General features: G+C 67.3%; 49 protein-coding genes and 1 riboswitch (2 of these 50 cut by a window edge). Of the genes, 29 read left to right on the top strand and 20 right to left on the bottom strand.

The features are described from left to right. On the bottom strand, positions 1-901 hold the 5' portion of the coding sequence (lhgO, locus tag AUL30_RS04510; RefSeq protein WP_157069926.1) for an L-2-hydroxyglutarate oxidase. The gene continues 323 nt to the left of window position 1, outside the view; the window shows 901 of its 1224 coding nt (coding positions 1-901); its start codon is at positions 899-901; its stop codon lies off the left edge, out of view. A 72-nt stretch (positions 902-973) separates the two neighbouring features. Next, positions 974-1531, bottom strand: a complete 558-nt coding sequence (gene hslV / locus AUL30_RS04505) for an ATP-dependent protease subunit HslV (protein ID WP_062226666.1) — start codon at positions 1529-1531, stop codon at positions 974-976. A gap of 149 nt (positions 1532-1680) precedes the next feature. On the opposite strand from hslV, the gene hisB reads away from it, so the two are divergent. The 8 genes from hisB to AUL30_RS04465 all read left to right on the top strand — a co-directional run bounded on the left by hisB (position 1681) and on the right by AUL30_RS04465 (position 6805). Beyond that, positions 1681-2289 carry an imidazoleglycerol-phosphate dehydratase HisB gene (hisB, locus tag AUL30_RS04500; RefSeq protein ID WP_062226665.1) on the top strand — a complete coding sequence of 203 codons (609 nt, stop codon included), beginning with the start codon at positions 1681-1683 and terminating at the stop codon, positions 2287-2289. 1 nt (position 2290) lies between these two features. After that, positions 2291-2779: a DUF2628 domain-containing protein gene (locus tag AUL30_RS04495; RefSeq protein WP_062226664.1), complete on the top strand. Its 489-nt coding sequence runs from the start codon at positions 2291-2293 to the stop codon at positions 2777-2779. Further along, positions 2776-3432, top strand: a complete 657-nt coding sequence (hisH, locus tag AUL30_RS04490; protein WP_062226663.1) for an imidazole glycerol phosphate synthase subunit HisH — start codon at positions 2776-2778, stop codon at positions 3430-3432. The genes AUL30_RS04495 and hisH overlap by 4 nt, the downstream gene beginning before the upstream one ends. Before the next feature lies 1 nt (position 3433). Next, positions 3434-4174, top strand: a complete 741-nt coding sequence (gene hisA, locus AUL30_RS04485) for a 1-(5-phosphoribosyl)-5-[(5-phosphoribosylamino)methylideneamino]imidazole-4-carboxamide isomerase (protein WP_062226662.1) — start codon at positions 3434-3436, stop codon at positions 4172-4174. 84 nt (positions 4175-4258) lie between these two features. Further along, positions 4259-5038, top strand: a complete 780-nt coding sequence (gene hisF, locus AUL30_RS04480; RefSeq protein ID WP_062226661.1) for an imidazole glycerol phosphate synthase subunit HisF — start codon at positions 4259-4261, stop codon at positions 5036-5038. A 4-nt stretch (positions 5039-5042) separates the two neighbouring features. Beyond that, a complete protein-coding gene (locus AUL30_RS04475; RefSeq protein ID WP_062226660.1) occupies positions 5043-5366 on the top strand; it encodes a phosphoribosyl-ATP diphosphatase in 324 nt (107 codons plus the stop codon). A 5-nt stretch (positions 5367-5371) separates the two neighbouring features. Further along, positions 5372-6328, top strand: coding sequence for a type I pantothenate kinase (gene coaA, locus AUL30_RS04470; protein WP_062226659.1), 957 nt, complete (start codon positions 5372-5374; stop codon positions 6326-6328). A gap of 3 nt (positions 6329-6331) precedes the next feature. After that, complete coding sequence (locus AUL30_RS04465) at positions 6332-6805, top strand: low molecular weight protein-tyrosine-phosphatase (RefSeq protein WP_062226658.1); 474 nt, start codon at positions 6332-6334, stop codon at positions 6803-6805. Here the strand turns inward: AUL30_RS04465 and AUL30_RS04460 are convergent. Next, the gene (locus AUL30_RS04460; protein ID WP_244490711.1) at positions 6793-7545 is read right to left on the bottom strand and encodes a helix-turn-helix transcriptional regulator; all 753 of its coding nucleotides are present in this window, start codon (positions 7543-7545) and stop codon (positions 6793-6795) included. The genes AUL30_RS04465 and AUL30_RS04460 overlap by 13 nt on opposite strands. A 220-nt stretch (positions 7546-7765) precedes the next feature. Between AUL30_RS04460 and hslU the strand changes: the two genes are divergently transcribed. From hslU to AUL30_RS04445, 3 genes are all read left to right on the top strand, one after another. Further along, positions 7766-9073, top strand: coding sequence for an ATP-dependent protease ATPase subunit HslU (gene hslU / locus AUL30_RS04455; protein WP_062226657.1), 1308 nt, complete (start codon positions 7766-7768; stop codon positions 9071-9073). A gap of 131 nt (positions 9074-9204) precedes the next feature. Further along, entirely contained in the window at positions 9205-10485 is a 1281-nt protein-coding gene (locus AUL30_RS04450) for a PQQ-dependent sugar dehydrogenase (protein ID WP_062226656.1), read from the top strand. 122 nt (positions 10486-10607) lie between these two features. Next, entirely contained in the window at positions 10608-11591 is a 984-nt protein-coding gene (locus AUL30_RS04445; protein WP_062226655.1) for a DUF1402 family protein, read from the top strand. Between the two features lie 49 nt (positions 11592-11640). Here the strand turns inward: AUL30_RS04445 and tal are convergent, their stop codons facing one another. Continuing rightward, the gene (gene tal, locus AUL30_RS04440) at positions 11641-12597 is read right to left on the bottom strand and encodes a transaldolase (RefSeq protein WP_062226654.1); all 957 of its coding nucleotides are present in this window, start codon (positions 12595-12597) and stop codon (positions 11641-11643) included. Between the two features lie 355 nt (positions 12598-12952). Between tal and bcsN the strand changes: the two genes are divergently transcribed. Genes bcsN through AUL30_RS04415 form a run of 5 tightly spaced genes read left to right on the top strand, consistent with a single transcriptional unit; the run spans position 12953 to position 21871 of the window. Beyond that, the gene (gene bcsN, locus AUL30_RS04435) at positions 12953-13948 is read left to right on the top strand and encodes a cellulose biosynthesis protein BcsN (RefSeq protein ID WP_062226653.1); all 996 of its coding nucleotides are present in this window, start codon (positions 12953-12955) and stop codon (positions 13946-13948) included. 28 nt (positions 13949-13976) lie between these two features. After that, the gene (gene bcsA / locus AUL30_RS04430) at positions 13977-16169 is read left to right on the top strand and encodes a UDP-forming cellulose synthase catalytic subunit (protein WP_062226652.1); all 2193 of its coding nucleotides are present in this window, start codon (positions 13977-13979) and stop codon (positions 16167-16169) included. Position 16170: 1 nt separating this feature from the next. Further along, positions 16171-18582 carry a cellulose biosynthesis cyclic di-GMP-binding regulatory protein BcsB gene (locus AUL30_RS04425; RefSeq protein WP_062226651.1) on the top strand — a complete coding sequence of 804 codons (2412 nt, stop codon included), beginning with the start codon at positions 16171-16173 and terminating at the stop codon, positions 18580-18582. Between the two features lie 50 nt (positions 18583-18632). Then, positions 18633-19637, top strand: a complete 1005-nt coding sequence (locus AUL30_RS04420; RefSeq protein ID WP_407638261.1) for a glycosyl hydrolase family 8 — start codon at positions 18633-18635, stop codon at positions 19635-19637. After that, positions 19634-21871, top strand: a complete 2238-nt coding sequence (locus AUL30_RS04415; RefSeq protein ID WP_062226649.1) for a hypothetical protein — start codon at positions 19634-19636, stop codon at positions 21869-21871. Before AUL30_RS04420 ends, AUL30_RS04415 begins: the two co-directional genes overlap by 4 nt. A 5-nt stretch (positions 21872-21876) precedes the next feature. Here AUL30_RS04415 and cls read toward each other — a convergent pair whose 3' ends face one another. Further along, the gene (gene cls / locus AUL30_RS04410) at positions 21877-23295 is read right to left on the bottom strand and encodes a cardiolipin synthase (RefSeq protein ID WP_062226648.1); all 1419 of its coding nucleotides are present in this window, start codon (positions 23293-23295) and stop codon (positions 21877-21879) included. 114 nt (positions 23296-23409) lie between these two features. Here cls and cobF point away from each other — a divergent pair, with 114 nt between their 5' ends. Further along, positions 23410-24177 carry a precorrin-6A synthase (deacetylating) gene (gene cobF, locus AUL30_RS04405; protein WP_062226647.1) on the top strand — a complete coding sequence of 256 codons (768 nt, stop codon included), beginning with the start codon at positions 23410-23412 and terminating at the stop codon, positions 24175-24177. Here the strand turns inward: cobF and AUL30_RS04400 are convergent. Further along, positions 24131-24622, bottom strand: a complete 492-nt coding sequence (locus tag AUL30_RS04400; RefSeq protein ID WP_062226646.1) for a MarR family winged helix-turn-helix transcriptional regulator — start codon at positions 24620-24622, stop codon at positions 24131-24133. The two genes, cobF and AUL30_RS04400, sit on opposite strands and share 47 nt — an antisense overlap. A 224-nt stretch (positions 24623-24846) precedes the next feature. On the opposite strand from AUL30_RS04400, the gene AUL30_RS04395 reads away from it, so the two are divergent. The 3 genes from AUL30_RS04395 to AUL30_RS04385 are packed head-to-tail and all read left to right on the top strand — an operon-like array spanning position 24847 to position 29563. Then, entirely contained in the window at positions 24847-26301 is a 1455-nt protein-coding gene (locus AUL30_RS04395) for a TolC family protein (protein ID WP_062226645.1), read from the top strand. After that, positions 26298-28391, top strand: a complete 2094-nt coding sequence (locus AUL30_RS04390) for an ATP-binding cassette domain-containing protein (protein ID WP_062226644.1) — start codon at positions 26298-26300, stop codon at positions 28389-28391. Before AUL30_RS04395 ends, AUL30_RS04390 begins: the two co-directional genes overlap by 4 nt. Beyond that, positions 28388-29563: an HlyD family efflux transporter periplasmic adaptor subunit gene (locus tag AUL30_RS04385; protein ID WP_062226643.1), complete on the top strand. Its 1176-nt coding sequence runs from the start codon at positions 28388-28390 to the stop codon at positions 29561-29563. Before AUL30_RS04390 ends, AUL30_RS04385 begins: the two co-directional genes overlap by 4 nt. On the opposite strand, the gene AUL30_RS04380 is transcribed toward AUL30_RS04385, so the two are convergent. The 3 genes from AUL30_RS04380 to AUL30_RS04370 are packed head-to-tail and all read right to left on the bottom strand — an operon-like array spanning position 29538 to position 35474. Then, the gene (locus AUL30_RS04380; RefSeq protein WP_244490710.1) at positions 29538-33014 is read right to left on the bottom strand and encodes an error-prone DNA polymerase; all 3477 of its coding nucleotides are present in this window, start codon (positions 33012-33014) and stop codon (positions 29538-29540) included. The two genes, AUL30_RS04385 and AUL30_RS04380, sit on opposite strands and share 26 nt — an antisense overlap. Continuing rightward, positions 33011-34636: a DinB/UmuC family translesion DNA polymerase gene (locus AUL30_RS04375; RefSeq protein ID WP_244490709.1), complete on the bottom strand. Its 1626-nt coding sequence runs from the start codon at positions 34634-34636 to the stop codon at positions 33011-33013. The genes AUL30_RS04380 and AUL30_RS04375 overlap by 4 nt, the downstream gene beginning before the upstream one ends. Beyond that, a complete protein-coding gene (locus tag AUL30_RS04370) occupies positions 34617-35474 on the bottom strand; it encodes a hypothetical protein (protein ID WP_062226641.1) in 858 nt (285 codons plus the stop codon). The genes AUL30_RS04375 and AUL30_RS04370 overlap by 20 nt, the downstream gene beginning before the upstream one ends. Positions 35475-35796: 322 nt before the next feature. Here AUL30_RS04370 and AUL30_RS04365 point away from each other — a divergent pair, with 322 nt between their 5' ends. Beyond that, a complete protein-coding gene (locus tag AUL30_RS04365) occupies positions 35797-36219 on the top strand; it encodes a metallopeptidase family protein (protein WP_062226640.1) in 423 nt (140 codons plus the stop codon). A gap of 19 nt (positions 36220-36238) precedes the next feature. Here AUL30_RS04365 and AUL30_RS04360 read toward each other — a convergent pair whose 3' ends face one another. Beyond that, positions 36239-36445 carry a DUF1737 domain-containing protein gene (locus tag AUL30_RS04360; protein ID WP_062226639.1) on the bottom strand — a complete coding sequence of 69 codons (207 nt, stop codon included), beginning with the start codon at positions 36443-36445 and terminating at the stop codon, positions 36239-36241. Then, positions 36442-37326, bottom strand: coding sequence for an HpcH/HpaI aldolase/citrate lyase family protein (locus tag AUL30_RS04355; protein ID WP_062226638.1), 885 nt, complete (start codon positions 37324-37326; stop codon positions 36442-36444). The genes AUL30_RS04360 and AUL30_RS04355 overlap by 4 nt, the downstream gene beginning before the upstream one ends. Before the next feature lie 104 nt (positions 37327-37430). Here AUL30_RS04355 and leuD point away from each other — a divergent pair, with 104 nt between their 5' ends. Together leuD and leuB are read left to right on the top strand one after the other, a co-directional pair. Then, entirely contained in the window at positions 37431-38036 is a 606-nt protein-coding gene (gene leuD, locus AUL30_RS04350) for a 3-isopropylmalate dehydratase small subunit (RefSeq protein WP_062226637.1), read from the top strand. Between the two features lie 79 nt (positions 38037-38115). Beyond that, the gene (gene leuB / locus AUL30_RS04345; protein ID WP_062226636.1) at positions 38116-39228 is read left to right on the top strand and encodes a 3-isopropylmalate dehydrogenase; all 1113 of its coding nucleotides are present in this window, start codon (positions 38116-38118) and stop codon (positions 39226-39228) included. A 26-nt stretch (positions 39229-39254) separates the two neighbouring features. Here the strand turns inward: leuB and AUL30_RS04340 are convergent, their stop codons facing one another. The 4 genes from AUL30_RS04340 to nanR all read right to left on the bottom strand — a co-directional run bounded on the left by AUL30_RS04340 (position 39255) and on the right by nanR (position 43064). Next, a complete protein-coding gene (locus tag AUL30_RS04340; protein WP_062226635.1) occupies positions 39255-40094 on the bottom strand; it encodes a sugar phosphate isomerase/epimerase family protein in 840 nt (279 codons plus the stop codon). A gap of 2 nt (positions 40095-40096) precedes the next feature. Further along, the gene (locus AUL30_RS04335; RefSeq protein WP_062226634.1) at positions 40097-40942 is read right to left on the bottom strand and encodes a phosphogluconate dehydrogenase C-terminal domain-containing protein; all 846 of its coding nucleotides are present in this window, start codon (positions 40940-40942) and stop codon (positions 40097-40099) included. Positions 40943-41010: 68 nt separating this feature from the next. Beyond that, the gene (locus AUL30_RS04330; RefSeq protein WP_062226830.1) at positions 41011-42270 is read right to left on the bottom strand and encodes a ribulose-bisphosphate carboxylase large subunit family protein; all 1260 of its coding nucleotides are present in this window, start codon (positions 42268-42270) and stop codon (positions 41011-41013) included. Between the two features lie 65 nt (positions 42271-42335). Further along, positions 42336-43064: a transcriptional regulator NanR gene (gene nanR, locus AUL30_RS04325; RefSeq protein ID WP_062226633.1), complete on the bottom strand. Its 729-nt coding sequence runs from the start codon at positions 43062-43064 to the stop codon at positions 42336-42338. A 163-nt stretch (positions 43065-43227) separates the two neighbouring features. On the opposite strand from nanR, the gene AUL30_RS04320 reads away from it, so the two are divergent. From AUL30_RS04320 to AUL30_RS04300, 5 genes are all read left to right on the top strand, one after another. Continuing rightward, positions 43228-44262, top strand: coding sequence for an ABC transporter substrate-binding protein (locus AUL30_RS04320; protein WP_062226632.1), 1035 nt, complete (start codon positions 43228-43230; stop codon positions 44260-44262). Positions 44263-44335: 73 nt separating this feature from the next. Next, a complete protein-coding gene (locus tag AUL30_RS04315) occupies positions 44336-46807 on the top strand; it encodes an ATP-binding cassette domain-containing protein (protein WP_062226631.1) in 2472 nt (823 codons plus the stop codon). Beyond that, a complete protein-coding gene (locus AUL30_RS04310; protein ID WP_062226630.1) occupies positions 46800-47753 on the top strand; it encodes an ABC transporter permease in 954 nt (317 codons plus the stop codon). The genes AUL30_RS04315 and AUL30_RS04310 overlap by 8 nt, the downstream gene beginning before the upstream one ends. Positions 47754-47880: 127 nt before the next feature. Then, positions 47881-48522, top strand: a complete 642-nt coding sequence (locus AUL30_RS04305; protein WP_062226629.1) for an inorganic diphosphatase — start codon at positions 47881-47883, stop codon at positions 48520-48522. A 239-nt stretch (positions 48523-48761) separates the two neighbouring features. Beyond that, positions 48762-50666 carry a potassium transporter Kup gene (locus AUL30_RS04300; protein WP_062226829.1) on the top strand — a complete coding sequence of 635 codons (1905 nt, stop codon included), beginning with the start codon at positions 48762-48764 and terminating at the stop codon, positions 50664-50666. Here the strand turns inward: AUL30_RS04300 and thiD are convergent. Together thiD and AUL30_RS04290 are read right to left on the bottom strand one after the other, a co-directional pair. Beyond that, positions 50656-51483, bottom strand: a complete 828-nt coding sequence (thiD, locus tag AUL30_RS04295; RefSeq protein WP_062226628.1) for a bifunctional hydroxymethylpyrimidine kinase/phosphomethylpyrimidine kinase — start codon at positions 51481-51483, stop codon at positions 50656-50658. The two genes, AUL30_RS04300 and thiD, sit on opposite strands and share 11 nt — an antisense overlap. Before the next feature lie 60 nt (positions 51484-51543). Further along, positions 51544-51652: riboswitch (TPP riboswitch) on the bottom strand. A gap of 28 nt (positions 51653-51680) precedes the next feature. Next, positions 51681-52901, bottom strand: a complete 1221-nt coding sequence (locus AUL30_RS04290; RefSeq protein ID WP_062226627.1) for a serine hydrolase domain-containing protein — start codon at positions 52899-52901, stop codon at positions 51681-51683. Between the two features lie 186 nt (positions 52902-53087). Between AUL30_RS04290 and AUL30_RS20250 the strand changes: the two genes are divergently transcribed. Then, positions 53088-53744, top strand: coding sequence for a cell wall hydrolase (locus AUL30_RS20250; protein ID WP_062226626.1), 657 nt, complete (start codon positions 53088-53090; stop codon positions 53742-53744). A gap of 45 nt (positions 53745-53789) precedes the next feature. Here AUL30_RS20250 and AUL30_RS04280 read toward each other — a convergent pair whose 3' ends face one another. The 3 genes from AUL30_RS04280 to AUL30_RS04270 form a co-directional block, all read right to left on the bottom strand. Further along, positions 53790-55319: an aldehyde dehydrogenase (NADP(+)) gene (locus tag AUL30_RS04280; RefSeq protein WP_062226625.1), complete on the bottom strand. Its 1530-nt coding sequence runs from the start codon at positions 55317-55319 to the stop codon at positions 53790-53792. A 179-nt stretch (positions 55320-55498) separates the two neighbouring features. Beyond that, positions 55499-56710, bottom strand: a complete 1212-nt coding sequence (locus tag AUL30_RS04275) for an autotransporter outer membrane beta-barrel domain-containing protein (RefSeq protein ID WP_062226624.1) — start codon at positions 56708-56710, stop codon at positions 55499-55501. A gap of 223 nt (positions 56711-56933) precedes the next feature. Further along, positions 56934-57206, bottom strand: the final stretch of a protein-coding gene (locus AUL30_RS04270) for a glucan biosynthesis protein (RefSeq protein ID WP_062226623.1). The gene runs 1332 nt beyond the window's last position; 273 of the gene's 1605 nt are visible here — the last part of the coding sequence; its start codon lies beyond the right edge, outside the window; it ends in the stop codon at positions 56934-56936.

The raw sequence follows: 57206 nt of genomic DNA, 5'->3' as shown, positions 1-57206 counted from the left end.
TCCAGAAGCCGGGGAAGCGGGCCATGTCGTAGAGGTCCGAGGCCGACACGGCGCCCCGGCCGTACCCTTCCCGCGAGAAGCCGAGCACCGCATTGGGGCCGACCGTGACACGCCCGTCGATCATCCGCGTCAGGTGGATGCCGAGGAAGGGCAGGTCGGGATCGGGAACCGGGTAGATGAGATGGCGCACGACATGATTGCGCTCCGGCGGCAGCACGTAATACTCGCCGCGGAACGGGACGATGCGGCAATCGAGTTCCAGCCCCGCCATCCGGGCGACGCGGTCCGATTGCAGCCCGGCACAGGCGATCAGCCGGTCCGCGTGGAAGGTCTCGCCCTCCGTCTCGATCGTCACGCCCTGGGGATCCTCGGCAATGGCGCGGACCTTCGACCCCAGCCGCAACTGCGCGCCTTTTTCGGTCACCTCGCAGGCCAGAGCCGCGCATATGGCGCTGTAGGAGACGATCCCCGTCGCCGCGACGAAGAGGGCCCCCAGCCCGGCGATGTTGGGCTCACGCACCCGCAGATCGTCGGCCGTCAGGCGTTCGACCTCGATCCCGTTCTGGCGTGCACGGCCCTCGAGCGCCTGCATGCGCTCCAGCTCCAGGGCGTTCGTGGCGACGATGAGCTTGCCGCAGACGTCGAAGGGAATGTCGTTCTGGCGGCAGAAGGCCTTGGTGGCGATGGCGCCGTCGCGGCAGAGGCGCGCCTTCAGGCTGCCGGGCGCGTAATAGACGCCGGCATGGATGACACCGCTGTTATGGCCGGTCTGGTGCGCGGCAAAGCGCGCCTCCTTCTCCAGAAGGAGGACGCGCGCGCCCGGCTGGCGCTTAAGAATGGCGCGCACCGTGGCAAGGCCCACGATACCGCCGCCGACAATCGCGAAATCGAACCGCATGATGCCAACCGTTGCAATGACGGAAGGCATCTTAGGGAGCGCATGGCGGCAGGTCAAAGCGCGCCATGACGGCCGTCAGGCCGCGTCGAGGCTTTCCACGACCAGGTTTTCGTTGGTGTAGATGCAGATCTCGGCGGCGATCTTCATGGCGCGGCGGGCGATCTCCTCGGCCGACAGGCTGCTGTCGCTCAGGGCGCGCGCCGCCGCCAGCGCGTAGTTGCCGCCCGATCCGATGGCGATGATCCCCGCTTCCGGCTCCAGCACGTCGCCATTGCCGGTCAAGGTCAGGGTCACGCTGCGGTCGGCCACGATCATCATGGCTTCGAGCCGGCGCAGGTAGCGATCCGTCCGCCAGTCCTTGGCCAGTTCCACGCAGGCGCGCATGAGCTGGTCGGGATATTGCTCCAGCTTGGCTTCCAGCCGCTCCAGAAGGGTGAAGGCGTCGGCGGTGGCCCCGGCGAAGCCGGCCAGGACCTGCCCGCCCTTGCCGATGCGGCGCACCTTGCGCGCATTGCCCTTCATGACCGTATTGCCGAGCGAGACCTGGCCGTCACCCGCCACGACGACCTTGCCGTCCTTGCGCACCGTCACGATCGTGGTCCCGTACATCGTGGCCGGATCGTGCCTATCCATACTCATCGTCTTAACCTCGGTTTCGCCCGGCCTGCGCCGTCCTGGCGCTCATATGGTGGCCTGCCGCAGCTTGCGCAAATGGCATGGGTTTTCACGCAGGCCAGTTTGGCCTATGGCAACGAGAGGACCGAACAGGGGATTGGCAGGCGATGGGCGATACGGCCGGGCGGCGGGACGCGGCAATCGAGCGGGAAACGCAGGAAACCGCGATCCGCGTGCGCGTGGACATCGACGGTCAGGGCCGCACCAAGGTCGCGACGGGCGTCGGCTTCTTCGATCACATGCTCACCCATCTGGCGCGCCATTCCCTCATGGACATCACGGTCGAGGCCAAGGGCGACCTCCACGTCGACGATCATCATACGGTGGAGGATGTCGGCATCGCGCTCGGCCAGGCCCTGCGCCGCGCCATGGGCGAGCGGCGCGGCATCCAGCGCTACGCATCGCTCGATCTGGCCATGGACGAATGCCTGACCCGCGCCGCCGTCGACGTGTCCGGCCGGCCCTTCCTGGTCTTCCGGACGCGCTTCACGGCCGAAAAGATCGGCACCTTCGACACCGAGCTCGTGCGCGAGTTCTTCCAGGCGCTCGCCCAGAATGCGGGCCTGACCCTGCATATCGAAACGCTCTACGGCGAGAATTCCCACCATATCGCCGAAACCTGCTTCAAGGCGGTGGCCCGGGTGCTCGGGCAGGCCCTGTCCATCGACCCGCGCCAGGCCGACCTGATCCCCTCCACCAAGGGAGTGCTTGCCTGATATGTCGCGCTACGTCGTCCTCGAGCCCCCTGCCGGCGCGTCGGATGGCGACGTCGTCCTCGTGGCGGACCGGTTCCGCTGGCTGGGGCTGATCTTTCCCTTCCTGTGGCTTCTGTGGCACCGGCTCTGGCTGGCGACGCTCGGCTATCTCGTCGCGGTGGGGGCGGTCTTCGCCCTGGCGCAGCTTTCGGGCGCGGGAACGCTGCAGATCAGCCTCCTGGCGATCGGCGCCCTCGTGGCGCTGGAAGGCCCGCACTGGATCGTCGCCAAGCTGCGCCGTGCCGGCTACACCGATATCGGCACGATCGATGCCGACACGCTCGACGATGCCGAAGCCATGCTGGCCCAGGACCGCATGGTGCTGTCCGGCACGCCGGACGGCGTGCGGGGCGGCGTGGCATCGGCCCCCATGGGATTGACGCCGTCGCCGGCCGACCGGGCCTGGCGCGCATCCCGCAGCCTGCTCGATCCGATCGGGGACCGACCATGACGCAGCATGTCGCCATTATCGATTACGGCTCGGGCAATCTGCGCTCGGCCACCAAGGCCTTCGAGCGGGCGGCGGCCGATGCGGGCGTCGACGCACAGATCGGCCTGACGCAGGATCCGGACACGATCCGCCGGGCCGACCGCATCGTCCTGCCGGGGGTCGGCGCCTTCGCCGATTGCCGGGCCGGGCTCGATGCCGTACCGGGACTTGTCGACGCTCTGCGCGAGAGCGTCGAGCGGCGGGGCGTCCCGTTCCTCGGCATCTGCGTCGGCATGCAGCTCATGGCGGAACGGGGCCTGGAAAAGGGTGTGACGCCCGGCCTCGGCTGGATCGCCGGCGACGTGACGCAGATCACCCCGTCGGATCCGACGCTGAAGATACCGCAGATCGGCTGGAACACGATCGATGCGGCCATCGCCCATCCACTCCTGTCGGGCATTGCGACCGGGCCGGGCGGCCTTCACGCCTATTTCGTCCATTCCTACCATCTGGATGGGCGGCGGCCCGAGCAGCGTGTCGCCACGGCCGATTACGGCGGCCCGGTCACCGCCATCGTGGCCGATGGCAACAAGGCCGGGACGCAGTTCCACCCCGAAAAAAGCCAGACGCTCGGCCTGGCGCTGATTGCCAACTTCCTGACATGGGCGCCGTGACATGCCGCATCTCTTCCCCGCCATCGATCTGAAGGACGGCGCCTGCGTTCGGCTGAAGCTCGGCCTGATGGATGAGGCGACCGTCTACAACGCCGATCCGGCCGACCAGGCCCGCGCCTTCCGCGACATGGGCTTCGACAAGCTCCATGTCGTCGATCTGAACGGCGCCTTCGAGGGCCGTTCGGTGAACGGGGCGGCCGTCGATGCCATCCTTCATGCGGTCGGGCAGGATATGGACGTGCAGCTCGGCGGCGGCATCCGCAATATGGCGGCGGTAGAGGCCTGGCTGGACAAGGGCCTCGCCCGCATCATCCTGGGAACGGTCGCCGTGCGCGATCCGGACCTTGTCCGGCAGGCCGCTGCCCGCTTTCCCGGCCGGGTGGCCGTGGGGATCGACGCGCGCGGCGGGCGCGTGGCGGTGGAGGGCTGGGCGGAGGCCTCCAGCCTCGATGCTGCACAGCTGGCGCAAAGCTTTGAGAATGCCGGCGTCGCCGCCATCATCTACACCGACATCGAGCGCGACGGCATACTGGCCGGGATCAACTGGGATGCCACCATCGCCCTGGCGGAGGCCGTGAACATTCCGATCATCGCCTCCGGCGGCCTCGCCTCCATGAAAGATGTGGAGACGCTGGCGTCGCCGCGTGCTGCGCGGCTGGAAGGGGCGATTTCGGGGCGCGCGCTCTATGACGGCCGGATCGACGCGGCAGCGGCGCTGGCCCTTCTCGGCGCGGCGCGTTGAGCGGCCGAACGCTTGCCCCGGCAGGGCATGCGGTAGCATATGCAGGCGTGGCGCAGCCGCGCCCATGACGGGAAAGGCCTTCACGTGAGCTTCAAGTGCCGCATCATTCCCTGTCTCGACGTCAAGGACGGCCGGGTGGTGAAGGGTGTCAACTTCATCGACCTGATCGACGCGGGCGACCCGGTCGAAGCTGCCCGCGCCTATGATGCAGCCGGTGCGGACGAACTCTGCTTCCTGGACATCACGGCATCCTCCGACGAGCGGGCCACCCTGTACGACGTCGTGGCCCGGACGGCCGAAGCCTGCTTTATGCCGGTGACGGTGGGCGGCGGCGTGCGCAGCGTGGCCGACATCCGCCGGCTCCTTCTGGCGGGCGCCGACAAGGTGTCCATCAACACGGCGGCGGTGCGGCGGCCGGACTTCGTCGCCGAGGCGGCCGACAAGTTCGGCAACCAGTGCATCGTCGTCGCTATCGACGCCAAGCGTGTCTCGGCCGACGGAGAGCCGCTGCGCTGGGAGATCTTCACCCATGGCGGGCGGCAGACGACGGGGCTCGACGCCGTGGACTTCGCCCGGCAGGTGACGGCGCTCGGCGCCGGCGAGATCCTCCTGACCTCCATGGACCGCGACGGCACCAAGGCCGGCTTCGACCTGGCGCTGACGCGCGCGGTGAGCGATGCGGTGGACGTGCCGGTGATCGCCTCCGGCGGCGTCGGCACGCTGGACCATCTGGTGGACGGCATCAGGGAGGGGCACGCGACGGGTGTGCTCGCCGCCTCCATCTTCCATTTCGGAACCTACACGATCGGGCAGGCCAAGGCGCACATGGCCGCGGCCGGGCTGCCCGTGCGACTGGATGGCTGAACCCATGACGCAGTTTTCGCTCAAGGACCTCGAGGCGCGTGTCGCCCGCCGCGCGACGGCGGAGGATCCGGCCTCCTATACGGCCAGGCTCGTTGCCAAAGGCATGCCGAAGGTGGCCCAGAAGCTGGGCGAGGAAGCGGTGGAAACCGTCATCGCGGCGCTCGGCCAGGACAAGGCGGCGCTCACCGGCGAGATCGCCGATCTTCTGTACCACCTGATGGTGCTGATGCATCTGGCGGACCTTCCGCTTGCAGAGGTGGAAGCGGAACTCCAGCGGCGGACGGCGCAGACCGGCCTGGAGGAAAAGGCGCAGCGCGGCGCCGATTGAGATCGATGGACCAGATGTCCCCTTCGACCCTGTCGCCCTACCGCTTCTATTCCGCGCAGGAATGGTCCGCCTTCCGCGCGGACGAAAAGCTGACCCTCACGGAAGCGGAGCTCGAGCGTCTGCGTTCGCTCGGCGACGACATCGATCTGGACGAGGTCGCGCGCATCTACCTTCCGATCTCGCGCCTTCTGTCCGCGCATGTCGAGGCCATGCAGTTCCTGTTCCGGCAACGCCAGCACTTCCTGCGGCGGCCGGAGCAGCGCAAGACACCCTTCATCATCGGGATCGCTGGCTCCGTATCGGTGGGCAAGTCCACCACGGCCCGCATTCTGAAGGAGCTTCTGGCGCGCTGGCCGTCATCGCCCAAGGTCGACCTGGTCACGACGGACGGCTTCCTCTACCCCAATGCGGTCCTGCAGTCCGAAGGGCTCATGCAGCGCAAGGGCTTTCCGGAAAGCTACGACGTGGGCTCGATCCTGCGCTTCCTGTCCGACATCAAGGCCGGGGCTCCGGAGGTGCGCGCACCCGTCTATTCGCATTTCAGCTACGATGTCGTGCCGGGGCAGAACATCACCGTCGATCGCCCGGACATCCTGATCTTCGAGGGGCTGAACGTGCTTCAGGTGCGTGAAATGCCCAAGGACGGGCAGGCCGTGCCCTTCGTGTCGGACTTCTTCGACCATTCCATCTATATCGACGCGGACGAGGTCGATCTGCGGCGCTGGTATGTGTCCCGCTTCATGAAGCTGCGGGAGACCGCCTTCCGCCAGGAAGGCTCCTTCTTCCACCGCTACTCCAAAGTGTCGGAGGCGGAAGCGCGCACCATCGCCGAAGGGCTGTGGGCCGATATCAACGCCCGCAACCTCTATGAGAATATCCTGCCGACCCGGCCCCGCGCCGACCTGATCCTGCGCAAGGGCGGGCGTCACAGGGTCGAACAGGTCGCGCTCAGAAAGATCTGACCCATGGACAAGCCTGCCGTGCTCTTCGTGTGCCTTGGCAATATCTGCCGGTCGCCGCTGGCCGAGGCGGCCTTCCGCGATGCTGCGTCGCGCGCCGGACTGTCGGTCGAGACGGCCTCGGCGGGAACCGGCCGATACCATCTGGGCTATCCGCCGGATCCTCGGGCCCAGGCGGTGGCGCGGCGCGCCGGGATCGATATATCCGGCCGCAAGGCGCGGCTCGTCACCCCGGCCGATTTTCGCCGTTTCACCCATATCCTCGCCATGGACAGCGCCAACCTGGACGATCTTGCCGCGCTGCGCCCAGCCGACGCCACGGCGGAACTGTCGCTTCTCCTGGACCATGTCCCGGGGCGCGCCGGCCAGTCGGTCGCCGATCCCTATTACGGGCCGGATGACGGGTTCGAGACGACATGGGCGGACGTGACGGCCGGCGCACAGGCCCTCGTGCACCGGCTCAGCCCTCAGCTCAAATAGCCGAGCTGCGCGGCCAGGGCCACGGCGTGGGTGCGGTTGGCCGCATTCAGCTTGCGCGTGGCAGAGGCGAGATGCTGCGAGACCGTGTGCTCGGACAGGCCGAGCAAACCGCCGATCTCGGACGAGGTCTTTCCCAGCATGGCAAGGCGCAGGCAATCCATCTCCCGCTGCGACAGGGGGTTGGATTGCCGGTTCTCCTTCAGGCGGCAGGCTGACAGGATGCCGAACATGGAGAATGCCAGGCAGTGCAGCCGCGACAGGAGTTCGTCCGGCAGAGGCCGCATGGGCCCCGCCAGGATGGCCGCGCCTGCCAGGCCGCCTGGCCCGTGCACCGGCAGGTAGACGCCACATTCGAAGCCGCCGCCGGCCAGAAGGCGCGCCGTCTCGTCGCCTTCGTCCGGGCGCGCGGGATCGTAGCCGAACAGACTTTCCACATCGAAGGCGAAGGGCGAGGCATCGGCCTTCAGCGCCCGGATGACGGGTGAGTAGGCGGCAAGCCCGAGCGCGTTGTAGCGGCGCAGGAAGGCCGGCGCCCAGTTCGACAGGGCGACGCGCAGCTCCCCCTGCCCCTCCTCTGCCGCCAGAAACACGCAGAGTGCGGCGAGCGGCAGGCCGACCGAGGCGCCGATGCGGGCCACCGCATCCATCAGCTCGTCCTCTGACCACGGCATGGGGAGGGCCAGGAGCGGCGCGGCAAGGCCGCCATGCTCCGCGGACGGCCTCTCCTCAAAGGGCGGCATGACGACGTCTCCTGCTGTGGTCGTGTGGAACTATATCAATCATGCGTTGCATCGACACCCGTGGCGCGGTCCTCGCCCGCGTCATACCCAGCTTATTGCGGCCTTTTCCGGTCGCCGCACACCGGGGCATGCGCCGGGGTGGCAAAGTGGCGAAGGCTTCCCCATCTGGATACCGGATGCCGGTCGGCATTCATCCCATCGCTGGACAAGACAAAAGATCATGACCGACTTTTCCCCGCGCGAGATCGTCTCCGAACTCGACAGGCACATTATCGGGCAGAACGACGCCAAGCGCGCCGTGGCCGTGGCACTGCGCAACCGCTGGCGCCGGCAGCAGCTGGACGATTCGCTGCGGGAAGAGGTCATGCCGAAGAACATCCTGATGATCGGCCCCACCGGCGTCGGCAAGACGGAAATTTCCCGTCGCCTCGCCAGGCTGGCGGGCGCGCCCTTCATCAAGGTGGAGGCAACCAAGTTCACCGAAGTCGGTTATGTCGGCCGCGACGTCGAGCAGATCGTGCGCGACCTGGTGGAGATCGGCATTTCCCTGGTGCGTGAGAAGAAGCGCGAGGAAGTGCGCGCCAAGGCGCATCGTGGGGCGGAGGAGCGCGTCCTGGACGCGCTGGTGGGCAAGACCGCCTCACCTGCCACCCGCGATAGTTTCCGCAAGCGGTTGCGGGCGGGCGAACTGGACGACAAGGAAATCGATGTGGACGTGGCCGACACGTCCAATCCCATGGGCGCCATGGAGATCCCGGGCATGCCCGGGGCCAATATCGGCATGCTGAACCTGTCGGACATGTTCGGCAAGGCGATGGGAAACCGGACCAAGCAGGTGCACACCACCGTCAAGCAGAGCTACGAGCTCCTCATAAACGAGGAATCCGACAAACTGCTCGACAATGAGGCCGTGGTGTCCGACGCCATCGCGGCGGTGGAAAACAACGGAATCGTCTTCCTGGACGAGATCGACAAGGTCGCCAACCGGCAGGACGGGATGGGCGGCGGCGTCAGCCGCGAGGGCGTGCAGCGCGATCTTCTGCCGCTCGTCGAGGGAACGACGGTCGCCACCAAGCATGGACCGGTCAAGACCGACCATATCCTGTTCATCGCCTCCGGCGCCTTCCATGTGGCCAAGCCGTCCGACCTCCTGCCGGAACTGCAGGGCCGCCTGCCGATCCGGGTGGAGCTACGACCGCTGACGCGGGAGGATTTCCGCCGCATCCTGACGGAGACGGAGGCCTCGCTCATCAAGCAGTATGTGGCCCTGATGAAGACCGAGAATGTCACGCTGGACATCACCGACGATGCCATCGAGGCGATTGCGGACATTGCCGTCTCTCTCAATGCGAGTGTCGAGAATATCGGCGCGCGGCGCCTGCAGACGGTGATGGAGCGGGTGCTCGACGACATCTCCTTCGAGGCACCCGATAAAGGCGGCCAGTCCTACACGGTGGATGGCGCCTATGTCCGCCGGGCGCTGGACGGCATTGCCGACAATGCGGATCTGTCGCGCTTCATCCTTTGAACCGTCGGCCCGGTCACGGGGCGATTTCGATATCGTGTTCGCCTGCAAGGGGCGGCCGGGGCAACACCGGCCGCCCCTTGCGCATTGTGCCCTCAGCCATGATGGCGAGACGACGAATCGATGGAGCTCGAATGACCCGACTGACCGTACTCCTGGCCACGACGGCGCTCTTCACCGGAGTGGCCCTTGCCCAGAACGACAATTCCGGCCTTGGCCATGTCGAAGGCGTCGCACCCGCGACGGGCGAGGCCCCCGAGGCGGCTGGCCAGCCGGTCGAAACGAACCCGCCCAACGCACCTGACCAGCAACCGGCCAGCGCGGACCAGACGCGCGCGCCGCAGCCGGCCGAGATGCCGCAGGTCGAGGCGACCGTCGTCGCCGATGGTCTTCCGCACCTCTGGGCCATGGAGTTCCTGCCCGACGGTCGCATGCTCGTCACCGCCAAGGAAGGGCAGATGATGATCGTGTCGGCTGAAGGACAGGCCGGCGATCCAATCGACGGTGTTCCCGAGGTCGCGTCCGAGGGCCAGGGCGGGCTGCTCGACGTGGCGTTGAGCCCGCAATTTGCAGAAAACCAGACCATCTTCTTCTCCTTCTCCGAGCCGCGGGACGGCGGCAACGGAACGAGCGTCGCCAAGGCACGGCTGGTCGAGGACGGCGATACCGCGCGGCTCGAGGACGTGGCCGTGATCTTCCAGCAGATGCCGACCTATGATGGCGACAAGCATTTCGGCTCGCGGCTCGTCTTTGCGCCGGATGGCAACCTTTTCGTGACAGTCGGCGAGCGCTCCGATCCCGAACCGCGCGTCCAGTCGCAGGATCTTGGCAGCGGGCTCGGCAAGGTGTTCCGCATCACGCCCGACGGCGAGCCCGCCGAGGGCAACCCCTTCATCGACCAGGAAGGGGCACTCCCGGAGATCTGGTCCTATGGCCACCGCAATCTGCAATCGGCAACTCTCGATGCCGACGGAACGCTCTGGACGGTGGAGCACGGTCCCAAGGGCGGCGATGAGCTGAACCAGCCGCAGCCGAGCCTGAATTATGGCTGGCCCGTCATCACCTATGGCGTGGAATATTCCGGCGCGAAGGTCGGCGAGGGCCAGACCGCGGCCGAGGGCATGGAACAGCCCGTCTATTACTGGGATCCGGTGATCGGGCCGTCGGGCATGGCGCTCTATACGGGCGACGAGTTCCCCGAATGGCAGGATGCGCTGCTGATCGGCGGCCTCGTATCCCAGGGCATCGTCGTTCTTCATACGGAAAATGGCCGTGTGGCGTCCGAGGAGCGTGTGCCGCTGGATGCGCGCATCCGCGACGTGCGTGTCGGGCCGGACGGGGCCGTCTATGCGGTGACGGAGCAGCGGGGCGGCGGCGACAGCTCGATCATCCGACTGACCCGCGCCGCGAATTGACGCTTTAAGGTTAGCCGGGCTTACAATTGTACATTGCCAGGGGTGCGTGCTAAGGAGCGCGCACCCTTTCTTGCGTGCCGCAGGCAGACTGCGGACCATCGCAACATGCGGATGTTTCCACGATGCCAGGTCCAATCCGCCGGCGCTCCGGCCTGACCATGCTTGCTCTGTGCGCGGCGCTGCTGTTCCAGCCGGATGCCGGCCACGCCGCCGAGACCGTCCCCCCGGGCAACCGGCATGCCGAGCAGCCACCCATTCCCGGCGCCTCGCAGCGGCGCACGCGCCAGCTCAAGACGAGCTACGACAACAAGTATCAGCGTATCTACGCGCTTCTGGAGCGTGACCGGGACCTGCGCAAGAAGATCGTCGCCGTATCGCGTCGCTACTCCATCGATCCGGTGCATATCGCCGGCGCGCTGGTGGGGGAGCATACCTACAATGTCGATGCGCTGGACCGGCTCCAGACCTATTACGTGAAGGCCGCGTCCTACCTGAATTCGAGCATGGAGTTCGCCTATAAGGGCGAAAGCCTGTCGGAGCTCCTGAAGGCGGCGCCGTTCCGGGCCTGCGATGCGTCCAGCAACGACGAGGCGCTCTGGAACTGCCGGGAAACGGTCTACGACGCCAACTTCCGGGGCCGCACGGTGAACGGCCGGACCTACCCCAACCAGCGCTTCGGCGCCACCTTCTTTCAGCCCTATTATGCAGGGCAGACCTTCGGTCTCGGCCAGCTCAACCCGCTGACGGCGCTGTCGGTTTCGGATGTGGTGGCCAAGGTGTCGGGCTATCCGCGGCTCGACCCGAACGACGCGGCCGGGGTCTATGCCGCCATCATGGATCCTGACAAATCGCTGGCCTACATGGCGGCGGTCATCCGCTCGTCCATAGCGGCCTATCGTGACATTGCGGGCTTCGACATTTCCGGCAATCCGGGCATCGTCTCCACGCTCTACAATGTGGGAAGCCCGGTTGCCCGCGCCGGCGTCCTGTCGCGCGACAACCGGCAGCGTGCGGCCTCTCGCCAGCCCAAGCGCCTGCCCGAGGAAAACTATTACGGCTGGCTCGTCAACGACCGGGAAACGGAGCTGCGCGCGCTCTTCCAATAGATGCGGCCCGGCGCCACAGGCGCCGGACCGGATTTGCGATTGCGCAGCGTCAGGCCAGGCGCTCGGCCACCAGCGTGCGCAGCTTGATGAGGTCGCCATTGAAGGAGCGGATGCCTTCGGCGAGCTTCTCGGTCGCCATCGGATCCTCGTTCATCGCCCAGCGGAACGATTTCTCGTCGTAATGCCGGCGCTCGGGCGTCTCTCCGCCCATGTCGGGAGAAAGCTTGCGCTCCAGCGTCCCCTGGTCCTTGTCGAGTTCTTCCAGGAGCGCGGGGGAAATGGTGAGCCGGTCGCAGCCGGCCAGCGCCTCGACCTCTCCGGCCGAGCGGAAGGACGCGCCCATCACGACCGTCTTGATGTCGTGCGCCTTGAAGTAGCGATAGATGCTGCGAACGGACTGCACGCCCGGATCCTCGTCCGGCGTGAAGCTCTTGCCCGACTGCTTGACGTGCCAGTCGAGGATGCGGCCCACGAAGGGCGAGATCAGGAAGACGCCAGCATCGGCGCAGGCAATGGCCTGGGCCTCGTTGAAAATAAGGGTCAGATTGCAGTCGATCCCCTCGCGCTGCAGGATCTCCGCAGCGCGGATTCCCTCCCACGTCGCCGCCAGCTTGACCAGGATTCGGTCACGCCCGACACCCCGCTCCTCGTAGGCGGCGATGATGCCGCGTGCCTTTTCGAGCGAGCGCTCCGTGTCGAAGGAGAGGTCGGCATCGACCTCGGTCGATACGCGGCCCGGCACCAGTTCGGACAAGGCCGCCCCGACCGACACGGCGAGCCGGTCGGCCACGGCCGCGACGCGCTCCCCACCATCCATGCTCTGCGAACGGCCCCAGGATACGGCTTCGTCCAGTTTCTCGGCAAAGAGGGGCAGGCCGACGGCCTTGAGCACCAGGGTCGGATTGGTCGTGCAATCCACCGGCTTCAGGCGACGCACGGCCTCGATATCACCCGTGTCGGCCACGACGACCGTCATCTCGCGCAGTTGTTCCAGCTTGCTTGTCATGTCCTCACGAACCCCGTTGTCTCATAGCCGCTCGCACTCGGCTCATACCGGTCGCGCACGCCGCTCGCCTCCCTACTACATAATCATCGCCCTCGTTGGAAACAGCCCGTTGGCTACCAACCTGCCTGCGCCTCAGAATTTCCGACGTGACCTTTGAGTCACTACCTGTGGTAATTTGGCACAAGCGCGGCCACACAACTGGACGTTCCCTACGCAAAGCGGAATACTTATCGAGGCTTCTGCCGTCCAAACCCGTACCCGCGCCTCCCAAAGGCGTAGGTCGCAGGGGCCGCCGGCGCTGCTGCCGTCAGTTCGACGGGCGGGTGTTCGACAGGAGAGTTAAAGCGTCGTGATCATGCCGCGTCCAGCCATACGCCTCCTGTCCCACCTGTCGGTCCTGTGTGCCGGCCTTCTTCTGGCAGGATGCATGACCGGCCAGCCGGATCTGTCCTCCAGCTACCGTTTCGTGCCGCCGGAAGGCGCCTTCGCCTTGCCGCCGCCGGGCGGGCCTGCCGTGGTCAGCGTGATCGAGCGCCGCTACACGGATGCGACGGAGCAGAAGATCGTCCTGGAAACGCAGGGCTCCACCACCGGCGAGAACTACCTCCTGGTCCAGTTCTTCGGGCCGGTCGGCAACGGCCCGGGCCTGGGCGACAGCCCGCTGAACGACCGTCCGCTGCGCGCCAACGATATTGCCAAGGAAATCCGCGCCGCCATGCCGGGCGTGCCGATGCAGCAATCGGCGAGCTATGTGCAGAACCGCTTCGGCACCTTCTCCTATGCGGTCGGGCGCTCGGCGTCCGGCGACATCTGCCTCTATGGCTGGCAGCGCATTGTCGGCCGCGACAACTCCACATTGATCCTGCGCGCTCAGGGGACCATCCAGCTGCGCCTGCGGCTCTGCGCTCCGAACCAGAGCGAAGAGCAGTTGCTGCTGACCATGTACGGCTATTCGATCAACGCCTACTTCGACAATTTCCAGTGGAATCCCTACGGCTCGCCCAAGGGGCCGAGCGAGGATCTGGGCCGCCCGGGCGAGCCCATGTACCCCGTGGCGGCAGGCGGGTTCGAATCGGTCCTGGCGGATCCGGAGCCCGCACCGCCACCCCGCGCGCCGGCACGCCGTGCCAGCCCGCAGCGGGTCCAGGCGGTCGCGCCGGCGCCCGTCCAGGCCGAACCGCTGCCCGCGCCGATCGGTACGCCGGTCCCGCCGCCGCCGCCGGTCAGCACGGCTCCGGCAGGCGCCACGCCGGGGGCCACGCAGAGCGTGCCGTCGCCGGCCGCCAGCGATCGGCCGTCCCGCCCGCTCTGCCTGCCCCATGCCAGCGGCGAGGGCGTCGTATGCCAGTAAAGACGTTTCTCGGCGTGAGGGCTCGTGCATGACGGCTGGAACCTTCGTCCTGTGGTTCGTCACGGCGGTCATGTCGATCTCGCTGATCACGCTGCCCGTCAGCGTGGAGACGCAGCTCGTCTCGGTGGCGCTCGTCCTCATCGCGATGGCGATCATCAAGATGCTTCGCCTGTCCGGCCCGTGGCGGCTCATCGCCCTGGCGCTGGGAACGGCCGTCGTGCTGCGTTACGTCTACTGGCGCACCACGAGCACATTGCCGCCCATCAACCAGCCGGAAAACTTCATCCCCGGCCTCATGGTCTATATGGCCGAGATGTACAGCGTCTTCATGCTGTTCCTCAGCCTCTTCGTGGTGGCTGCACCGATCCCGCCGCGCCCGCCCCGCCCGGAAGAGGACCCGCAGGACCTGCCGCATGTGGATGTCTTCGTGCCGACCTACAACGAGGATGCTGGCCTTCTGGCCAACACGCTGGCGGCATGCCTGGCCATCGACTACCCGCCGGAAAAGCTGAAGGTCTGGCTGCTCGACGATGGCGGCACCGTGCAGAAGCGCAACTCCGACGATCCGGAATCGGCCCAGGAAGCCGAGAAACGGTACCGCGAATTGCAGGCGCTCTGCGCCTCGCTCGGCGCCATCTACCTGACGCGTGAGCGCAACCAGCACGCCAAGGCCGGCAACCTCAACAACGGCATGGCCTTTTCCAGCGGCGAGCTGATCGTGGTCTTCGATGCCGACCACGCGCCGGCGCGTGACTTCCTGCGCGAGACGGTCGGCTATTTCCGCGAAGATCCCAAGCTCTTCCTGGTGCAGACGCCGCACTTCTTCCTCAATCCCGATCCGGTGGAGCGCAACCTGCGCACCTTCACGCTGATGCCGTCCGAGAACGAGATGTTCTACGGCATGATCCAGCGCGGCCTCGACAAATGGAACGCTGCCTTCTTCTGCGGCTCGGCCGCCGTCCTGAGCCGCAAGGCGCTCGAGACGACGGGCGGCTTTTCCGGCGTCAGCATCACCGAGGATTGCGAAACCGCGATCGAGCTGCATTCCCGCGGCTGGAACAGCGTCTATGTGGACAAGCCGCTGATCGCGGGGCTGCAGCCGGCCACCTTCGCCAGCTTCATCGGCCAGCGCTCGCGTTGGGCGCAGGGCATGATGCAGATCCTGCGCTACCGCTTCCCGCCGCTGAAGCGCGGCCTCTCCCTGCCGCAACGCTTCTGCTACATGTCGTCCACGCTCTTCTGGCTGTTCCCCTTTCCGCGCGCCATGTTCCTCATCGCGCCGCTCTTCTATCTGTTCCTCGACCTTGAGATCTTCACCGCATCGGGTGGCGAGTTCCTCGCCTATACGCTGACCTACATGGCGGTGAACCTGATGATGCAGAACTACATGTACGGCTTCTACCGCTGGCCCTGGATTTCCGAGCTCTACGAATATGTCCAGACGGTGCATCTCCTGCCGGCGGTCATCTCCGTGATGATCAACCCGAGCAAGCCGACCTTCAAGGTGACGGCCAAGGACGAATCCATCGCGCAGAGCCGCCTGTCGGAAATCAGCCTGCCCTTCTTCGTGATCTTCTTCGTCCTGGTCGTGGCCGTCGGCGTTACGATCTGGCGCATCTATGCCGAGCCTTACCGGGCCGATCTGACGCTCGTCGTGGGCGGCTGGAACCTCCTGAACCTCCTGATTGCGGGCTGCGCCCTGGGCGTCGTGTCCGAGCGCTCCTCCAAGCGCCAGACGCAGCGCGTTTCCATCAAGCGGCGTTGCGAGGTGGAGGTGAATGGCCAGATCCTGCCCGGCACCATCGAGGATGTCTCGGTGTCCGGCGCCCGCATCCGCGTGTTCGGCGCCCTGCCCGACACGCTGGGCGGCGGATCGCATGGCATGGTGCGCTTCAAGCCGGGCCGCCCCGTGGGCGGCGACTCCATGCCGGTGGATATCCGCAACGTCGAACGCGTCGGCAACGGCGCGGCCATCGGCTGCCAGTTCGCCCCGACCAGCGCCCTGCATTTCAGCCTGATCTCCGACCTGGTCTTCGCCAATTCGGACCAGTGGTCGGCCATTCAGCAGTCGCGCCGCCGCAACCCCGGCGTCCTGCGCGGGACCTACTATTTCATCAAGATCGCACTCTTCCAGACGCAGAGGGGCCTCTACTACCTGTTCCGTGCCAAGGTCGGCCGCAAGGAGCAGACGGCACAGCAACTCCAGTCGGCGGCACGGTGACATGCGGATGACCCTGTCGCGCCTTGCCGCACGTGCCCTTCTGTCGATGCTCGTCCTGACCGGCGCGCCGGCGCTGGCACAACAGAGCAGTCCCTTCGACATGTCGGGCGAGCGGCCGGCGGAGCCTGCGCCGGTGGAGCAGGCGCCCGCTCCGGCAGCACCGCCTGCCCCCGCGCAGCCTGCACCTGCCGCCCCCCAAAACGCCCCCGTGGCGGCACCTCCGGCTTCGCAGCCCGCACAGACGAGCCCCGCGCCGGCTCAGGCGGCGGCCACCAGCGGACGCAGGTTCATCGTACCCTTCGAGCGGCTGAACCTGCCGGGAGAGATCGCCCGGCGGGCCTGGTCCCTGTATCTGACGCCGGAAGAGGCCGGTGCCGCGGCCACCTTCAACCTTGGCTATCAGAACGCCATTTTCGTGGCCCCGGAATCCTCGCGCCTGCGCGTCTCCATCAATGGCAGCATGCTGGTGGACGAGCCCATCGCCTCCTCGGACGGGGTGAGCGACATGCAGATCGACGTGCCGCCGGGTGTGTTGAAGACCGGCTACAACCTGGTCGTCTTCGAGGCATCGATGCGCCACCGCACCGATTGCAGCATATCATCCACCTACGATCTCTGGACCGAAATCACGCCGGCCCGCACCTTCCTGGACTATGCCGATCCCGACACGGTGCGCATGCGCCGGCTGGACGATCTGCGCGGGCTGGGTGCCGACAGCGCGGGGCGCACGCGATTCTCCATCGTCGTGCCGCCGAGCGAAGTGGCCTCGGCCGTCGAGCCGCTGACCAAGCTGGCGCAGGGCATGTCGCTCCTGGCCAGCATGCCCAACCAGTCCGTCCGTGTCCTCGATGCCCTTCCGAGCGACGCTGCCGAGGGTGAGATCGTGGTACTGCTCGGCCCCGCCGCGCCGCTGCGCCGGCTGGTTCCGAGCCTGCCCGAACAGGTGGGCAGCGCCGCCACGCTGGATTTCGTCGACGGCGTCATGCCGAATCGCTCGGTGCTGGTCCTGTCCGGTCCCGGCTGGGCCGATGTGAACGCCGCCATGCGGCAGATCACGGCGCCGTCCGAGCGCCCCATCTCGGTCCAGCGGACCGTCCTCTCCTATGCGGGCTGGGTCTATCCCGACCCGCCCTTCGTGATGGGCGCAGCGTCGATCCCCCTCTCGGAGCTGGGGGTGACGACCACGGAATTTTCCGGGCGGCGCTTCAACACGTCCTTCAACATCGGCGTGCCGTCGGACTTCTATGCCGCAGACTACGGTGAAGCGCAGCTCATTCTGGATGCCGCCTATTCGCAGGACATCCTTCCGGGCAGCCATCTCGATATCTATGTGAACGGCAACATCGCCACGACCGTGCCCCTGGGTGCCGGCGCGGGCGCGATCCTGCGGCAGCTGCCCGTCAATGTGACGATGCGACACTTCCGGCCCGGCATCAACGAGATCGCCATCGAGACGGTGCTCCTGACCGAATCGGACGCCGTCTGCGCACCGGGCGCCAGCGCGGGCGATGCGGTGCGCTTCGCGCTGTTCGATACATCGAGCTTCGACATTCCCAACTTTGCCCGGATCGGCACCCAGCCGAACCTGCCGGCCGTCAGCGGCACCGGCTTCCCCTACAACCGCGCGACCGAGCCGGTCCCGCTGATCCTCGACCGCGGCAGCAGCGCCACCCTGTCGGCCGCCGCCACCTTCCTGGCGCGCCTTTCCCTGTCTGCGGGGCGCATCATCGATCTGGATTCGACCGCGCCGCTCACCTCTTTGCCGGGGCGCGGGGCGATCTTCGTCAACACGCTGCCGCAGGTTCCGGTCGGCGTGCTGGCGACCGTCGGCATTTCGGAGCAGGCCCGCACCAGCGGCACGGTCGCGCCGGGCGCCATGCCGACCTCCGCCGGGACGGCCGCGGCCATGGACCGGTGGAGCAGCCAGGTCGGAACCAACTGGCTGCGCCCGCTCGAGCGCGTCAGCGAATGGCTGTCCGATACGTTCGACCTGTCCTTCGACACGTTGCGGCTCCTGCCGGGCAGTAGCGGCCCCTACACGCCGCCACCCGGCACCTCCGCCATGATCGCCCAGGGCATCAGCCCCGATGGCGGTGGCTCCTGGCTCCTGGTCACGGCCCCGACGGACGAGGAACTCCAGTCCGGCATGGAAACCATGACGGAGTACGACAACTGGCCCTTGCTGCAAGGACGTCTGACGAGCTTCTCCCCCGCCACCGACAGTTTCACGAATGTTCCGGTTGCGAGTGTGGAGTTCGTCCAGACCCAGGCGCTCTCCTATACGAATTTTCGTCTGATCGCTGCCAACGCCCTTTCGGAAAACATCCTGCTCTACGCGGCCATGCTGTTCATCTTCTCCGCCATCCTCGGCATCGCCACGACCCTTCTCGCCCGTCGGCTGGGACGACACTGATGCGCCGTCTTGCCCGCACCCTATCGAGCCTTGCCCTTATGGCCCCCCTCATGGCCCTGTGTTCTGGTCCGGCGCTCGCCGCAGCGATCGAAGCCGACGACTGGACGGCCTTCCGCAATGCCTTCGTGGAGCCCAACGGCCGCGTCGTGGACACCGCCAATGGCCGCATCAGCCACAGCGAGGGCCAGGGCTACGGGATGATCCTGGCCTATCTGGCCGACAACCGGGGTGATTTCGAACGGATCTGGTCCTTCACCCGAACGGAAATGATGCTGCGCGACGACGGGCTCGTCATGTGGCGCTGGGATCCGCAATCGACACCGCGCATCACCGATCCGAACAATGCCACCGACGGCGATATCCTGATCGCCTATGCGCTGGGCCTGGCCGGCCGCGGCTGGAACCGGCCCGACCTCCTGAACGCCGGCGCGGGCCTGGCCAAGGCGATCGGCGATACGGTCGTGCGCCAGCATAATGGCGCTCCGGTCATCATGCCCGGCGCCGATGGATATGATGCACAGGCGCGCCCGGACGGGCCCGTCGTCAACCTGTCCTACTGGGTCTTCGAGGCCTTCCCCGTGCTGGCCGACCTCGCCCCGTCGATCGACTGGGACGCTGTCTCGCAGAACGGCGTGGCCCTGATCGAGCAGTCCTTGACGGACGGGCGCAACCTGCCCCCCGAATGGTTGTCCATCCGCACGGTGCCGCGCCCTGCGGAAGGCTTTAAGGATGAGTTCGGCTACAATGCGCTGCGCATTCCGCTCTATCTCGTGCGTGGCCAGATCGACGCGCCGGAGCTGATCGAGCGCCTCGCCAAGGCGATGGATCCGGACGGCAACGCGGTGACGCTGGTCGATCTTGAGTCGGGCGCGGTCAGCGAGCGGCTGACGGATCCGGGATACCGCATCATTCCGGCTCTCGCCGCCTGCGCGCGGGACGGCACAAAGATCGGCGAGGATCTGCGCCAGTTCACACCGACGCTCTATTACCCTTCGACCCTGCACCTCCTGGGTCTGTCCTATGCGGCGGAGCATCATCCGGAGTGCCTGTCATGAACCAGTTGGCCATTTTCGGGCTCGGCGCCGGGCTCGTGACCGCACTTGGCCTTGCCGGCCCTTTCACCGGCTCCGCGCAGCCCGTATCCGGCCAGGCCCGGCTCTACGCACAGGCGGATGCGCCGGCCGGCCAGGGCACTCCGGCACCGGCGGCTGCGCAGCCTGCTGCCGACAGCGTACCGGAGGTAGACGAGACCGCGCTGCGTTACTTCGCCCGGCAGGGGGATACGCGACGGCTGGAGGCGGAGATCGCCCGTTTGCGGGCGCTCTATCCCAACTGGACGCCGCCGGCCGACCCGCTGGCCGTCGCCGATGTGGGCGATACCGAACTCGACCGCATGTGGCAGCTCTATGCGCAGGGGCAGTACGCCCAGGTCCGCGAGGCCATCGCCGAGCGGCGCAACCGCGAGCCGGCCTGGCAGGTGCCGCAGGATTTGCTGGACCGCCTGGCCCTGGCGGAAGCGCGCCAGCAGCTCATCAATGCCTCGGACCTCAAGCAGAACGAAACCGTCATCCGGCTCGGCGCCGAAAATCCGAGCCTTTTGACCTGCAGCGACGTCGACGTCTTGTGGCGGGTGGCCAGGGCTTTTGCCGAAACCGACCGGCCGGCCCGGGCGACCGATGCCTACCGCTACATCCTGAGCACGTGCGACAATGCCAATGAGCGGCTGGCGACGGTGCAGATGGCTCTGCCGCTCCTGCCGCGCGAAGATCTGCAACAGCTCCTTTCTCTCGAGCGCAAGGATGCGAGTGGACAGGGAGAGTTCCAGTCGATCCGCGTGGACATTGCCCGCCAGGCCGTGGCCGACGGCGGTGCGGACCCGAAGATGACCGTTCCGCCGGAGCAGCTCACCCTTCTGCGGACCACGGCGCAGGACAATGATTCGGCCGCCGATGCTTTGCTGCTCGGCTGGTACTACGTCCAGCGCCAGGACTATACCGACGCCCGGGACTGGTTCACCCGCGCCGCCCAGCGCGACAACACGGCCGAAGCCGCGCGCGGGCTTGCCCTGGCTCAGATCGGCCTTCGCGACTTTACCGCCGCGGAAGCCACGATGCGGCCCTTCAGCTCCGAATCGACCGAGTCGCGCTCCGTCTATCTGGCCGCCGCAGCCAACCTTTTGGCCGCAGAGCCGCCGGTGTCGCTGCCGGCGGACGTCCTGTCGCTCATCGTGCAGGAAGTCGCCAACGCGCGGGATGCCGCGACGGCCGAGCAACTGGGCTGGTACTCCTATGCGCTGAACCAGTTTCCGACGGCTGGCCAATGGTTCGCCACGAGCCTGAACTGGCGGGCGGACAGCGAGCTGGCCGCCTTCGGCCTGGCCCTGACCCGGCAGCGGCTCGGCGATGCCGCCGGCTTGCGCGCGATCCAAGAGGCCTGGGCCGGCCGGTCCGAACGGATCGCCAATATCGGACGCGACTGGCGCGGCGCCACGCCGCAGGCATCCGCGGCGCTGCCGTCCACTCCCGCCACGATGGCAATGCAGCCCATGGCGCCCGTCCAGGGCACGCTTGCGCCAGCCGGCGCGCAGGCCGGAACGCAGCAGGCTGCGCCCGTCGCGCCCATGGCCTATGCCGAGCCACAGGCGACCATGCAGCCGCAGGCCATGGCGCCTGCCCCCGTAATGGCCCCTGCCCCGGTGGCCACCCAACCGCCTGCGCGCGCCGCGCCGCCCGCGCAGCGCCAGGCTGCCTCCGGCGGCGGCGCCTCGGTGCGCGGCTGCCGCGATGCCATACCGCCGCAGACCCTGGCGCCACAGGCGGCGCTGAACCGCGCCTGGTGCCTGATGGAGGCGAACCGCCCCATGGAAGCCGCGCCGCTCTTCGACCGTGCGCTCGCGACCACCAGTGCCGGATTGCGGCAGGATGCCGCCTACGGCCTGTCCCTCGCCTATCTGCGCGCGCAGCTGACCGACAAGGCGGCCGTCGCGGCCACGATCGCACAGCAGCCGCGCGCCCGCCGGATCGAGCTCGAGGGCGCCATCCTGTCGCAGCGCGCCACGAGCACCTTCGATGCCGGGCGTCCCGTCGAAACGCTGATGACGCTGGACCAGCGGGCCCGGATCGTTCCAGAACAGCTCGATCTCATGGTCCTGCGCGGCTATGCCTATATGCAGCTGCGCCGCTACCGCGATGCCGAGCGGGTCTTCAAGGCCGTGGCGGCCACCGGCAACCGCGAAGGAATCCGTGGCCTCGCCGCCGTCCGCGAGGCCATCCAGCCGACGAAGCGCTGACCGTCCTACAGGAGCGGGCTGATCAGCCGCGCCCAGTTCTCGACGAGTTTGCGATGCGCGGGGCGGCTGGCCCATTCCTTGGGGTCGACCCGTTCGGACGCCGCCATGGTGCCGTCCTGGATAGCCTCCAGCTTCGCGACCTCCACCCGGTCGAACAGAAGCACGCTCACTTCCGCATTGAGCTGGAAGGACCGGATGTCCACGTTGCTGGAGCCGACGATCGCCACCCGCCCGTCGATGGTGACGTGCTTGGCATGCAGGAGATAGGTCCGGTAGCGGTGGATCTCCACGCCGATCCGCAGGAGTTCGGCATAGTAGGAGCGTTGCGCCAGCGCCACCAGAAGCTGGTCGGCAATTAGCGACACTATGAGATGCACCTCGACCCCGCGCAGGACCGCCGTGCGCAGCGCATTCATCAAGGCCGCGTCGGGAATGAGGTAGGGCGTGGTGATGATAACCCGCGAGCGGGCAGCGCTGATCTGTGAGACGAGGAGGGTTTCGAAGCCTTCGATCGGATAATCGGCGCCGGATGGCAGAAGCTGCGCGACGACGCCGCCCTCGATCGGTTCCACAATGTCGGGATCGGGCAGGAGATCGAGCGTTTCCAGATACCAGTCGGACTGGAAGATCGATGCCATCTGCGCCACCGCCGGCCCCTCCATGCGGATCACCAATTCGCGGTTGACGACCCCGGGGCGGAAATCCTTGGCGACGATGTTCTGCGAGCCGCCATAGCCGATCCGCCCATCCACGATGTAGAGCTTGCGGTGATTGCGCATATCGCTGCGCGTGTGGCCGCGGATGAAGCGCAGGGGCAGCGCCTCGCGCGCGTCGACGCCGCCCGCCCGCAGCTTCGCCAGTGTTCCCTTCATCCAGCGCCGGGAGCCCAGGGCATCGATGAGGACACGGGTCTGAACGCCGCGCCGGGCCGCGGCCGTCAGCGCCGCGATGATCTTCTGCCCCGCCGCATCGTCGGCAAAGATGTAGACGAGGATATGGACGGACTGGCGTGCGCCATCGATATCGGCCACGAGCCGATTGACCACCGCGTCGTAATCGGCCAGCCATTCGATCCGGTTGCCGCCCACGGGCGGATAGGCGCCGACGCGTTCGGCAAGGCTGGCCAGTTCGGCCTCCCGACGGTCCATGGCGTTGGCGCGGATCGGATGGAGCTGGTCGACGAGCCTGTCACTCACCGGGGCGAAGGCGGCGAAGCGCGCCGCACGCCAGGGTGGAAAACGCGGTGTGCCGATGGCCAAGAACAGGATCAGCCCGGGAATGGGCAGAAAGAACAGGAGCAGGAGCCAGCTGCGGGCGGCGTCCGGCGTGCGGCGCAGAGGCGCCACCGCCAGCATGACGAGCCGCACCAGCCATTCCGCTGCCAGATACACGGTGCCGAGACCTGCCAGAAAGCTGAAGTCCACCCCCGTATACCCTCCATTGCCTGACCGCGAGCGACGTTGGACGGCCGCGAACGGCTTGTCCAGCTTGGGCCTGGAACATTATCCTTCCAGGTCGCGTCGCAACGAAGGATCATCATGCGCCACATTCATATCGTCGGCATCGGCGCCGGCCATCCGGACCATCTGACCCTCCAGGCCGTGGCTGCGATTGCGCGGAGCGATGTGTTCTTTCTGTTCGACAAGGGCCAGGACAAGGCGCAACTCTCGAGCCTGCGGCACGACATGATCCGACGCCACCGTGGCGATTCGCCTTACCGGCTCGTCCAGGGCGAAAGCCCCGCCTGGTCCAGCCGCGGGCCGGGCTATGAAGGCATCGTGGCGGATCTGAACCGGCGCAAGACCATCCTGACCGGGCAATTGATCGATACGGAGCTTGCCCCCGGCGAGCACGCAGCCATCCTCGTCTGGGGGGATCCGGCCCTCTACGATTCCACGATCCGCATCATCGACGCACTGGGTGCCGAGCGCCCCGACCTGACCTATGATGTCATTCCCGGCATTTCCAGCGTGCAGGCGCTCGCCGCGCGCCATCGCATTCCGCTCAACCTCGTCGGCGATCCGGTGACGATCACCCCGGCGCGGCGCCTGGACGCGATGGACTGGGAATCGGCCGGCACGGTCGTGGCCATGCTGGACGGTGGCGACGCGCTGACCCGGCTCGTCGGGCGGGATCTGGAGATTTTTTACGGAGCCTATCTCGGCATGGCGCAGGAAAAGCTCCTGGCCGGGCCGCTGGACGGGCTGGCGCAGGCCATCGCAGTTTATCGGGCGGATGCCCGCCGGCAGCACGGCTGGATCATGGATTCCTACCTCCTGCGGCGCTGCCGCCCGGCAGCCGGTTGAGGAGCGAGCGCAGCATCTCCATCTCGGCCGGGCCGATCTCCGCCGCAAGGCTCGCATGCGCGCGCTCCCATACGGGCGCCGCCTGCGCCAGAAGGGCGAGGCCATCCTGCGTCAAAACGAGAAGCCGACCCCGCCGGTCCTGCGGATCGACCGTCACCTCGACCAGGCCGCGGCGCTGCAACGGCTTGAGGGCGGCCGTCAGCGTCGTTCGATCCATGGCGAGCAGGGCCGCGACCGGGCCCATGCCTGGCGGTTCCGGCCGGTTCAGGGACATGAGAAGCGAGAACTGGCCATTCGTCAGGTCGAGCGGCGCCAATGCCGCATCGAAGGTACGGGCCAGGCCCCGCGCGGCGCGCTGGACATGCAGACAGAGGCAACTGTCCCGCACGGCAAGCGTGGTGGCATAGGGAACGAGGCGGGATGCGGCGGCAGCGGATCGGGACATCCTTCCCATATGTTGATATCAATTTAACGCGTCAAGGCCTGCACGCTCTACCACCGGCCGCTATCCCCGGACCCGTGCCGTCAACGCCGTCGAACACGCGGCGGCACCGTGTCGCGGCAACCGCCTGTCGGAAACCATAGCCATCATCTCCATTATGCCGTATTTAACTTATCCTATATATGTTATTACGCATAAGATCAGTGGTTTTCACGGTTCGGTTTTTAATGACCCAGGGTTCGAGCATAGGCTCCGTTGCCTTTCTGCTGCTGCTGCTTGGCGGTTGCACCGGCGTTGGCGGAAGCCTGCCATTTCAGGCGCTGAGTTCCGTCGTAAAGCCGAGCGAACAGGCCGGGTCGACGGTTGAGCCGGTACAAGGCCCCACATCGGCGGGCCCGCATGCGATCACGGCGCAGATGCAGCCGGCCGCCTATACGGGGTCGGCCAAGGCGGTCCACGGTGCGCAGCGTTTCGGGATCGTCGAACTGATTGACGTCGCCATGGAAAGCAACCCCACCCTGCGGGTCCGCGGCAACCGCATCCTGAGCGCCCAGACCCAGGTCAAATCCGCCAAGCTGCAGTTCCTGGCCACGCCCAGCGTGTCGGTCGAGGGGCCCGTCACCCAGAACGATCCGCTGCTGCGCGGCAACGATGCCGTCACCATCCTGCGCGTGCAGCAGCCGCTCTGGACCGGCGGCCGCCTGACCTCGAACCTGCGGCGGGCCAAGGCCACGGTTGATGTGGCAGAGGCGGATCTCGATCACGAGCGGCAGGGCGTGGCGCTCGGCATTCTGGATAAGTACAATCAATGGTACTCATCCTACCTGAAGCGCCAGGCCATGATCGAGGGCCAGTCGCTCTATGCGCATCTCGAAAGCCTGATTCAGCGCCGCATCGATGCCGGCGCTTCGGCCGAAAGCGACATGCTCGTCCTGCAGAGCCGCGTCGATCAGCTTAACGTGTCCATCAATCAGATGGAAACGTCCGAACAGACGGCGATCGCGGCGCTGAGCCAGTATATCGGCGGCCCACTCATGGCCGCCGACCTCAAGCAGGAAAGCGCAGGACCACAGATTTCCAGCACCGACGCGCAGCGCCTCGTCGAGCAGGCGCGCGCCCGCAGCCCGTTGCTGCGGCGCCTGTCGGCGGAGGTTCGCGTCGCCGACGAGGGAATCTCCCGGGCGCGGTCCACGCTTTCGCCGGAAATCTACCTGCGGGCCCAGCGCCAGTATGGCCGCCTCGACTACAAGACGGACGAGCCCATCGACAGCGTCTATGTCGGCGTTCAGAGCCAGCTCGGCGCCGGACTGTCGAACCTGGTCGACATTCAGGGCGCGGCCTACGACCGGGACACGGCCAAGCTGTCGATCCGCTCCGGTGAACTCGCCCTCGTCGAACAGATGACGACGGACCTCGCCGTCGCCTCCACGATCGATGCGCGCATCCGCAACCTGGAGAGCGCCGTCCGCTCCACGGGCGAAACGCGTGAATCCTGGGATCGTCAGTTCGTGGCCGGCCGCAAGACCTGGCTCGACGTCATGAACGCCGCCCGTGAGCAGATGGACCTCAAAGTGCAGCTCGCCGATGCGCGCGCCACGGCCATCGTGGTGCGCTGGCGCCTGCGCATTCTGGCCGATGGGCTGGACAGCCATATTCCGAGCATGAAAGGTGAGCGCAATTGAGCGTTCTATTCCCCACGCTGACGCGCCTGGCGGCTCTCCAGGCGGAAATCGTCGATCGCAATGCCCTCAAGGAAGCTGCCGATACGGCAGAGGCGAGCGGCAGCGGGCCTTATGAGCAGCTTGTCCAGATCGGCAAGCGGCTGCAGCTCCCGAAGATCCAGAAGCTGCGCAATGCCGACCCCTCGCTTGTCCCGACGCTGATCCACAGCCGTGGAAGCTGGCGCCTGCTGCGCGGCCAGAACGGGCAGGGACAATGGGTCAGCGAGAGGCTGGACGAGGAAAAGAAAACCTTCGTGGAGGAGGTCTGGGAACCCGATCCCGCGGCGCTCGTGCTGCGCGTGCGGATGGCCCCGCCCTTCGACGCGTCGCAGAGCAAGGTCTGGCATCTGATCAAGCGGGAAGTCTTTTCCCACTGGCGCACCCTGGGCGACATCATGCTCACCACGGTGCTGATCAACCTCATCGCGATCGCGAGTTCCTTCTATTCCATGCAGGTCTATGACCGCGTGGTGCCGACGGGCGCAAGCCAGACCCTCCTTGTGCTGACGCTCGGCGTCTTCGCCGCCATCCTGTTCGAGCTCGTGGCCAAGTTCGTGCGCAGCCGCGCCTATGAACGGCTGATCGACTTCGTCGACCAGCATCTCACACGCGCGGTCTACCAGCGCCTGCTCAATGTGCGCCTGGACCAGATGCCGCGCAGCGTCGGCTCGCTCGCGGCGCAGATCCGCGGCTACGAATCGGTGCGCGCCTTCCTGACCTCCATCGCCTCTTATCTGCTGGTCGACGCGCCCTTCGCCATTTTCTTCGTCATCATCATCTGGTCCATCGTCGGCTGGATCGCCATCATTCCGGTGGGCATGCTGGTGGTCAGCATCGGCATCGGCCTCTTCTACCGCCGGCGGATGGATCAGCTCGCCACCAAGGCGAACGCCGCCGGCAATTTGAAGAACGGCCTGCTGGTCGAGACGATCGAAGGGGCCGAAACGATCAAGTCCGGCCATGGCGGCTGGCGCATGCTGTCCAAATGGCTGCAGGTCACGGACGATGCGCGCCAGAACGAAATGGAGATGCGGCATGTGTCCGAGCACGCTGCCTATCTCGCGGCGGCCTTGCAGCAGCTCTGCTATGTGGGCCTGGTGGCGGCCGGCGCGCTGGTGGTCAGCACGGGGCAGGTCACCATGGGTGGCCTCATCGCCTGCTCCATCCTGTCCGGCCGGGCTCTGGCGCCCGTCTCCGCCATTCCCTCGCAGCTCGTGCAATGGTCGAGCGTGCGGGCGGCGATCCAGGGCCTGGACCGGCTGTGGCAGCTCAAGGACGACCATGACGGGGAGGAACAGCCCGTCGTGCTGCCCCGGCTGAACGGGCATTACCGCTTCGAGGAGGTGGCCTCCTTCTATGGCGAGCGCGTCGCCTTCCAGGCCGAGAAGCTGGAAATCAAGCCGGGCGACAAGATCGGCATCGTCGGCCCGATCGGCGCCGGCAAGACGACCCTGCTGCGGCTGTTGAGCGGCATGTACAAGCCCGGCAAGGGCCGCATCCTGATGGACGACATCGACCTGTCGCAGCTGTCCAAGCCCGTCGTGGCCGAGCATATCGGCTATCTCCAGCAGGAGGGCCGGCTGTTTGCAGGCTCCCTGCGCGACAATCTCGTGCTCGGCCTGATCGATCCGGGCGACGAGGTGATCCTGGAAACGGCGCGGCGCACGGGCCTGATGGCGGCGGTGATCGCCAACCATCCCAAGGGCCTGCACCAGCCGATCTACGAGGGCGGCATCGGCCTGTCCGGCGGCCAGCGCCAGCTCGTCAACCTGACGCGCATCTTCCTGCGCAATCCGGGCATCTGGCTCCTGGACGAGCCGACCGCCTCCATGGACAGGGCCTCCGAGGAAAGCGTCATCCAGGCGCTTCGCCAGACGATCGCGCCGCAGCACACGCTGATCCTCGTGACGCACAAGCCGGAAATGCTGTCGCTCGTGCAGCGGCTCATGGTCGTGACCAACAACCGGGTGGTCGTCGACGGCCCGCGCGACGCGGTGCTTCAGCACCTGCAGAAGATGAGCCAGGAACAGGGCGTAAAGGTATCCGCATGAGCCAGACCTTCGACAAGCGCATCGAATATGCGGCGCGTCGGCGCATCCCCGCCTCGCTCCTCCTGGCCCTGCTCCTGGGCATCTTCATGGCCTGGGCCAGCTTCTTCAAGATCGAGCAGGCCGTGCGCATGACCGGCCAGATCATCCCGAGCGGCCGCACGCAGATCATCCAGTCCGTGGATGGCGGCGTGGTGTCCAAAATCCTGGTCCATGAAGGGCAGGTGGTGGAAAGCGGGCAGGAACTGGCCGTGCTGGAGCGCGGCCGGGCCGAGGCCGGCTACGAGGAAAGCCGCTCCCGCCGGGCGGCACTGCGCGCCTCGCTGGCGCGGGCCCGCGCCGAAGCCATCGACGGGGATCCAAGTTTCGACGCCGATCTGGACCAGTATCCCGATTTCGTCGAGGCGCAGAAGCGCCTGCACGAGCAGCGCCAGCGCGCCTTGGGCGAAACGCTGGAGACCCTGGACGAAGCCCTCGTCATGGCCAGGCAGGAGCTGACCATGACCCAGGATCTCCTGAAGAACGGCGACGTTTCCAAGCTCGATCTTCTGCGCGCGCAGCGCGCCGTGCTCGAACTCGACGGCAAGATTTCCGACATCCGCAACAAAGCCATACAGGATGCGCGGGCTGAGGTCGCCAAGCTGGAGGAGGAACTTTCCTCCATGGACTACAAGATCGACGAGCGGCAGGACATCCTGCGCCACACGGCTCTCCTGTCGCCGGTGTCGGGCGTGGTGAAATTCATGCGCATCAACACGGTCGGCGGCGTGCTGCGGCCGGGCGACGAGCTCATGCAGATCGCCCCGACCGACGGCGGCGTCATCATCGAGGGCAAGGTTCCGCCGGCCAATATCGGCCAGTTGTCCGAAGGACTGCCGGCCACGGTGCGCATCGATGCCTTCGACTACTCGATCTACGGTTCCCTGAAGGGGGAGGTGACCCTGATCAGCCCGGATACGCTGACGGATACGGCGGCCAATGGCCAGAGCATGCCCTATTACCGGGTCCATGTCCGGCTCAACGACGACCAGTCGCAGAACGCCAAGGCATCGCAGATCCTGGTCAAGCAGGGGCTGACGGCGACGGTCGACATCCGCACCGGCGAGCGCACCGTGCTGCAATATCTCATGAAGCCGGTCGTCAAGGCCTTCAGTGGCGCGATGCAGGAGAAGTAAGCCGCTCGGCCCGGGCCGCCGCGCCGCGTTGCGAACCGGGGTCGGGGCGGCGCACCTCGTCCGCCCGGGCCAGGGCCCGGCCGAGCGAGGCCGCCACCTCGGCCACGGGCCCGATCGAGGGGATGGGCCCCCGGATGACGGGCTTATGGTTCTTCAAGGGGCTCTTCACGTGATCGGTGGGGGCCAGCAGCCGTGCACCGTCCAACCCGCCCTGGGCGATCCGCACCAGCATGGATGTCATGTCCACGATCTCGTCCGCGACGATGTGGATGACCCCGTGGCTGGCCTGGAGCCGGCCCCGGACCTTCAGCATCCGCCCGCCCAGCACGACGGCCCGGTACGCTTCGAAGACCTTGGGCCAAACGATGATGTTGGAGATACCGGACTCGTCCTCCAGCGTCATGAAGATGATTCCCTTGGCCGATCCCGGCCGCTGCCGGATCAGGACCAGCCCCGCCACGGTGACGAAGCGCCCGCTGCGCAGGTCCGGCAAACGCCCATGCGGCACGACGCCGAGCGGATGCAGGTCCCGGCGCAGGAAGCTCATCGGATGCGCCTTCAAGGACAGGGACAGGAACCGGTAGTCGTTCACAACCTCCTCGCCCGGCGGCATGGCGGGAAGCCGGGCTTCCTCTTCCTTTTGCAAATCTTCGGATGTTGCCGCCGCAAAGAGCGGCAGTGATTCGGCGGCGCTGCCGGCATCCAGCGCCTCGGCCGCCCAGAGCGCATCGCGGCGTGGCAGGCCCAGCGCGGCAAAGGCGTCCGCATCGGCCAGGCGGGTGATGACGGCGCGTGACAGCCCCGTCCGCAACCACACATCACGCACCGAATCGAAGGGCCGATCCGCCCGCGTGGCGACGAGCCGGTCCATATCCTTGCGGCTCAGGCCCTTAACCTGCCGGAACCCCAGCCGCACGGCGTGCCGTGTCCGGATGCAGTCGGCCATCGACGCATTGTGCCGCGCGATCCGCGTGACGTCGAAGGACGTGGGTTCGAGGCCATTGTCCCAGGACGAGGCGTTGATGCACAGCGGACGGATGTCCACGCCATGCTCGCGCGCATCCCGCACGATCTGCGCCGGCGCGTAGAAGCCCATGGGCTGGGCGTTGAGCAGCGCTGCCGCAAAGACGTCCGGATAGTGGCATTTGACCCAGGAGGAATCGTAGACCAGCACGGCAAAGGAGGCCGCATGGCTTTCGGGGAAGCCGTATTCGCCGAAGCCCTCGATCTGCCGGAAGCAGCGCTCCGCGAAATCGGCATCGTAGCCGTTGGCGATCATGCCCCCCACCATCTTGTCCCGGAAGTTCTGGACCTTTCCGGTGCGCTTGAAGGTCGCCATGGCGCGGCGCAGCTCGTCCGCCTCCGTGCCGCTGAAATTGGCGGCCACCATGGCGATCTGCATGGCCTGTTCCTGGAACAGGGGCACGCCGAGCGTGCGCTTGAGCACCGCTTCGAGTTCCGGCTTCTGGTAATGGGCCTGCTCCTGCCCCATGCGCCGCCGCAGATAGGGATGGACCATGTCGCCCTGGATCGGACCCGGCCGGACGATGGCCACCTGGATCACCAGGTCGTAGAACTCCCGGGGCTTCAGCTTGGGCAGCATCGACATCTGCGCCCGGCTTTCGATCTGGAACACGCCGAGCGTATCGGCCCGCGCCATCATCTGCCAGACGGGGCCATCGCCCGGCTCCTTGGGCAGCGCACCCAGCCGGGGCGCGTCCCCGTGTTGGAAATCCTCGGCGTAATGGCGGTCCAGAAGATCGAAGCTGCGGCGCAGGCAGCTCAGCATGCCAAGCGCCAGGATGTCGATCTTCAGGATGCGCAGCTCGTCGAGGTCGTCCTTGTCCCATTCGACGATGATGCGGCCCTTGTCGCCCGTATTGAGCACCGGCACCGTCTCGTCCACGCGGCCGCGGGTCAGGACGAAGCCGCCCACATGCTGCGACAGATGGCGCGGAAAGCCGGCCATCTCATGCGCGAAATGCAGCATGTTGGCCGTGGTCGTCTCGGCCTCGTCCAGGCCGGCGGCGCGCGCCTCCCAGGTGCCGAGTGCCGATTGGGACGTTCCCCAGACCGAGGCGGACAGCGCCGCGACCGAATCCTCCGACAGGCCGAACACCTTGCCCACCTCACGCGCGGCGGAGCGGGAGCGGTAGGATATCACCGTGGCGGCGATGGCCGCCTTGTCCCGCCCATAGGTATCGTAGATCCAGTCGATGATCTCGTCCCGGCGTTCATGCTCGAAATCGATGTCGATATCCGGCGGCTCGTCGCGCTCGGGCGATATGAAGCGTTCGAACAAAAGATTGCCGCGCGCCGGATCCACCGCCGTGATGCCGAGGCAGTAGCAGATGGTGGAGTTGGCGGCCGAGCCGCGGCCCTGGCACAGGATGCCACGCTCCCGCGCCGCCTTCACGATCCGCTGGACCGTCAGGAAATAGGGCTCGTACTCCAGCTGCTCGATGATCTCCATCTCGCGGTCGATCTCGTGTCCGACACTGGCCGGAACCCCCGCCGGATACAGGCGCCGGGCGCCTTCCCAGGCCAGATGGCGCAGCTCCGCGGCCGGGCTGCGGCTCAATCCCAGCGCCTCGTCCGGATATTCGTAATGCAGGGATTTCAGATCGAAGGTGAGGCCGGAAAAGAAGCGCCGGCTTTCCGCCACGGCCTGGGGATGGTCGCGGAACAGGAACGCCATGTCCCGTGTGTCGCGCAGGTGCCGCTCGGCATTCTGCGCCAGAATGAATCCCGCCTCGGCCAGCGTCACATGTTCGCGGATGGCAGCCACCACATCGGCCAGCATATGGCGTTCGCGCACATGGTAGAGCACGTCGTTTGTGGCCAGGAGCGGAACGCCGCTGCGCATGGCAAGCTCGGCCGCGCGGGCCAGGAAGCGCTGGTCCCGCCCTTCGCCCCGCGCCGATGCCGCCAGCCACACCCGTCCGGGCGCGGCATCGTGCAGCCGGCCGAGCACATCGGCGCAGTGGCGGGCAATATCGGCCCAGCCCGCATCCGCAAGCGCGGCAGGGGCGATGAGCGCCAGGCGCAGATTGCCGGAAAACTCCAGAAGATCCTGAAGGTCCAGCGCGCATGCGCCCTTCTGCGTGCGCAGATTGCCCCGGCTGATGAGCCGGCAGACATGCGCCCAGCCCTGCCTGTCCTCCGGATAGGCGAGGATCTCGGGCGTGCCGTCTTGGAAGACCAGGCGCACGCCGGGCCGAAAGGCAAAGCCGCATTCGCGTGCGGCCTGGTAGGCCCGCACCACGCCGGCCACGCTGTTGCGATCCGCCAGCCCGACGCCGCCGAGCCCCAGCGCCTTGGCGGCCACCACGAGTTCGCCGGGGTTGGAGGCGCCCTGCAGGAAGGAAAAGGTCGATTGCACGCCGATCTCGCAGAACCCCTCCGTCATGGGGTGGAATCCGGTCGCGTCGGAAGGGCGGGGTTTGCTCATGCGAAGATGCCATGCAGGAACCAGCGCGGTTCCTTGGCGCCGTAGAGCCCCTCGCGGAACATCCAGTACCGGCGCCCTTCCTCGTCCTCGATGCGGAAATAATCGCGCGGGGGCTCCGGCTCGGCGCCGGGAACGGCACGCCGCCACCATTCCGGCTCGATCCGCTCCGGCCCTTCGATCCGCAGCACCCGGTGCACGGCGCGGCGCCAGACGAAGCGCACCGGCTCTCCCTCCGGCAGGACGGCCATCGCCTCCACCGGCTCGGCCGGATGCAGGAGCCGCAAGGGGCGCATGGCCAGCGACCGTTCGGGCGCCATGTCCCGTGCCCGTGCCAGCCCAGGAACAAGCCCGGGGGCCAGCCCGGGAACAAGCCGCTGGGCCGCTTCCGGCCAGTGCGAGGCGACGGGGGCGAGCGACAGGACGCTTTCCGGGCCCAGGCGGGCCGCCAGCCGGTCCACCAGGACGGTCAGCGCCTCGCCGCTGTCTTCGCTCTGCGAAAAGCCCGTCTGGCGCTCGGCCAGGGGCGCCATCGACATGACGGCAAGCCGCAGGAGGTCATAGCCATAGCCGGCATCCCGCTCGTCGCCGATCGCCTTCAGGCGCTCGGAAAACAGGCGGCGCACCCGCTCGGGATCGCGCAGCGGACGGGATGTCGCCAACAGGATCCGCTCCACCACCCCGTCCACCCGGAACAGGGACAGTTCGAGCTGGCGCGCCCCTTGCCCCGACCGTTCCAGATCGGGCTTCAGGCGGGTGGCCAGGTGCAGGATCAGGCCTTCGATATCCTCCACGCGCCCGATCGGCTCGAAAAGCCTGCGCTCGTGGATGAGCTGGGGGACAGGACGGCGCGGGCTGATCGGCCGGGTGGCCTGGCCGGTTCCCGTATCGAGCCGGTCCAGGAAGGCGGCCCCGAAGCGCCGGCCCAGCGATGCCCGGGGCTGGGACAGGATATCGCCCACGCAGCGCAACCCCAGCCGGTCCAGTATGGCCGCCGTGTCCGGTGGAAAGCGCAGGGCCCGCACGGGCAGCGGACGCAGCGCCTCCAGTTCCGCGCCCGCCGCCAGGATGGTACCGGGCACGAAGGCGGCAAGGGCCAGGGCCGGTCCGGCCGAGGGGGCGATCGCCGCCTGCCCGGCAAGGCCTTGCGCGGTCAGCCGCGCCAGAAGGTCGGCCATCATGGCCGCTTCGCCCCCGAACAGATGCGCGCAGCCCGTAATGTCCATCAGAAGGCCGCGTGCGCCGTCCAGCGCGACCAGCGGCGTGTACCGGTCGCACCAGTCGGCCACGGCGTCCAGGAGCCGCATGTCGGCGCCCCGATCGGCCGGCTCGAAGGCAAAATGGGGAAAGCGCGCCCGTGCCTCCGCCAGGCTGGCGCCGCGCGCCAGACCGGCGCGGCGTGCCCGCTCGCACAGGGCGACGATCCGCACCAGGCCGCCGTCGCGCTCGTACAGCGCCAGCGGGGCCAGGTCGTCCTGCGTGCGGGCGGCGGCGGCAATGCCATCCTCGGCCACGGCCAGAAGCCCCGCGCGCGGCGCGCGGTGGGCACTGCCCGTGGCTTCCCGGAACAATCCCGCCGTCGGCGGCCCACGCCCTTCGCTGCGCTCAGGCCCGGCGTCTGGCAAGGGAAATTCCCGGCGCCAGGAACGGCCGGACCGTTCCCGCCGCAGCCGGTCGGTCGACAGGTGGGGAAGCGACAAGGCCAGGATGCGGCTGGCTCGCGGCAAAGCGGCGTTCGTCAATGTTCCACTCCAGGCGAAAGGGGGCAGGCTGACCGAGCGGAGATTTCTCCACCACGATCTCGAAGACCGAATGGCCGATCAGCCGGGCCAGATGCGGCAGGTCCGGCACGCGGGAGGCCGGCGCAGAGGCCAGGCGCAGCCGTTGCGGCGCCGCCGTGGTTTCCGGCTGGGCAGCCTGCCGCAGCAGCACGATGGGCAGGCGCGCGGTCCTGGCCCGCAGATGCAGGCGGCGCGTGCCTTCCATCCGCAGCCGGGCCGGATTGCCGAAGACTTCCAGGACGACCAGTGCGGCCGCGCCCGAGGCCGCCGCCTCCTCCGCCGCCCACAGGGCCTCTTCCAGCCGCATGGGCCGCACCATGGCGAAGGCGGCAGGCGGCAGGCCGAAGGCCGTCAGCCCCGGCGCATAGAACAGCCCCGCCTCGCGCAGGGTGAACCGATCGGCGATCCACAGGAGCGGCCGTGCGGGGGTGGCGCCGAACAGCACCGCCAGCCCGGCCAGGAACCCTGCCGCAGCGCCACCGCCCTGCGCCTCCGCCAGCCGGATCTCCGTCAGGCCGGCAGCCGGAAAGCCGCCGCCCAGCGCGCGATCGGCCTCGGCCACGCCGAAAGGCAGGATGTTGCCCGAGCGCGTCGCCGCGCGGCCGGCCGGCGGCAGCTCCTCCAGCCGGGCGATCTCGCCCCGCAAGAGGGACAGGCGACTGGCCTTTCCGGTCACGGACATCACGCTCTCGGCAGATGGGTCGCATCGCCGCTCCATAAGACCTCCACAGGGCCTTTTTGTTCCTGATTTGTTCCTATGGATTCCAGAGCGCCCGGATGGAGTCAAGCATGGTGGAAACGGGCGCGACATGCCGGATCGGCTCTCTCCGCCCTGTGAATCCGACGAATCCCGGCCCGGCAGCCACCTTAAAAAAAATCTGTTTCCTGCCACGCCATCACATGTCGGAGCGAGCTTGCTGCACCCCGTGCGACGCCATGGCAAAGCCCTTGCCCTTAGGCTAGAAAAGGCGCGTTCCGACGGGTGGACGGATAAGCGAGGGCCGATGGGAAAGCTGGATCACGGGGCCGGATGGGCGGGCCGCATGGCGCCGGATCTAGGTGAGATCGAACAGCTCGCGATCGAGGCCTATGCCGCCCTTCCCGCCGAGTTCCGGGCCCTGTGCGGCGATATCCGCTTCCACATCGCCGACTTTCCAGATGATTCGGTTGTCGAGGAGATGGAGCTGGAAAGCCCCTTCGACATTCTCGGCCTGTTCGAAGGACGGGCGGTGGCCGCAGCGGCAACTCCCATGACCGGCGAGATGCCCAACCGCATCCTGCTCTATCGCCGCCCCATACTGGATTACTGGGCCGAGCACGAGGAGACGCTCGACACCATCGTGGCGCATGTCCTCATCCACGAGATCGGACACCATTTCGGCCTGTCGGACGACGACATGGAAACGCTGGAACAGACGGCGGACTGAGCCGCCGCCCCGCTGCGCCCTATTGCTCGCCCAGCTTCATGCCGGGCTCGTAATCCCGCCCTTCCACGACCTTGGTCACGGGCTGGGCGCATTTCATGACACCCTCCGCCGCGTCGAAGGCGTAGGCCGGGCTGCCGGCCAGTTCCCAGCCCCTGGACAGGGCCAGCGATACTTTGTGGCAGAAGGCGGCGTCGTCGACGCCGGTCAGCAGGCGATAGAGTTTCATTGCGGTTCCTTTCGATCCTGTCCCTCGCCAAGCCCTGCCAGGAGCGCCGTGGCGGCATTGAGATGCAACCGTTCGACCATGCGTCCGCCAAGCTTTATGACGCCGCGCCCGGCATGGGCCGGATCGTCGAAGGCGGCGACGATCTCCCGCGCGTCGTCGATCTCGGCCTGGGAGGGGCCGAAATGCCGGTTCGCCCCGTCGATCTGGCCCGGATGGATCAGCGTCTTGCCGTCGAAGCCCATGTTGCGGCCGGCACTGCATTCCGCCTCGAAGCCGGCCGTGTCGCGGAAATCGTTGTAGACGCCGTCCAGCACGACGATATCGGCCGCCTTGCCCGCCAGAACGATCTGCGCGAGCCAGGGCAGGAGTTCGGGCCGCCCGGGCGACAGGCGCAGCCGTGCTTGCGCGACGATGTCGTTGGGCCCGGCCACCAGCGCGGCCAGGCGGTAGCGCAGCGGCGCCTCCACGATGCGTCCGGCGTTCAGGATGCCCTTGGGCGTTTCCAGCATGGCCCAGATACGGAGGTGCGCGGGGGCATCCGTTTCCGCCAGGGCATCGGAGAGTTCGACGAGCTGCGCCGCCGATTCGACCTTGGGCAGGAGGATCGCGTCCACCCGCGCGCCCCGGGCCATGAGCATGTCCTCGGTGCCGTCCGCAGAGGCCAGCGGGTTGATGCGCACCACGTGGAGGGCCCGGCTGCGCGGCCTTGACAGATGCGCGCGCAGGGCCTCGCGCGCTGCGGCCTTTTCACCCGGCGCGGCGCTATCCTCCAGATCGAAGATGATGGCGTCGGGCGCAAGGCCGGCGCTTTTGGCAAGCGCCCTGGCATTGGCCGCCGGCACGAACAGCGCGGAGCGGAGAAGCGTTCGGGTGGCGTTCATGGCACCTGTCCTGCCAAATGCGCCACGCCTCCGCAATGGTTTTGACCCGCCTGAGCGCTTGATATAACGAAACCCCAAAGGGCGACCGGCAAGGAGTGGAAACCATGCAGAAGTTCGACAGGCTGACCGGGGTCGCAGCCCCCCTGCCCATCGTCAACATCGACACCGACATGATCATTCCGAAGGACTACCTGAAGACGATCAAGCGGACGGGGCTCGGCGTCGGACTCTTCGCCAATCTGCGCTATCTTGAGGATGGCGCCCCGAACCCGGACTTCGTCCTGAACAAGCCGGCCTATGCCAAGGCGGAAATCCTCATCGCCGGCGATAATTTCGGTTGCGGATCCTCGCGCGAGCATGCGCCCTGGGCGCTCCTGGATTTCGGCATACGCTGCGTGATCTCCACCTCCTTTGCCGATATCTTCTACAACAACTGCTTCCAGAACGGCATCCTGCCGATCCGCGTGACGCAGGAAGAGCTGGACGCCCTTCTGGACGATGCCGCCAAGGGCGCCAATGCGCGGCTGTCGGTCGACCTCGAGACCCAGGAGATCCAGCGCCCGGACGGCGCCACGATCCATTTCGACATCGAGACATCGCGCAAGCACCGCCTGCTCAACGGCCTCGACGATATCGGCATGACCCTGGAGCGCAACCCGACCATCGCCGATTACGAAACGCGCCTGTCGGCCAGCCGGCCCTGGGCCTGACGCCCGAGCGCGGCGCGCCCCACGGACCGGGCCGTCGAACGGCGCCGGCCCGACGATCTTGCCTGGAGGACACTGACGCATGACCACCCGCACACTGCTTCTCATGCCCGGCGACGGGATCGGCCCGGAGGCCATGGCCGAAGTCGAGAAGCTCATCGCCCTGATGAACGAGACCGTCGGCGCCGGCTTCACGATCGAGCGCGGCCTTGTCGGCGGCGCGGCGCTGGATGCGCATGGCACCCCCGTCTCCGAGGGCGACATGGCGCTCGCCCTTGCCGCCGATGCGGTCCTGTTCGGGGCGGTCGGCGGCCCGAAATGGGACAAGGTCGCCTATGAGAAGCGCCCGGAAGCGGGGCTCCTGCGCCTGCGCAAGGATCTGGAGCTCTTCGCCAATCTGCGGCCGGCCATCTGCTACCCGGCCCTGGCCGACGCGTCCTCGCTCAAGCGCGAGCTCGTCGACGGGCTCGATATCCTGATCCTGCGCGAGCTGACGGGCGGCGTCTATTTCGGCGAGCCGAAGGAAATCCGGGATCTCGGCAACGGCCAGAAGCGCGGCATCGACACCCAGATCTACGACACGTTCGAGATCGAGCGGATCGCCCGTGCGGCCTTCGAGCTGGCGCGCACCCGGCGTGGCAAGGTCACTTCCATGGAAAAGCGCAACGTCATGAAGACGGGCGTCCTGTGGAACGAGGTGGTGACGGCCGTGCATGCCGACTACCCGGACGTGACGCTGGAACACATGCTGGCCGATGCCGGCGGCATGCAGCTCGTGCGCGCGCCCAAGCAGTTCGACGTGATCCTGACCGACAATCTGTTCGGCGACATGCTGTCCGACATCGCGGCCATGCTGACCGGCTCGCTCGGCATGCTGCCCTCCGCATCGCTCGGGCGGCCGGACGATACGACGGGGCGTCGGCGCGCGCTCTACGAGCCGGTCCACGGCTCGGCGCCGGACATTGCCGGGCGGGGCATCGCCAATCCGATCGCCATGATCGCCTCCTTCGCCATGTGCCTGCGCTACTCCTTCGGCCTCACCGCCGAGGCCGACGCCCTGGAGGCGACGATCGCCGAAGTGCTGGATGCCGGAATCCGCACGGCCGATATCGTGGTGCCGGGCATCGAGCCGGTCACGACCGGAACCATGGGCGATGCGATCGCCGAGCGTTTCCGGGCCCGGCTGACCGCCTGATGACCTGACCGCAGCGGCGCCTGCCGTCAGGCAGGGGCCGCGTCCAGCCCCCGCACGAAGCGCAACGAGCGGGCCAGTGCCTCCCGCAGTTCCGGAAGCGGCAGGGGCGTCGGCTCGCGCTGCGGCGCAGCCCCGACGGCACGGCGCAGGCGCAGCGGCAGCTCGATCGCCACGGGCAGCGTGGCCGGGATGTCCGGCCACAGCGCGGCATAGTCGATCGCGCCGTCGCCGATGGCCGTGTAGCGCCAATGGCCGTCGGCCGGCAGCGCATCCTTCAGATGCAGATGGGCGATGGCCGGGAGCGCCTGCCTGAGGTCGCCCTCGTCCGGCGCCAGCCGTCCTTCGCTGTAGGTCAGGACATTGCCGACATCGTAGTTGAGGCGCAGCCATGGTGAGTCGAGCGCGGCCACGAGCGCGGCGCCGTCGGCCCCCGTTCCGATGAGATCGCCCTCACCATGACCGGGATTTTCCAGAGCGAGCGTCACGCCGCTGTCGGCACAGGCGGCCAGCGCCCCGTCGAGCACGGCGCAGATCCGCACGCGCTCTGCCGCCGCACCCGTATTGGTGATGAGCACAGGCGCGCCAAGCTCTGCCGCCATGGCGATGCGCCGGCGCAGCATATCGACGGCATCGTGGGCCGCCAGGTCACAATGGGCCGACACCGCCATCACGCGCAGCCCGGCCTGGCCTATCCACCCTGCGAGCCGGCTGGACTGCGGCGGCAGGAATGCGTCTTCCGCAAAGTCGATATAGCCGCGTATGAAGGCCGGCTCCACGAAGGTGGCACCTGCGGCGGCGATCTCCCCGATCGCCGCCTGCAGGTCATATCCGTCGAACAGCGCGGTGGACACCGCGACCGGGCGCACGATCAGGCACCCTTGCCGTAGACGATGAGTTCGGATGCCTCACGCACCTTGGCCGGAGACAGCGCCTCGCGCCATTCGTCACGCACGACAACGCCCTTGGCGAAGCGCATGAGCCGCAGCGCCGCGTCCGACGGCACTTTGGGCGAATAGCCGAACCACATGGCGATCTCGACATTGAGGTGGCCGATCAGGAAATCCAGCGCCGCCTGCCGGGGAATGCCGTAGACGCGCTCGCACTCTTCCACCGCCTCCACCATCGTGTCCACGAAGGGCATGGCGACCATTTCCGACAGGCCGGGCTCCAGGATGGCGAGTTGCTCCACCGTCACCCGCCAGGCGTCGATGATGGGCGACCACATGGCCCGGCAGATCTCCTCGCCCAGCGCATAGTCTTCCTCCGGGCCCTGCATGAGCGCGCAGACGATGGACTGGCGCGCGATACCGCCGTGGTAATCCCGCCGCGCGGCCCAGTCCGTCTCGTCGTTGAAGAGCGGGGGATGGCACGGATGGCCGACGAAATAGGTCAGGTCGGGCCTGTCTTTGGGCAGGTCGCCCGCATAGGGCGCGGCTGCATCGAGGATCAGGAGCATCGTGCCCGGCGCCAGGAGCGGCGAGAGTTCCGCCGCAACGCCGCCGATGACATTGTCCGGAAGGGCCAGCACCACGACCCGCGCACCCGACACACCGGCATCACGGTCGACGGCGGTGATGCCCGCCTCGGCCAGCCGGGCGCGCCCCGGCTCGCCGATCTCGATGGCACGCACGTCATAACCGGCGTCGACGAGCTTGCGCGTGATGCGGAAGCCCATTTTCCCGCCGGAGCCCAGAATGGCTACGGAAACCGACATCGTCTCTCTCCTCCCAATGTCATGTTGATCTCTCTGTCCGGCGCTGCGCCGCAGCGTGACGCCGAGCGTCAGGCAAAACTTTCCAGCGCCCGTTTCAGGGCAGGATGGTCCTGTGCGTAGGTGGCCGCGTCGATGCCCGAACGGGCGGCCTCGAAGGCCTCGTGGATCGAGCGCACGCCGGCCTCCGCCCCGTCGGGATGCGCGATGATGCCGCCGCCGGCGCAGAAGATGATGTCGTCGCCCCCGAGTTGCCGGAAGGTCTCGCCCGCCTGCACGGCGGATTGTCCCGACGAGAAGACGGGCATCACGGTGCAGGGCTTGTCCTGGAACATGGGCGTCAGGCATTCGCGTGCCGATGCCATCACGCTCTCGTCGCTTTCGCAGAATTTGTTGCCGAGTCCGTTGACGTGCAGATGGTCCACCCCGGCCAGGCGCCAGAATTTCTGGTAGGCTCGGTAGCTTAGGCCAAGTTGCGGCGCGCGGTCGTACAGGCCCCAGCCGGCCCGGTGGCCGTGCAGGGCGACGGCGGCGTGCTTGCGGATCTCCGCCACGCCGACGAGGCCGACCGCATTCAGGACGAGCATGGCGCAGCTTCCGCCGCGCGCATGGATAAGGTCCAGCTGCCGGCGCATCGCATCCAGATCACCCGACAGATTGGCCGCATACATGGCCCGCCGGCCCGTCCGGTCGGCATGCCGGTCGATGACGTCCATCACCCGGGCATAGCGCTCGGCAAAGGGCGAATGGGGCGGGTCGCCCATCAACTCGTCATCCTTGATGAAGTCCAGCCCGGCGCCGATCATCCGGTCGGCGAGCTCGGCCGACTGTTCGGGCGTCAGCCCGACGCTCGGCTTGATGATGGTGCCGATGATCGGGCGGCCGTAGACCCCCGTCAGCGCCCGGGTGCCCTCGACGCCGAAGGCAGGGCCCCTGCCGGCCGGCGCCATGGCATCGGGAAGCTCGAGCGTTTCGAGCTTGAGGCCGGAAAAATGGTGCAGCTCGAAAAGATTGCCGAGGACCGTGGACCACAGGATCGGCAGGTTCGCCCCGACATTCTCGAAATTCCAGGACAGGCGCACGCGCGCCTGCACCGGCCTTGGCGATGCCGTGTCACGCGGGGCTCTGGCACCGGGCAGGCTCGGCTGCGCGACTTCGCCCAGAAGTTCGATGTCCTCCACCCGGGCGCCGAAGCGCGCCAGGAGCTCGGGCGTTTCGCCCGGTACGGGGCGGAACGTGCCGCTCGACTGCTCGCCCGCCATGGCGGCCGCTGCCTGCTGCACGGGATACCGTGTTTCGATCCGATAGGTCGCGACGATGCGCTCGACCATGAAGTCCTCCTCCCGACGCCATGACTCGTTCATAGCACCGGTAAGTCTTCATGTCATTATACCAGTTACGCGTCTTTTTGCGTCACGGCCGAAGGGTCGGCCTCCTGCCAGTAGAGCTGGTTCGCCCGGCCGATATGCTGGCGCATCGCCTGCGCGGCGGCTTCGGCATCACCGCTGGCGATGGCGCGGTAGATCCGGTCGTGTTCCTCGATCGTCAGGCGCTCCTTGCCCCGCTTGGAGACGAGGTCGCGCTTGAACCGCGAGAGCCATTCCAGCATGCCCCTGGTGATCGCGGCGACCATGCCGTTGCCGCTCATCTCGGCGATCAGCGCATGGAAGGACAGGTCGGCGGCGATGAACCGGGCCTGGTCGTCACGGGCATCCTGCAGCGCGCGGATCGATGCGGCGAGGGCATCGAGGTCGTGGGCGGTGGCGTTGCGCGTCGCCATAGCCACAAGCCCTGTCTCCAGCCACAGGCGGGCTTCCTTCAACTCGTCCAGTCCGCGCGGGCTGGTGGCCAGGAGCATGATCATGGCTGCGGAAATCTGGTCGATCACCACGTCGGGCGTCGGGTTGATGACCCTGGCCCGCTCGCCGTGGCTGATCTTGATCAGGCCCATCTGCTGCAGCGACAGCATGGCTTCGCGGATCGAGGGGCGGCCGACGCCCGTCATGCTCATGAGTTCGCGCTCGGAGGGAAGCTGCGAGCCGGGCGGGAACTCCGATGTCGAAATCGCCTCCACCAGCCGCTCGAGCACCTGATGAGAGAGTTTGCGCTTCTGCACAGGCTCCATGGGCATCTCCTTCTGGAGAGGGTGTAGTGCAGGCTCCGATGCGGCACAATCGCGTCGCCTCTCCCCGACCGTCGGCTACCTTTTGCTTGAGCCGCCTCATTTGATGGTATAATGAGTATGTCAGGACACCGTGGAGGAACCGTGTCTCATGGGAGGAATAAAGATGCTGAACATCCGCATGCTCGCGGCTGCGACGTCCCTTGTCGCGCTGGCCGCAGGGACGATGGGACCCGCCGCCGCGCTTGATCCGGAAAAGCCCGTGATCGCGCTGTCCAATTCCTTCTACGGCAATACGTGGCGCCGCCAGATGGTGGATGCGTTCACGGCCGAAGCGGAGAAGGCCAAGGCCGCCGGACAGATCGCCGATTTCGTGGTCCTGAACGGCGACGGCAGCGTGAACCAGCAGAACAGCCAGCTTGCCGAACTGATCCTGCGCGGCGTCGACGCCATCGCCATCAACGCGGCGTCCGAGACAGCGCTGAACGGCCTTGCCGAAAAGGCCTGCGCGGCCGGCATCAAGGTCATCGCCTTCGATTCGCTGCTGACGGCCGACTGCGCCTACAAGCTGTCCTTCGACTTCACCGGCTACAAGACCGAGCAGGCGGAAGCCACGCTCGACCTGATCGGGAACAAGGGCAACGTCATCGTGGTGCGCGGCGTGAAGGGTTCTGGACCGGACAACCTCATGTACTCGGCGCAGAAGAAGGTGCTGGACGCCCATCCCGACGTGAAGGTCGTGGCGGAAGTCTACGGCCAGGCGACGGCCTCGGTCGCGCAGTCGGCAATCGGCAACGTCCTGCCGAGCCTGCCGCATGTGGATGCCGTCCTGGGCCAGGGCGGCAGCGACGATTTCGGGATCGCACAGGCCTTCGAACAGGCCGGCGGCCCCTATGCGGAGAAGCTGCCGGTGATCGAAGGCGGCGGCTCGAGCGATTTCGTCCTCTGGTGGAACGAAAAGGCCAAGGACGGTTACCGCACGACATCCATGAACACGACGCCGGGCATCGGCGGCGCCGCCTTCTGGCTCGCCTACGAGATCGTCAAGGGCGCCGAAGCGCCCAAGGATATGACCATGCCCGTGGCGACCGTGGAAGCCGCCAATCTGGAGCAGATGGCGGCCGGCTTGAAGCCCGGCATGATCATCAGCCCGAGCTATGACGACGCCTGGGTCAAGGAGAACCTCCTCACCGCAAAATAACCGGCCCGACCGAACGCGCGCCGGTGGCTCTTGCCACCGGCGCATCCACTCGCAACACCATTCCGGGCTTGGCATGACAGCACTCCGCAACACGCAGCGCGAGACGGTTGGCGCTCCGGCCGGCGCCGAGGCAGGGATTGCCCCCTTCCTGGCGCTGCACGGCGTCGGGAAGACCTATGGCAGCACGCGCGCCAACAGCGACATCGACCTTATGGTCGTCCCCGGCGAGGTGATCGGCCTGGTCGGCGCCAATGGCGCCGGAAAAAGCACCTTGATGCGCATCCTGTGCGGCGTGACGCGGCCCGATGCCGGCCGGATGGAACTGAACGGTGTGGCCCTCGACCCTGCCGCCTTCACGCCGACACAGGCGCGCCGCCATGGTATCCGCATCGTCTGGCAGGAACTGTCGCTTTCGCCCAATCTCAGCGTGGCGGAGAATTTCTACGTCGAGCAGCCCCAGTTCGCGGGGCTGTCGCCGCTGTGGCTACGATCCTACGACCGGCTCGCCGCGCAGACCATCGAACGCATCTTCCCGGGCGCGCGCATCGGCACCGGGCGCCGGGTGGACGGCCTGTCCATCGCCGAGCGCCAGATGGTCGAGATCGCGCGGGCGGCATCCGACCCCGATTTGCGCCTGCTCATCCTGGACGAGCCGACATCCTCGCTCGGTGCGGAGCGGAGCGGGCAACTCCGCAGCTTCATCAAGGACCTCACCGCCGGCGGCAAGACGGTCATCTTCATCAGCCACAAGCTCGGTGAGGTTCTCGACGTCGCGGACCGTGTCGTGGCCATGCGCAACGGCAGGCTCGCCTGGGTGCGGCAGGCGCGGGACACCTCGATCGCCGATCTCGTGGAAGCCATGGGCGGCGCCGGGGCCGGCGAGCGCCGGACGGCCGGCAGCGCGGTGGCCGCGCATGCGCCTGTCCGCGTAACGCTGTCGGGCCCGCATCACGAGCATTCCGGCGCGCCGATCGAACTGCGCGCCGGAGAGATCATCGGCCTGGCGGGCCTGGAAGGCAGCGGCCAGAAGGCGTTGCTGGAGGCCCTCTTCAGCGGGCGCGGCGGCGCGGGCGTGGCCCGCTCGGGCGATGTGCGCTACGTCTCCGGCGATCGGGGCCGCGAGGGCGTCTTTCCGCTCTGGAGCGTCCTCGACAATATCGCCATCGGTCGGATCGCACGACGTTTCGGCCTGTCGCCGGTCGATGACGGGGCCGAGCGCGCCGTCGCACGGCAGCGGGCCGGGCTCCTGGCGCTCGACGACAAGCGCCTCGATTCCAACATTCTGGACCTGTCCGGCGGCAACCAGCAGAAGGCGCTGGTGGCCCGTGCGCTCGACGAGGATGCCGACATCATCCTCCTGGACGATCCGACGCGCGGCGTCGACATCGCCGCCAAGCGGGATTTCTACCGACTCGTCCGACAGATCGCACAGGATAGGCGGCTGGTCGTCTGGCACTCGACAGAAGACCTCGAATTCCTGGAATGCGACCGTGTCCTCGTCTTCTCCCGGGGCGATATCGTCGCCGAGCTGGAGGGGGAGGAGATTTCGGAAGAACGCGTCGTGGAGGCCTCCTTCCTGCAGCCGCGCACCGTCCGCCCGGCAACCGCACAGGCGGGCCGCGGGATCGGCGCCACACTCCTGAAGGCCCTGCCCTTCGTCAGCCTGGCGCTTGTCTTCGCCGTCATGTCCTCGCTCAACCCCATGGTGGCCACGAGTTTCGGACTGGAGCTCCTCCTGGCGCCCGCCGTCACGCTGGTCTTCGTGGCACTGGCGCAGATGTTCGTCGTCGGCGGCAGCGAGATCGATCTCGGCGTCGGGGCCTTTACCGGTTTCGTCAACGTGGTCAGCGCGACCTTGCTCGTCGCCACGCCGCTTCTGGGCGTCGGGGCGCTGATCGGCGGGCTCGCGCTCTATGCGATCATGGGTCTCATCATCCATGCCCGGTCGATCCCGGCCATCGTCGTCACGCTCGGCGCCTCCTTCATCTGGATGGGGCTTGGCCAGACCATCCAGCCCTCGCCCGGCGGGGAAAGCCCGGCCTGGCTCTCGGCCCTCTTCACCTGGTCCATTGCCGGGCTGCCGACGCCCCTCGTTCTGATCCTTCTGGCCGGCGCGGCAGCCTATCTGATCGACCGGTCGCCCACCGGAACCGTCCTGCGGGCTTTCGGCTCGAGCGGGCGGGCGCTGGAGCGCGCGGGCTGGTCGCCCGTCCGCTTCGCGGTGCTGCGCTATGTGGTCGCCTGCCTCTTCGCCACGATGGCCGGCCTCTACGTGACCGGCACCAACAATGCGAGCGACATCAATGCCGGCAATGCCTTCACGCTCCTGTCCATCGCATCGGTGGTGATCGGCGGCTGCCAGCTCCTGGGCGGCGTCATCGCGCCGCTCGGCGTGGTCGCCGGGGCGGTGACGCTGTCGCTCATCGGTGCGCTTCTCGCCTCGCTCGGCGTCAGCACCGATTACAACGCAGCGGTTCAGGGTGGACTTCTGATCGTCATACTGGGCCTGCAGGCCCTGGCCTTGAGGAAGCGGCGTCATGGCTGAAGCGACCTTGCGTTTCCTGCGGATGCGGCGGTGGGTGTGGCCGCTGATCGGGATCCTGCTCCTGTGGGTGGCCCTGACGGTGCTGACGGCCCGCTTCTCGCTCTACAGCCTGTCGGGCGTCGCCATCTCGGCCTCCTTCCTGCTCCTGCCGGCGCTCGGCCAGATGCTCGTCGTCACGACGGGGCGCGGCAATATCGACCTGTCCATTCCCGGCCTCGTCACGCTCGGCGCCTATGTCAGCGTGATGACCTCCACGGGCACGGCCGCCGGCTTCTGCGTCACCCTCGCTCTGATCGTGGGCGGCGGGCTCGCCATCGGGGCGCTCAATGCGGTGCTGGTGCTCATTCTGCGCATCCCGGCCATGATCGCCACGCTGGCGACCGGCTATATCCTGGCAACGGCGACGCTGATCGTGAATGCGCGGATCGGCATGTTCCAGCGGCCCGATGCGCTGGCCTTCCTGTCGGTCGGGCGGATCGGCGACATGCCGGTCATCCTGATCGTCGCCATACTGGCCTGCGGGCTCGCCGCCATCCTTCTTATGCGCAGCGCCTATGGCCGCAAGCTCTTCGCCGTCGGCCAATCGCAGGATGCGGCGCGGCTGGCGGGGGTCAAGGTCGGCCGCGTCATCGCATCGACTTTCATCGTCTCGGCCGTTCTGTCGGCGCTGACCGGCATGCTCCTGTCCGGCTATGCCGGTGGCGCCTTCCTGGAAATGGGGGCGCCCTATCTCCTGCAGAGTGTCGGCGCCGTCGTGTTGGGCGGAACGCTGATCTCCGGCGGCAGCGCGACCGCGCTCGGAACCCTCCTCGGCGGCATGCTGCTCGTCATGATCGTGACGACGATGCAGATCGCCGGGCTGCCGCCCGGCGCACAGGATATTCTGCAGGGCGTCGTGATCATCCTGGTCCTGGCAGCCGCCGGCGCGCGCCTCAGCGATCGCTGAAGACGCCGCGCCGGCGCCGATCACCAAGCTGTCAGAACCTGTCACGGCCCCGTCACAGGACTGCAACGCTGCATTCTCGATGACGCCCTAGAAGCGCTCCGGTACCAAACCGCAACCGGAGATTTCTATGACAGTCCGACTTTCGGCCGCCCTTGCCCTCACCCTCGGCCTGGCGACATCGGCCCTGGCGGAGGGCATGACCAATCCCTTCGCCTATCCGCAGCCGGAGGAAGGGGGCGAGTTCAACGCCGTCATCGAAATCCCGGCCGGCTCCTTCACCAAATACGAGATCGACGCGCAGACAGGCCACGTGATCGTGGATCGCTACCAGGTGATGCCGGTCGTCTACCCGGCCAATTACGGATCGATCCCCTCGTCCCTCGCCGGCGATGGCGATCCGCTGGACGCCATCGTCTACACGCGCGAGCCGATCGTACCGGGTGCGATGATCCGGGCCCGGGCCATCGGCGTCCTGAAGATGATCGACGGCGGCGAACAGGACGACAAGATCGTGGCCGTCCCGACGTCGGACATCGATCCGCAATATGACGCCATCCGGGAACTGTCCGACATGCCCAAGGCCGAGATCGACCGGCTGGAAGCCTTCTTCCGCGTCTACAAGCAGCTTCCGGAAGGCCGCAAACTGGTCGAGCTCAATGGCTACGAGGATGCGGCGACCGCCGTGCGCCTGGTCGACGACGCCATCCGCTCCTACCGCGACGACACCGCCGCCGCCGACACCGATCCGCAGCGTCAGGCTGCCGAGTAGAAACACGCCTGCCGCCGGATCGTCCTGCAACACTGACGTGCAAAATCGGCCTGCGGCATTGCGCAACTGCGAGAGAGATTGAAGCCGTCCCGCATCAGAGTATGATGCGACCGTTTCTCATCGAGGTATGGATCGGCAATGCCGGACACTTCACTGCAAGCCCCAAGGGCGCAGGCGACCGGCAAAGCCGCCCGCGCCGCCGGTCCTTCGCACGTCGACACCTCGGTTCCCGCGCACACATGACCCAGTCCGTCTCCGCCGGGCCGAAGCGCCGCGACCAGGGGGCGCTTCGCAAGAAGAGCCTTTTCGCAACGACATTGGGGAGTATCGGCGTCGTCTATGGCGATATCGGGACAAGCCCCCTCTATGCGATGAAAGAATCGCTGCTGCATGTGGGCCACGCCCCGTCGGCAGACGAGATCGTCGGCATCGTCTCGCTGCTCGTCTGGTCGCTCATCTTCGTCGTGACCGTGAAATATGTCGTCCTGATCCTGCGTGCGGACAATGGCGGCGAGGGCGGCGCCCTGTCCCTCATGGCGCTCGCGCAGAAGGCGCTGGCGCGGCCGAGCCGGCTTGTCATGCTGTTCGGCATGGTGGGGGCTGCGCTCTTCTACGGCGATGCCATCCTGACGCCAGCGGTTTCCGTCCTGTCCGCCGTCGAGGGACTGAAGGTCACCGCGCCGGCGCTCGATCCCTTCATCGTGCCCATATCGATCGCCATCATCATCGGCCTCTATGTGGTGCAGAGTTCCGGCACCGGGCGGGTGGCGGTGTTCTTCGGGCCGATCATGACGCTCTGGTTCATCAGCCTTGCGGCGATCGGCCTTCTGCATATCGGCGATGCGCCGCAGATCCTCCACGCGCTCAATCCCACCAATGCGCTCTGGTTCATGACGAGCCACGGGCTGATCGGCTTCACCGTCCTCGGTTCGGTCTTCCTGTCGGTCACCGGGGCCGAGGCGCTCTATGCCGATATGGGCCATTTCGGCAAGCGGCCGATCCGCATGGCCTGGCTCAGCCTCGTGGGGCCGGCGCTCCTCATCAACTATCTCGGCCAGGGCGCCTTCGCACTCAGCGATCCGGCGGCCCTGCCCAACCTCTTCTTCCTGTCCGCCCCAGAAGCGGCGCGGCTGCCGCTCGTCATCCTGGCGACGCTTGCCACGATCATCGCGGGGCAGGCCGTCATCACCGGGGCCTTCTCGCTTTCGCAACAGGCCATCCAGCTCGGCCTGCTGCCACGCCTGCAGATCGAGCACACGTCGGAGACCGAGCACGGGCAGATCTACGTTCCGGCGGTGAACTGGCTGATGCTGGCCGGCGTCGTGGCGCTCATCGTCGTCTTCCAGGATTCCTCGTCCCTGGCCGCGGCCTACGGCATCGCCGTGACCGGAACGATGATCGTGACGAGCCTCTTGGCGATCGTCGTTCTGGCCTATGGCTGGAAATGGGGCCTCGGCCTTGCCGTCGTGACCATGACGCCCTTCCTCCTGATCGATTCGGCCTTCCTGGCGGCCAATCTCCTCAAGCTCGCCGATGGCGGCTACCTGCCGCTGGTCATCGGCGGCATCATCATCGTGCTGATGCTGACCTGGGTCCGCGGCACGACGGTGCTGACGCAAAAGGCGCGGCGCGACAGCCTGCCGATGGAGAGCTTCATCCGCTCGATGGCGGGTTCGACCTCCGTCACGCGGGTTCCGGGCACGGCCATGTACCTGACCGGCACGCCGGACATCGTGCCCACCGCGCTCCTGCACAATCTCAAGCACAACCGCGTGCTGCACGAAAAGAACGCCATCGTCACCGTGCGCACGGCCAACGTGCCCTATGTGGCCGAGGAAGACAGGATGCTCTACGAGTCCCTGTCGCCCTCCTTCGAGCGCATCACGCTCAATTACGGCTTCCTGGAGGAGCCGAACCTCGTCCAGGCCATGCGGCAGCTTCGCAGCCTGGGCATGAAGTTCGATGTCATGTCCACGACCTTCTTCGTCGGCCGCCGATCGATCAAGCTTGCGCAGCGCAGCGAGATGCCCCGGTGGCAGGGCAAGCTGTTCAAGAAGATGTCGCGCTACTCCTATGATGCGATCGATTACTTCCGCATCCCCGTGAACCGGGTGGTGGAGCTCGGAACCTACGTCACGCTGTGATGTGGTCGGTCGGGGCGTCCTGCCAGACGCGCCAGAAGTGGTGAACCGGCCCACGGCCCTTCCCGATGCCCATTCCCTCGGCGGCCGCCAGTGCGGCATGCAGGTAGGCCTTGGCCCCGGCCACCGCATCCTCCAGCGCCAGCCCGCGCGCAAGGCCCGCGGCAATGGCCGCCGACAGGGTACAGCCCGTGCCGTGATCCTGCCGCGTCACGAGCCGTGGTGCGGAAAAGACCTGCGGCGCAGCGCCGCGCCGGAACAGGACGTCACGGCAGGTCGGGCCCCGGCCATGACCGTCCTTGATAAGGACGGCGCCTGCCCCGGCGTCCAGCATCACCTGTGCCTGCGCCGCCAGGGACGCATCGTCGCCCGCTATCGGCCTGCCACTGAGAAGCGCGGCCTCGGGCAGGTTCGGGGTGACGATCTGCGCCAGGGGCAGGAGCCGGCGCATCAGCGACGCGACCGCCCCGTCCTCCAGGAGCCGATCGCCGGAGGTGGCGATCATCACGGGGTCCAGCACGACCCTGCGCCGATGGGCCAGGAGACGGTCGGCGACCGCATCGATGACGGGCGCGGACGACACCATGCCGATCTTGATGGCGTCGATCGCGATGTCGGACAGGACGGCATCGATCTGCGCGGCGACGATGGAAGGTGACAGCGTCTCCACCGCGGTCACACCGCAGGTGTTCTGCGCGGTCACGGCCGTCAGCGCGCTGGCGCCATAGACGCCCAGCGCAGAGAAGGTCTTCAGATCCGCCTGGATGCCGGCGCCGCCGCCGGAGTCCGAACCGGCGATGGTCAGGGCGGTGAAGGTCATGGGCAGCTCCCTCGATGGTCCGGCCGGGACAGGAGGGGCACAGGGGCGAGCACGCCGCATGCGCGGTGCGCGGTCCGTTCCTACGCCGGCATGACCCGGATCAGGTTCAAGGGTTCGGCACGGCGGCCATCTCAGCCGCGCATGTCGCGCGGCACCCCTCGGATGGAGCGCACAATGGGGGCCGGTGGCCCCGCCTGTCAATCCAGATGGCGGGCCACCGCCTCCAGGAAGTCGGTCTCGTCGATCGGCCAGGACCCTTCCGGTTTCGACTGCGATCCCAGAAGCACGATCACCACCCGCCGACGCGGGTTGACATAGATATACTGGCCGAAGGCGCCGATTGCCGCGAAGGCGCCATCGGCATCGAAATCGCTGCCCTCCGACAGCGGCCACCACATGTAGCCGAAGGCGACGCTGCGGCCGCCGACCTCCTGCACCGAACCCGCCTGACGGACCCAGCCTTCCGGCAGGATGCGGCGGCCGTCGATGACGCCGTCCTCCAGGATGAACTGGCCGAAGCGGGCATAATCCCGCAGCCGGGCGGCAAGACCGATCCCGCCCATTTCCAGCCCGCCGGGGGACTCGAGCCACCAGGCGGCATCCGCTTCCATGCCGGCCGGGGACCAGATCGTATCGGACAGGTAGGCGGCAAGGTCGCGGCCGGTGGCGGCGGCGACCAGCGCGCCCAGCATCTGCGTTTCGCCGCTGGAATAGACCCAGACCGTGCCGGGTTCGGCCGCACGCGGCCGGCTCGCCACATAGCGCAGGATGGAGCCCGGCTCCTGGCCGGCCTGAAGGGCCATCATGGCGCGGCGGTCCGAGGCCGGATCGGACAGGCGCTCGTTCCATTTGACGCCGGACGACATCATCAGGAGCTGGCGCACGGTGACCCCGTCATAGGACGTTCCGGCAAGCTCCGGCAGATAGCGGGTGAGCGGATCGTCGATCCGCGCGATCAGGCCCTCTTCGATGGCCGCGCCCACCAGCGTCGAGGTGATGGCGGCGGCCATGGACATGGATGGCCAGCGGGTCTCCGGCCGGGTCCCGAGTTCGTAATCCTCGAAGACGCGTTCCCCGTCTTTCAGGACCATGATGCCGGCCACCCGGTTCATCGACAGATAGTCGAAGAGATCGTAGCTCCGCCCTTCGGAGGCGATACTCAGCCCGTCGAGGCTGCGGGCAGAATCCGGCACGGGGCGCGCCCTGCCATGCGCCGGGACCAGCCGGGTGGGAAAGAGCGTCTCGGATCGGCTGAAGGACTGAACCTGCGCATCGGGCAGGAGCTTGCCGTCGAAGATCTGCGTCAGGCCCGGCCCCTCCTGGCTGAGTGCAACCGCAGATGGCAGGGCTGTGGCTGCCAGCGCAAGGCAGAACCACGCCGTGCGCCGCGACCGCGCCCATCGTATCCGGCAGTCCATCCGATCGCTCCGCCATGCCCTGTTGATTGCAACCGGGCACTTGCCACCCGATCTCCTGACACTTTGCAAGCGTAACCTACCGGCGCGCCAGATTGTCGCAACAGGTGATTTTCGCCTGTCCTGCCGTTTTCTGGCCCCATCGACGCCATAGCCGTGCGGCTGGGGACAATTGCTATCACGGTTGTAATGAACACATCGGACATCGCTGGCCGCAAGGCCATCATGGCGCTTGCGCTGCTCGGCCTCTCGGCACTCGGGGCCTGTCAGTCCACCGACATGGCGGCGTTGACGCCGGAACCCAAGGTAGATCCAAAGGATCGCGATTGCCTTGCGAGGGCCATGTATTTCGAATCGAACCGATCCAGCGATGAGGGGATGCTGGCGGTGGGAACGGTGGTCATGAACCGTGTCCATTCGGGGACCTATCCCGATACGGTGTGCGGTGTCGTCGCCCAGAAGAACCAGTTCGCACCCGGCGTGATGACGCGGCCCATGACGGCCGGCAAGGACCGCGCCGAGCGCGTGGCCGAGGCCGTCCTGAAGGGCGAGCGCCACTCCCTGGTGGGGGACGCGAAGTTCTTCCATACGGCGGGGATGAGCTTCGGCTATCCCAATATGAATTATGTGGCCGTCGCCGGTGGCAACGCCTTCTATCAGCGCCTGTCGCGGCAGTTGCGTGAGGGGCGTCGCATGACGAGCCAGTCCGAGGCGCGCACGGCGCAGGCCGCGCATATCGCTGCCGGCAAGCCACTGGCGATGAATGTCCGCGCCGTCGAGGCGACACAGGCGCAGGGCGCGCATTCGGGCATCCTGCAGGCGCTCCAGCGCGACGCAGCCCGCTAGGCGGATGCCGCGGCCGGCGGGTGGCCGGCCGCAGGCGATGCGATCCTAGAGATCGCGCAGTTCACTCGGCAGGAGCTCGGCGGGGAAGTCCTGATAGGCGACCGGGCGCAGGAAGCGGTCAATCGCCATGCCGCCGACGGAGGTGGACCGTCCGTCCGAGGTGGAAGGGAACGGGCCGCCATGCACCATGGCCTTGGACACTTCCACGCCGGTGCCGAAACCGTTGACGAGCAGGCGCCCGGCCCGCCGCTCCAGGAGCGGCAGCAGCGCGCGCACACGCTCCGCATCTCCCGAGCCGATATGCAGGGCGATGGTCAACTGGCCTTCGATCTCGTCCAGGATGGCGGTCAGCTCGGCTTCGTCGCGGCAGCGCACGACGAGCGCGGCAGCGCCGAAGACTTCGTCATGCAAGGTCTTGTCGGCACGGAAATCCGCTCCGGATACGGCGAAGAGCGCGGGCTGGCCCTGGCAGCGCTGCCCGGCCTTGCCCCGGCCGAGTTCCTGGACGCTGGCGTTGCCCGCCAGCGCGGCGACACCCTCCTCGTAGGATTTGTGGATGCCAGGCGTCAGCATGGTCTGCGCGTCGATCTGCGCGAGCGCCGTGGCCGCCGCCGCCTCGAACCGCTCGAGCTCCGGCCCGGCGACCGCCAGGATCAGGCCGGGATTGGTGCAGAACTGGCCCGAGCCGAGCGTCACCGACTGGGCGAAGGCCGCAGCGATGGCATCCGACCGTTCAGCAAGCGCGCCCGGCAGGAGCAGCACCGGGTTGATCGAGCTCATTTCCGCATAGACGGGGATCGGCACGGGCCGTTCCTGCGCGATCTTCATGAAGGCGGTGCCCCCCGAGCGCGATCCGGTGAAGCCGACCGCCTTGATGCGGGGATCGGCAACGAGGCCCTGGCCGATCTTGCGGCTCGTATCGAACAGGAGCGCGAAGGTGCCGACCGGCATGCCGCAATCGGCAACGGCCTTCTGAACTGCCCGGCCGACCAGTTCCGACGTGCCGAGATGCGCCGAATGCGCCTTGGCGATGACCGGGCAGCCGGCTGCCAGGGCCGAGGCCGTGTCGCCGCCGGCAACCGAAAATGCGAGCGGGAAGTTGGAGGCGGCAAAGACGGCGACCGGGCCAAGCCCGATCATCCGCGCGCGCAAATCGGGCCGACGCGCCGGCTTGCGGTCCTCGTCGGCGGCGTCCTTGACCGTGCGCAGGAAATCCCCCTTGCGCACGATATCGGCAAAGAAGCGCAGCTGACCGACCGTGCGGCCGCGCTCCCCTTCCACGCGCCCGCGCAGGAGCCCGCTTTCGGCCACGCAACGCTCGATCAGCTCGTCACCCAGTGCCACGATATTGTCGGCGATCGCCTCCAGGAACGCGGCGCGCTCGGCGAGCGGCCGATTGCGGTAATCGTCAAAGGCTTGCGCGGCAAGGTCACAGGCCCGGTCGAGGTCGGCCTCTGTCGCGCCACCGAAGGCGGGCTCCATCGCCTGGCCGGTGTTGGCGTCGCTGGCGCGGATCTGCGCATTGGCGCCGCGCACGGACTGGCCGCCAATGAGGTTTTCGCCGGTGATCGGCATACGGTCTCTCCCATTCTCGTTCGATGGCCTGCCGCGCCGTCAGCGGATGAAAATGCGCATTGCAGGCAAAGCTCGGTCTTCCGCGCCTTACCTTTCGCATGCGGCCGCCCGCGTCAAGGCGCGGAGCCCTATGCCGGCCACGGATTCATGCCGCTGCGCACGCAGGCAGGCCGGTCCGGCTAGAAGCGGTGGCCGATCCGCAGGCTGATCGTCTCGTCCCGGCCCTGATTGCCGAGGACGTTGCGATACTCCACCCCTGCCGTCCAGTCGTCGCCGAACTCGGCGCGCACGCCCGGTGCGATGGTCAATGCGTCACGGCCGATCGACGCGGCCGCAAAATCCGGTAGGTCCAGCCCCCCGCCGCCGAGCGGGGTCGTCGTGCCGGCGCCCGATACTTCATGCGTGTATTCGGCGCGCGCTCCGGGTTTGATGACGGCCCGGTCCAACCGGATCGTATATTCGCCGCGGATCGCCAGAACCGCCAGGACGCTGTCCACGGTCTGGTCGCCGATCAGAATGTCGGTCCCGCCGATGCGCTCGCTCACACCGTCCAGCGCCGTCCGCGACACTTCGAACCGGCCATAGGGCGACAGGAGGACATTCTCGTCCCGATGCTCGTAGCCTGCCGATACCGAACCGAAACCCTGCAGCCCGGAGCGCTCGTAATAATGGATGCCGGCCGTATCGGGTCGGTAGCGGGCATTGGCATAGTCCAGGCGGGACGTGCCGACCGCGGCATCGAGGAAGGTATGGGGCGTCGGGTTCAGGCTGCCGTAGAGTGCGGCGCCGAGCCCCTGCCCTCGTGCCCGCGTCTCGTAGGCGCCCGCTTCGCCGATCGCCCGGTCGAAGCTGAGCCCCAGCCCAAGCCGTGCCGAAGGGGAAAGTTCCGTATCGAAGCCGGAGGCTATGCCCGCGCTCGTCCGATCGATATCCAGCATGCCGTTGCCGCGGCGGCCGAACTCCACCGAGCCGGCCGACCAGAGGGCCGTACCATCGTCGGAAAAACGGCGCCGCGCCTCGATGGCGCGGCCCGCGTCCGAAGGCGTGGAGCCAGCCAGCGCCGGCAGCCGGCCGGGGGCCTTCGCCTCGAGCGCACGCCAGTCACGGGACAGCCGGTCTTCCTCGTCCAGGCCGGAGGCCGCCTTGAGCTCGATGGCATAACCGCTCGTCTGCCGGTCCGACGCATCGCGCAGGAGCTCCATCCGCTCATGCAGGCGGCGCGCCTGCGCCCGCGCGAAGCGTCGGCCGACATCGACCTGAATGCCGATCAGGCTGCCGATCTCGGTACGGTCGCTCGTGGTCTGCGCATGCGCGCAATCGCGCGCCGTGCACAGCATGGCAGCGGTGGCCAGGAGCATGAGGGCGGTGGTCGTCGGGCGCGCGCGCGGCAACGCCTTTCGACGCGTGATGAACGTGTCCAGGGCTTGCAACTCGGTGGTTAGCGATCTGTCCGAGGAGTCTGACCCCGTCCATGCTGCACTGCAAATCACAATGGGCGGACGGGGTCGTTTATTGCACCGCAAGATGCAAGCCGTTGCGTAAAATCAACAATTCCGGCCACGCTTGCGCCATCTTGGTTAAGGCGCGTTAAGACCTGCGGCCGGAACCGACCGCTCAGAGCGCCGGCAGGAGGCTGCGCCGGTCGAACTGGTACATCCAGGTTTCCGTTAGCGGCCGGCCTTCCAGATCCATGAACAGGCGGATTTCGGCCATGGTCTCGGGGTCGATCTTCAGGTCGAACACCGCGCGCCAGACATTGCCGTTGGGCACCGGCTCGGCGAAGGGGCGGATGATCTCGCCCGCCGAGGTCGTGACATTCACCTTGGGGAAGACACCCCAGGGAATCTGCTGCATCACCGCCGGCCGGTCGAATTCGACCGCGAACTT

The organism is Aureimonas frigidaquae (assembly GCF_001463905.1).
GTDB lineage: Bacteria > Pseudomonadota > Alphaproteobacteria > Rhizobiales > Rhizobiaceae > Aureimonas > Aureimonas frigidaquae.
This window is presented reverse-complemented; position numbering and strand designations above follow the sequence as displayed.

What these genes read in the sequence shown, in the direction of transcription:
- hslV (WP_062226666.1), bottom strand. Translation starts at nt 1,531, where the DNA reads ATGGATAGGCACGATCCGGCCACGATGTACGGGACCACGATCGTGACG.
- hisB (WP_062226665.1), top strand. Translation starts at nt 1,681, where the DNA reads ATGGGCGATACGGCCGGGCGGCGGGACGCGGCAATCGAGCGGGAAACG.
- AUL30_RS04495 (WP_062226664.1), top strand. Translation starts at nt 2,291, where the DNA reads ATGTCGCGCTACGTCGTCCTCGAGCCCCCTGCCGGCGCGTCGGATGGC.
- hisH (WP_062226663.1), top strand. Translation starts at nt 2,776, where the DNA reads ATGACGCAGCATGTCGCCATTATCGATTACGGCTCGGGCAATCTGCGC.
- hisA (WP_062226662.1), top strand. Translation starts at nt 3,434, where the DNA reads ATGCCGCATCTCTTCCCCGCCATCGATCTGAAGGACGGCGCCTGCGTT.
- AUL30_RS04475 (WP_062226660.1), top strand. Translation starts at nt 5,043, where the DNA reads ATGACGCAGTTTTCGCTCAAGGACCTCGAGGCGCGTGTCGCCCGCCGC.
- coaA (WP_062226659.1), top strand. Translation starts at nt 5,372, where the DNA reads ATGGACCAGATGTCCCCTTCGACCCTGTCGCCCTACCGCTTCTATTCC.
- AUL30_RS04465 (WP_062226658.1), top strand. Translation starts at nt 6,332, where the DNA reads ATGGACAAGCCTGCCGTGCTCTTCGTGTGCCTTGGCAATATCTGCCGG.
- AUL30_RS04460 (WP_244490711.1), bottom strand. Translation starts at nt 7,545, where the DNA reads ATGCCGCCCTTTGAGGAGAGGCCGTCCGCGGAGCATGGCGGCCTTGCC.
- hslU (WP_062226657.1), top strand. Translation starts at nt 7,766, where the DNA reads ATGACCGACTTTTCCCCGCGCGAGATCGTCTCCGAACTCGACAGGCAC.
- AUL30_RS04450 (WP_062226656.1), top strand. Translation starts at nt 9,205, where the DNA reads ATGACCCGACTGACCGTACTCCTGGCCACGACGGCGCTCTTCACCGGA.
- AUL30_RS04445 (WP_062226655.1), top strand. Translation starts at nt 10,608, where the DNA reads ATGCCAGGTCCAATCCGCCGGCGCTCCGGCCTGACCATGCTTGCTCTG.
- tal (WP_062226654.1), bottom strand. Translation starts at nt 12,597, where the DNA reads ATGACAAGCAAGCTGGAACAACTGCGCGAGATGACGGTCGTCGTGGCC.
- bcsN (WP_062226653.1), top strand. Translation starts at nt 12,953, where the DNA reads ATGCCGCGTCCAGCCATACGCCTCCTGTCCCACCTGTCGGTCCTGTGT.
- bcsA (WP_062226652.1), top strand. Translation starts at nt 13,977, where the DNA reads ATGACGGCTGGAACCTTCGTCCTGTGGTTCGTCACGGCGGTCATGTCG.
- AUL30_RS04425 (WP_062226651.1), top strand. Translation starts at nt 16,171, where the DNA reads ATGCGGATGACCCTGTCGCGCCTTGCCGCACGTGCCCTTCTGTCGATG.
- AUL30_RS04420 (WP_407638261.1), top strand. Translation starts at nt 18,633, where the DNA reads ATGGCCCTGTGTTCTGGTCCGGCGCTCGCCGCAGCGATCGAAGCCGAC.
- AUL30_RS04415 (WP_062226649.1), top strand. Translation starts at nt 19,634, where the DNA reads ATGAACCAGTTGGCCATTTTCGGGCTCGGCGCCGGGCTCGTGACCGCA.
- cobF (WP_062226647.1), top strand. Translation starts at nt 23,410, where the DNA reads ATGCGCCACATTCATATCGTCGGCATCGGCGCCGGCCATCCGGACCAT.
- AUL30_RS04400 (WP_062226646.1), bottom strand. Translation starts at nt 24,622, where the DNA reads ATGTCCCGATCCGCTGCCGCCGCATCCCGCCTCGTTCCCTATGCCACC.
- AUL30_RS04395 (WP_062226645.1), top strand. Translation starts at nt 24,847, where the DNA reads ATGACCCAGGGTTCGAGCATAGGCTCCGTTGCCTTTCTGCTGCTGCTG.
- AUL30_RS04385 (WP_062226643.1), top strand. Translation starts at nt 28,388, where the DNA reads ATGAGCCAGACCTTCGACAAGCGCATCGAATATGCGGCGCGTCGGCGC.
- AUL30_RS04380 (WP_244490710.1), bottom strand. Translation starts at nt 33,014, where the DNA reads ATGAGCAAACCCCGCCCTTCCGACGCGACCGGATTCCACCCCATGACG.
- AUL30_RS04370 (WP_062226641.1), bottom strand. Translation starts at nt 35,474, where the DNA reads ATGTCCGTGACCGGAAAGGCCAGTCGCCTGTCCCTCTTGCGGGGCGAG.
- AUL30_RS04365 (WP_062226640.1), top strand. Translation starts at nt 35,797, where the DNA reads ATGGGAAAGCTGGATCACGGGGCCGGATGGGCGGGCCGCATGGCGCCG.
- AUL30_RS04360 (WP_062226639.1), bottom strand. Translation starts at nt 36,445, where the DNA reads ATGAAACTCTATCGCCTGCTGACCGGCGTCGACGACGCCGCCTTCTGC.
- AUL30_RS04355 (WP_062226638.1), bottom strand. Translation starts at nt 37,326, where the DNA reads ATGAACGCCACCCGAACGCTTCTCCGCTCCGCGCTGTTCGTGCCGGCG.
- leuD (WP_062226637.1), top strand. Translation starts at nt 37,431, where the DNA reads ATGCAGAAGTTCGACAGGCTGACCGGGGTCGCAGCCCCCCTGCCCATC.
- leuB (WP_062226636.1), top strand. Translation starts at nt 38,116, where the DNA reads ATGACCACCCGCACACTGCTTCTCATGCCCGGCGACGGGATCGGCCCG.
- AUL30_RS04335 (WP_062226634.1), bottom strand. Translation starts at nt 40,942, where the DNA reads ATGTCGGTTTCCGTAGCCATTCTGGGCTCCGGCGGGAAAATGGGCTTC.
- AUL30_RS04330 (WP_062226830.1), bottom strand. Translation starts at nt 42,270, where the DNA reads ATGGTCGAGCGCATCGTCGCGACCTATCGGATCGAAACACGGTATCCC.
- nanR (WP_062226633.1), bottom strand. Translation starts at nt 43,064, where the DNA reads ATGGAGCCTGTGCAGAAGCGCAAACTCTCTCATCAGGTGCTCGAGCGG.
- AUL30_RS04320 (WP_062226632.1), top strand. Translation starts at nt 43,228, where the DNA reads ATGCTGAACATCCGCATGCTCGCGGCTGCGACGTCCCTTGTCGCGCTG.
- AUL30_RS04315 (WP_062226631.1), top strand. Translation starts at nt 44,336, where the DNA reads ATGACAGCACTCCGCAACACGCAGCGCGAGACGGTTGGCGCTCCGGCC.
- AUL30_RS04310 (WP_062226630.1), top strand. Translation starts at nt 46,800, where the DNA reads ATGGCTGAAGCGACCTTGCGTTTCCTGCGGATGCGGCGGTGGGTGTGG.
- AUL30_RS04305 (WP_062226629.1), top strand. Translation starts at nt 47,881, where the DNA reads ATGACAGTCCGACTTTCGGCCGCCCTTGCCCTCACCCTCGGCCTGGCG.
- AUL30_RS04300 (WP_062226829.1), top strand. Translation starts at nt 48,762, where the DNA reads ATGACCCAGTCCGTCTCCGCCGGGCCGAAGCGCCGCGACCAGGGGGCG.
- thiD (WP_062226628.1), bottom strand. Translation starts at nt 51,483, where the DNA reads ATGACCTTCACCGCCCTGACCATCGCCGGTTCGGACTCCGGCGGCGGC.
- AUL30_RS04290 (WP_062226627.1), bottom strand. Translation starts at nt 52,901, where the DNA reads ATGGACTGCCGGATACGATGGGCGCGGTCGCGGCGCACGGCGTGGTTC.
- AUL30_RS20250 (WP_062226626.1), top strand. Translation starts at nt 53,088, where the DNA reads ATGAACACATCGGACATCGCTGGCCGCAAGGCCATCATGGCGCTTGCG.
- AUL30_RS04280 (WP_062226625.1), bottom strand. Translation starts at nt 55,319, where the DNA reads ATGCCGATCACCGGCGAAAACCTCATTGGCGGCCAGTCCGTGCGCGGC.